This is a genomic window from Clostridium sp. SHJSY1 (genome assembly GCF_031626875.1).
Taxonomy (GTDB): domain Bacteria; phylum Bacillota; class Clostridia; order Clostridiales; family Clostridiaceae; genus Clostridium.
In genome coordinates, this window is the sequence record NZ_JANDMF010000006.1 from 1 (window position 1) to 57,671 (window position 57,671).

Consider the following 57,671-nt stretch of genomic DNA (forward strand, 5'->3'; position numbering starts at 1 on the left):
TTAGAAGCATGAGGAATCGTATCTTCATTACAATTAATCATGAATACATTTTTAAACTCCATCCCCTTTACTCCATGTTAAATTCATAGACTATTTTTGAAATGTAGATATGGTGGGATTTTTTAAGTATTCCGATTTATATTTTATTAGTTCATTCCATTCACGTACGATTATATCTAAAGTATATCCAAACTAAAACAAAATTACAATTTATATGTAAACAAAAAAAGAAAGCAGTAACTAAGATTTTACTCCTAGCCACTGCCTTCTAAGGTTAACTGGTTTATATTTTTTTACATTGTACTAAAACTTAACAATTTACACAATCCGTTAGCGATAGCTCCCTTTTTGAATTTTACACACCATTTTCTATATGTTATATTTTTACGATTTTAAAATTTCTAAAAATGGACGCACTTTAATAAGCCTATTTGAAAGACTTTTTTAAAATTAAATTTATGCAGATTTTTTTAATTGAAATAGATGCTTACCAGTTCGGTCTGCTTGAATTTTGTTATGTAACTTATTTACATTATGTGCCATAGCAAGAAGTACACTTTCAGCTAATACATTTTGCTGTCCACGACACATGAATCTTCTAAACCCCATGTCTTGCTTTATCTGAGCAAAGGAGCCTTCAGCTTGTATACTTCTATTTACTCTAAGTAAACATTCTTCATCACTTATAATTCTTTCTAAATCTTCGCTTCTTTGAAGATTGAATTTTTTTGATGTTTCAAATTTTTTAGTTCTTTCTTCTAATGGTGTTTTGGAATTATTGCCCCTTATACAACTGCTTTTATAACTGCAATTAGAACAATCTTCGCAAATATACACTGTTTTTTCACTTGTGTATCCTGTTTTAGATTTTCTTATTTTTACACCATCCACTTTCAGTTTTTTGTTATTTTTACATATGTAATAATCTCCTTGTTCATTGTAAATCATATTTTCTATTTTACTAATATCATCTCTATATTTTCTTTTTTTTGATACCTCATAGTTAGCTGGTTTAATAAAGGCTATTTGATTGTTTCCTTCAATAAATGAATAGTTTTGTTCACTTTCATATCCAGCATCTGCAACTATTTTTAAATATTTAAAATTTAGATTTTTTTCCATGCTTTCAAGAAAAGGTATAAGTGTTGTTGTGTCTGTTGGCTTTGCTTCAATAGTAAGCCATGTTATATATTCTGAATCTACTCCATGTTGCAAATTATAAGCTGGTTTAAGCTGTCCATTTTTCATAGCATCTTCTTTCATTCTTATAAATGTAGCATCAACATCAGTTTTTGAATAACTGTTACGACTACCGCAAGTGTATACTTTTTTTGTATATTCCTTAAACTTTAAAAGATATTCCTCAAGAGCTTCAATTGATCGTTGTAATTGCGATTTTCTTTTTCCGCAACCATGTACAAATTCTATTTCTTCAGATTTTTTTAATGCAAAAAGCTTCTTTCTAAGCTTTTTTACATGTTTCATTTGCACAGTATTTCTATAAGCAACCTTAATACCATAAAGTTCCTCACACTCTTTTACAAGGTCGGCTATTTTTATTAGTAGTTTTTCCATGTTTTTTGTAACAGCTTTCTTCCAAACAAAGGTGTATTTGTTTGCACAAGCTTCAATTTTTGTACCATCAATAAAGATAGCTTCTCCAGAAATTTCACCAATAGCATAAAGAAAATTACTCATCTGAGCAAGAATACTTTCTGCACATGGAGCAAAATGTAAGGTTCTGAATCTTGCAATTGTTGCATGATCTGGAACCGTTGAATCTTCAAGTAAAAACATAAAATTAATATCTCTACGACATGCAGTTTCAATTTTTCGCGATGAATAAAGGCTACTCATGTAAGCATAAAGCATGATTTTCAACATTTTTCTTGGCGATACTTGATTTTCCTTTATCTTGGAATAAGTCGAATATAAATCTGTTAAATCTATCTCCTCTACAAATTGACTTAGTAAACGCACAGAATCATCAGTTGGTATCATGTAATCAATATTTAGTGGAAGTTTTAATTGATAAAACTTCTGGTTAATTGTATAATCTTTTTGTAAAATGTTTTTAGTTTGCATGAAAAATATTTTATCATAAATCTCAGATTCATAGAATCTGGGATTTATTTTTTTGTACAAAAATGAGCTGCGCACTAATTTTTAGTGCGACAGCCCCTTACATATAATTAATTATATTTATTTACTGCAATTTTTTGATATAAAAGACGAGATTAAAAACACCTCGCCTAAAATAATTCTTTTAATTTATTATTATCAAAATTATTCGATAGTTACCACATAAACATTTACTTTGCTATATTCAAGTCCATCAGGCACTGCTTTAGTTAACACCCCTGTATTATTAGGTTGTATGTTTTGATTATCATTATATGCTTCCGACTTTAAAAGTTTCCCTGAATCATCTAAATAGTCTAATCCAATCATTACAGAGCTTATCTTAGAATTACTAATATTCTTTACTGTAACTTGTGTTGCTTCATTTGTGTTATTGATTGTTTCAGCTTTAATTACTTTTATATACTTACTACTATTATTACTTGTCTGTTTGATATTTGCTTTATTAATAATTTTACTATTTGCTACAGCTTCATCCACACTACTTGCATTTGATATTTCACATATATTAATATTAGCTTTCATATAAGCATTTTGTGCTTTACTTAATTCATCATTCTCTTTAAAATACCTATCAGTCACTTCTTTAGCTTTTGAATAATTCTTATTTTTTATTATTGCTTGTATCCTCTCAATTTTTGTATTTTGAGACATTCCTACACCATAATAAAAATATCCTATTGACATTATTACAATTAAAGTTATTAGTGTTAAACTAACTATCACACATATCTTTTTATGTTTAAGTAATTTATTCTTCATCGACTAACACCTCTTATTCAACACTTTTAGATTTCTTAATGTCTTCAGAAACATTATTTTTACTTAATCCAATCGATATAGCAAGACTGGCAATTCCTAATCCATAACAGAGTTTTCCCAGCCCTTTATTCATACTTCCAATATCTTGATAATAAGCTTCTGCAACCGTTGTTCCTGATTGAGATTTTAATTGTTGCATTTTATCTCCTGTATTTCCTAAATCAATCCCTGCCACAAAAAATATAATACAAGATGCTATTCCTAAAACAATTGTTAAAATTCCCTTAGAATTACTCATAATTCATCTCCCTCAAATTATTAACCAACTAAATTTATATCAATTATTATACCTTTTAAAACTCATTATATAATAGATTTGCTAATATTGAACTAGCTAAAATCAGACCATTATTGTTTATTTTATAATTTTTAATAACATTCACATATGGAAATAATAATCTATCAAGTTTCAATAAAGCCTCTTTATTTTTATCGCCAAATGTAAAAGATTCAAATTCATGTATCTCCGAATCTTTATATTTATTTAAAATATACTCTATCATGTTGCCATTAAGCACTTTATCTTCAATATCGTTACATTTTTCCAAACATCCTCTATCTATTAATTGATTTATACCTAAACATAAGTCATAAGCCACACTTCTTATTCTTTTCTCATCACATTTATCCATCCATTTTCATTCCTTTCAAAAATATGCTTCAATTTAATCTTGACAGCACAAACGCATTCTAACATCAGCTATACCTTTTTCATATTTATCTAAATTATTAATAAACTCGATTAGTTTATCTGGAGAATAATTAAAATCACAAATTTCATAACACTGGATTACTTTTCTCATTGCAATTTCATATTTTCCAAGTTCTAGTTCCATCGATTTTATATCTTCTTGAGCCAAACGATATTTAAAGCTTTTAAAATAATTAATTATATTTTCAACATTCTGTTTTATCTTTTCAACATCGTCATTATTCTTTATGCTACCATAAAATAAATCCCCTATTTCCTTTTTATATCTAGTTGAATAAAAACTAAATTCTCTACTATACTTATATTTTTCTATTATTTCTTTTATATCATTGTATTTATTTTCATCTACTTTACCCATTATCTCTCACCCCTCTCATAGATATATTTCTATAAAAAGGGTTAAATTCCTTTATATTGAACAAACTCAAAAGGATTTTTCTATATATTGCATATCATTAATATCTTCAACATCAAACCATATATAGTTTATCAAGTTGGTTAGCCATATACCCCTGTTGTTTATCTCATCTTTTCCCCATTCATCAGAAGGAATATATTTAGAAACATTTAATATTCTATCAAATCTTGTTTGCCTTGTCCCCGTTGAAAGCTCCCCTGCAATAGATGATGTTAATCTGCAACTAATTTTCTTATAAACTTCACACTTATCATTATATGATTTCTTTTTTAATGCTACATTATCACTACGAGTTAACAACGTCATATTTCCTATTTTCCCAATTAAATTATTATATAAACTCTCATCTTTAAACCATCTATATTGGCTACACTCAGCCCATGCCACAAAATCTCTCTTTTCAAGCATAATATGCTCCAAATCCCATGCACTATAGTCTCCACCATCTAACGCTGTTGCAATTTTGTTTAATATATATTTAACTTTTTTCTTTTCATATGCTGTAGTAAAACTTTTATTTAATATTGTATTAACAACTGCTTCTTTGCTTTCTTCTATTAATGATTTAAGTTTTTCTTTTGCACTATTTATTTTGTTATTTTCAATTAATCCAGCTACCTCAGTAAAGAATCTTTCAAGCTTATTGGGTTTAATTTCTCCCATAGCACTACAAAATGATATTTTTTCTAATAACTCACTTATTTCATTAATGTCATTTTCAGATAATTTTATTGCTGATATAAGAACAATAGTTGTCTGTGTAACTCGTAGTTTTTTTATATCGGATATACTTTTATTCCCTATTCCTTTTAAAAATTCAATATATTTAGTTGCTTTTTTATCTAATTCCTTAACTAAATTTTTCATTTCATTACAATCCATTTTTAAGTTTTCAAAGTATTTTGGTATTCCACTCTTATTTACATATTTCCCTTTGCTCATTATATAGTATTTTAAAAAGTTATTTGTATTAATTTTTGTCATTAAATCTTTACTTTCAATTTTAGATGGAGTAAGTTTATTAACCATCTCTTCCCATAAGTTCATTATTTCATAACTTTCATTTGTTCCATCATCTATTTCTTTAAATATAATATTTCTTACATGATCTGATTCATCTAATGTTTCTTTGTTTGCATTCTTTCTACGAAATGACTCATAAGGGTCTTCCTCTTTTGGCGAAGAATACATTATTACTGTTATTTGGTTCAACAACTTATACATAAACAATATTAACTCTTCTCCATCAAATTTTTTCAGATACTCTGCTATTAGTTTTTTTGCATTTATTAACTTTTCATGTGATACAGTTTTTATTTCACTATCTTTTATCTGCTCATTAAATAATAATTTTCGAAATATAGGTTGATCATTTTTATAAATATTTAATTTATAACTTCTTTTATAGCAATAATTCCCAAATCTCCGACTATACATTAATTGTTCTAACATTTCTTTATAATTTTTATATCTTTCAATTTCTTCATCTATTTTACCAACATTCTGGAAAAACTCCATTTTAGATGCAATTTCACTTATTATTAAGAGCAATACCGAGCTCCTCTGCTGACCATCTATAAGCGATCTTATTGTTATCCCATATTTATTCTTATACTCTCTTACTTCTATAGTTCCTATAGGATGTTCATTACTTTTATCTAGCTTGTCTATGTCTTCTAGAAGTTTCTTTACTAATTCTTCTGACCAAGTATACCTTCTCTGTCCTAAATGTAAATCAAAATCCCCCAAAGATAATAAATCCAATATTTTATATTTATACTTATTCTCTTGATACATACTATCACCTCACCATTTTATCTTTTGTTTATTAGATTTCAATTAAATATTATCACATTCACTAATATTCATCAATATTTTATTCAAAAATGTCATATAGGTAAATAAATATAACATTTTCTCGCTATATCATCAATTATATTTATTTAACTATACAATATCAAACTTTAATCTATTATATTTATTTGGTATAATTATTGGTTCAATTAGTTACAGCTACATCTTTATCATCTCTTCTTTTATACTATTTAGTTATGATAATTTCACAGATTAACACCATTTCTTAATGAATAGCTTTGTTATGCCATTTCTTTCTTATGTAATGCTACCCCTATTAATTAAATTTATTTGAGTTCCTAAAATAGCTCTAAATCATCTCCATTATTCTTTTATATTTATTTGAATTTATCTTCTTATATACAACAAAAAAGCACAGGGTTAATTCCTATGCTAAAATATCTATTTAATTTATTTACAATCTGTAAGTGTTATTTTTACATCATCATAATCCAGATGTTTAAAACTTTTAATATATTAAACCTTATTAATTATATTTATTTCCTAATTGTTTTAGCTTAATATCTGTCCCATACAGCCTTTATAAAGCTTCCATCGATAACTTTATCGTCTTCACTCCTAAAACCTCTCAGACAAATCAAATATTTTATAACACAAAAAATCACAATAACAACTCAAACTTAGTTATATAGCCATTCTGCATTGTGAATTTACTTATCGTATACATTATATTTATTTATCTCCCAAAAATATCCAATATCAATTTGATAGTAATCTTTTATATTTATTTCACATAATAATTCCATAATGTAAACATCATATTGCCACAATTCTCCTATATAATAAACTCATAAAGTTAATAAAACATTATTTATCCCCCCTAAAAATAGATAATGTACATATACAGAATGGCTTCTCCCCTATGAAGTCATTCTTTTATATTTATTTATGTTACAATTGCGAAACATAAAAAGGCTCACTATATAAGGGAACCTACATAATCATTCTTACATACTTTTAATTTATTTATGAAAATAGAAGTCTATAAAACCTTCTATAATGCTCTACATATTTTATTAAATATTTCTTGTACCTTATATTTATTTAAATAATCTATAGTAATATTATCTCCATTTGAATTCCAATAATAATACAAATCAAGTCTAAGCTTATTAACATTTCTTATATTACTAGTTTCAGCTATTTTAATCTTTCTTTCACCAATTATAGTTTTTAATGTTTTACCATTATTAAAATTATAATATACTAAATTTATTACTCCTCTATTGCCAGAACGCATTAATACCATCATGTCTTTTACTGCTTCTTGTAAATGTCCTTTTTCTATATTTTCTCTAATAACATCTAGATACGTCATTTAAAAACTTCCTTTTCTAGTTATATATAAAATCTTATTCTTAGATATATATTATATATTCAAATAATCTTATTTATATTTATTTGTTAGATTATTTTTAAAAAGAGCCTATTTCTAGACTCTATTATCTATACCTAAATGCTATATCTCCATCTTCATAAATTGCAGGAATTTCAATTCCTTTAGTCTCTTGGTTCTCATTAATAATAAACCAGTTATTTTCATCTAATAACTCACTATCAAATTCTTCTAAATCAAAACCATCTTCACAAACTATAGCCTTAAATAGCTCTCTATATTGTTCAAAATTATCATACGGTTCAAACTCTCCATATACCCAACGTTGTTCCCCAGATGTTTTTATAGTTTTTCCTATTGGGGTATCTTTAAATAATATCTCCATGATATTAAGTCTCCATTACTCTTTTTATAAGTTAATCCCAATATTTTTTAATTGCTTTTCTATATTCCATTCATCTGGTTTTAATTCTTCACTAGTCCAATTACACCCTTCTTTTATCCATTTATCTCTATATTTTTTTATACTTTTCTTAGTACAATCTTCATAGCCAAATTTGACCCCACAACAATCGCAAATATCAAACGATGGTCTACCAGTCTCGTCTCTTGGTGCCTCTTCTAATTCATCATATCCACATACTGGGCATATATATTTATTCATCTATTGTAATCCACTATATTTCTAAATATGGCTTTTCAGTACTGTCTTTTAAACTTATTACTTTCTTAAGTTCTTCACCAGTTACCGGAATAAGTTTCAACATAACTTTCCCATTTACATTACTATATCCAACATACTTGAAAGATACATGTTCATTTTTGAATACAATAGATGCTCTCTTTTCTTCTTTGATTATTGTCCAACTATCCACTTTTAAATTAACTATCAGATAATTTTGGTCTACTATAGGAAATAATTGTTCAATTTCATATTTTTTATTTGTTTCCAATTCTTAAAACCCCCTTATGTCTTTCTAAAAAGCTTTCGATTATTCTATCTTCTCCTGGTGTAATTTCTCCATTTTTAGTTTGTAAGTGCCTATGTAACCACTCATGAAGTGCTGTCCACCTTGAAGATACATCTTTTCTAAATATCATATCAGATGTTCCATCAACCATCATCATGTGAGACGCTTCTGCACCAACAAATTTCAAGTATGCTTCTTCATCACCACTTGCAAATCTTGCACTAACACCTTCCCTTTTATTCATGAATTCTATTAGTTCTCCTACTGTAGCAGGTTGATTGATACGTCCTCCATCCACTCCAAAAGGAATAACACCATCTAGTCTTTCAATTTTAGGTTCACTAGTATAGACTTGTTGATATTTATATTTCTTTATTTGCTCCACCATTTGTGGATTTAACCCATCATACGATACTTTAATTTCTCCACCCAAAATAGGCTCAACTTCTGGAACTTCACAAAGTACATATATATATAAATGTCCATCTTTTTTATACGCTATCCTTGAGGGCATATCCTTAGCCTTTTTCCCATTAACTGTGCTTGCCCCAAACACTCCCATAGTAAAGTATTTATTAGCTTCTTCTTCGCTAATAAGGTAATCTTCATAATCTACATACTTATTAGGAACTGATAAAGGAAAAATAATATTCTTCCCTTGTTTTACTTTATCTGCAATTCCTTTCATATGATAATTTTGAAACATTGCACCTATTGAATTTTTTATATTTTCTTCTACTGATTTATATTGAGTACCTGCATAATGCAAGTCTTCAGCAAAATCATTAAGCTCCCTAGAAATATAATATCCCATATCTTGAACATAAGATAACTGCTCTCTTTGATTACGTGTATCAACATCTCTAACTAAGTCCAAGGTATCTTCTATTGTTTCTACATCTTTCATTATTAGGTCAAGTTCATATTTTATGTCAATCATATCTTTCGCAAACTTTAGAAGTTTCTCTGGATTTACTTTTATTGTACTCATTAATCCTCCTCATTTGTATTTAATTTACTTCTAGTTTCCCACCTAAAGTTTGCCCATTTTTATTATTATACTATAAAAAATAACTTACTTAAATATTTAGCTTATAGCAAGTTTGTCTAATCTATAATTTCTACATACTAAAAAGAGAACCTATTTCAGATTCTCTTTGGACTTATTGATTCGAGGTAATTTGCAATAAAAAAACTTTACATTTGGATTATTGACTAGATATATATTTTATAATCACTATTTCTTCAACTTTATTTTTTTATTTCCTGTACTTAATACATCTAGTGGATTAAATTTTAATGTATCTTCCTTTAATTCTAAAGGCAATAAATTTACATATCTCTCAGTAGTTTTTATATTAGTATGATGTAGACAAGATTTCAACCTATAGATATCTCCACCATTTTTAATAAACATAGTAGCAAATGTATTTCTAAAAGTATTTACACCTCTCATCTTTACCTTACAATGCTTAAAATAACAACTTAGATTTTGATGCATTGTATCATAACTCATTTTAGTTCCATCTAATTTAGGAAACAATATATTCTCATCTTTTAATCCCATGTTTGATATATATTCAATTAAAACAACTTTCAAAGTATTACTTAAAGGTACTGTAACTTGTCTTTTTGTTTTCATATGACTAAACAGAATATATTCAAGTTCAAAATTAATGTCTTTGACTTTAACATTAAGCAAAGTTTCACTTCTACAACCAGTACCCAATAAAAAATTAACCATAGTCCATGACCTATAATCTCCAACCAAACAAGTATTTAAATTAGGTTTTTTTAATAAATCTTTTATCTCCGATTCTGTATAAACAGTTTTCTTTTCTAATAATACATTAGGAATCTTCACATCAAACTTACTTAAATATTCTCTCTTAAAACAAAAAGTTAAAAATGCTCTTAGTTTAATAACATATGTCTGATAATAATTTCCTTTGTATCCATGTTCAATCATGAAATTAATATGTTTTTGTATCTTTTCTTTAGTTAAATTTCCTATTGGTTCTTCTTCTGATACAAGTTTCAATAATTGATAATCATAGAATTTCTTTTTACTTATTAAAGTACCTTCTCTTTGCCCTATTGCCTTACAATAATCCATATATTCACCATGACATTGACCTAATGTTTTCATTGAATTATTGTTAATTCTTAGCGTTTTTAATCGTAATTTTGCCATCAAAATCACTCCATCCCTTGACCTAAATTTAATCATTTACAGGAATGGAACGAACCTATGTTTTTTATTAGATTATCTCTTTATTTCAGTTAATCAATTATCATTAATAATCCATTAGTTGTAAGAACTTTTTCAGAAAATTTTCTCATTATTCCATCATCAAATTTTATCTTGATTTCATCCCCATTAACTTCTTTTACCTTACCATTTCCAAAAGCTCTATGATGCACATCCGTTTCTGCCTTCAACCCATGTTCTGACTTACTTTTATCAATAAAATCACCTTCTAAAATAAATCTAGAAACTTCCTTAAACTTTCCTTTTCTCATTTTAGGTGTAAAAAGATATAAATTGTCTATAGCTCTAGTTACCCCTACATAAAAAAGTCTTCTTTCCTCTTCTATGTTATCATTAGAAGCATGAGGAATCGTATCTTCATTACAATTAATCATGAATACATTTTTAAACTCCATCCCCTTTACTCCATGGATAGTACTCAAAAGAACCCTATCCTCATTCTTACTCCTTTTACTTTCTTCAAGCTTTTTACTCACTTCATCAATATGCGCAAAAAATTCTGGAATACTACTAAATGAAGCTGCTGAAATTTTAAATTCTTCTAAAATATCTTCTAAATCCTCAAAGTTGCTTTTAAACTTCTCAGCATAAGCCTTTAAATAATCTATATATCCTAAATCAGTTATTATAAATTGAATACTGCTATTTAAAGAAGACTTTTTTATATAATTGAAATCTCTTTTTAATTCATCTAACTTTTTCTTTTGAAATGGCTGAGTATCTACCTTATTAATTAATATATCAAAGGGATTCAACTCATCCCTATATTCTCTCACATATACTAAAGCAGTTTTACTTATATATCTAAAAGGTTTATTTATAATACTTATAAAAGCTCCTCTATCATAAGGATTATTAGCTAGTGAAAGATATGCTATTAAATCCTTACATATAAAGTGATTAAAAAAATTGTACTCTTTATCAAGCATTGTGAAAGGAATCTTATATCTTATAAAGGTATCAACTATACTCATTGATTCCATATTAGTTCTATATAGAATCATATTATCCTTATAACTATATTTACCACTTGCTTCAAGATCTTTTATACATCTATATATCTCTTCTCCTTGAATTCTTTCATCATAAGCAGGTAAACAACTAATTATTCCATCTGTCTCTTTATTTGAAAAAATCTCTTTATTATTTCTTTCCTTATTGCAAGCAATAACTTTTTTTGAAGCTTCAATTATATTCCTATTACTTCTATAGTTTTTAGAAAGATAATACTTTTTTCCATCTTTAAATATCTTATTGAAAGTGACCATATATTCAGGCTTTGAACCTCTAAATGAATATATACATTGATCCTCATCCCCTACTGCAAATAAAGAATTAGTCTCATTCATCATTTTTAAAAATTCTATTTGTAGTTCATCACAATCTTGAAACTCATCTACCAATATGTATTCAAATATCCTCTTATATCCTTCTCTTAACCTTTTATTATTTTTCATTAATTTTAAAGTTATAATTGCCAAATCATCAAAATCTAAAAGATTATTTTCTTCTTTATGTTTACTGTATTTTTCATAACACTCTATAAAGATTTCTTTTGTAATAGATGGTTTGAATTGGTCTAGTGATGCTCCAGATGTTTTAAATAAAGAAATATTATTTATAGCTTCTTTAATCTTATCCTCACTTACATCATCTGAATACTTTTTCAATACCCCCTCCACTATCTTATTTGAAATAAATCCTTGAATAATATCTATTTTATACCCCTCTCTTAATAAAATTTTATAAAACAATCCATGAAAAGTTCCAAAAAACGGGCTTCTTTCTCTTTTAAATCCATCTAAATATCTATTTTTCATATTAAGTGCTGCAGCCTTAGTAAATGTTAAAACTATTATATTGCCTTCATCTACAGATAACTTACTTACTAAATAATTTATCCTATTTATTATTACTGTTGTCTTTCCTGACCCTGGGGCTGCAACCACTAATATATTTTTTTCTTTTGCTTTTACTGCTTCTAATTGATATTTATCCAACTTCATATATAATACGCCTCCCATATTTGAAGTATTGCCAATTTACCACTTTTCATTGTAATAATTTTCTTACAGAGGTACAATAGGCATAAGCATTTATTTTGAAAGAGGCGATAAAAAATGAATAATACTTACACATTTGATGTGCATAATGATAGAAATCTAACAATGCTTGTTGACTTCTATGAATTAACTATGGGAAATGGTTATCTAGAAAAAGGTCTTCAAGATAAAATAGCTTATTTTGATATGTTCTTTAGAAGAGTTCCTGATGGTGGTGGATACTGTATAATGGCTGGTGTTGAAGAACTTATTGAATATCTTAGCTCATTAAATTTCACTGAAGATGATATAGAATATTTAAGAAATAAAAATATGTTCTCTGAAGAATTTCTAAGTTACTTAAAAAACTTCAAATTTTCATGTGATGTTTGGGCTGTTCCAGAAGGAAACCCCGTCTTCCCAAATGAACCATTAGTAACTGTTAGAGGACCAGTAATACAAGCCCAATTTGTAGAAACTATGATTCTTTTAACCATAAATCATCAAACCTTAATTGCAACAAAAGCAAATAGAATTTGTAGAGCTGCAAATGGAAGACCTGTCATGGAATTTGGTTCAAGAAGAGCTCAAGGATATGATGGAGCTATCTATGGCGCACGTGCTGCTGTAATTGGAGGATGTAGTTCAACTGCTTGCACCATTTCGGACAAGCTATTTAATATTCCTGCTATAGGAACAATGGCACATAGTTGGGTACAATTATTTGATACAGAGTATGAATCATTTAAATCATGGGCAGAAATTTATCCTGATAATTGTGTTTTATTAATTGATACTTATAATGTACTAAAATCAGGATTACCTAATGCAATAAAGGTATTTAATGAAGTATTAAAACCTCAAGGAATTAAACCTTCTGGAATCAGAATAGATTCAGGAGATATAACTTATCTAACTAAACAATGTAGAAAAATGCTTGATGACGCAGGCTATCATGATTGTAAAATAGTTATTTCAAATTCTTTAGATGAATATATAATAAGAGATGTCTTAGAACAAGGTGCTTCAATAGATTCCTTTGGAGTTGGTGAAAGATTAATAACTGCAAAATCTGAACCTGTTTTTGGTGGTGTTTACAAACTTTCTGCTGTTGAAAAAGATGGTTCAATAATCCCTAAAATTAAAATAAGTGAAAATGATGAAAAAATCACTAATCCAGGATTTAAAAAGGTAGTACGAATTTTTGATAAAGAAAATCATATGGCTTTAGCTGATGTTTTGACTTTACATAACGAAAAAATTGACGAAAATGAAGTCTTAGAATTGTTTAACCCAATTCATACTTGGAAGAGAAAAAAAATTACTAACTTCTATACTAAAGATTTATTAGTTCCTATATTTAAAGAGGGTGTATTAGTTTACAAAAGTCCTAGTGTCTTAGAAATAAAGAACTTTGCTAAAAAAGAAGAAAAAAAAATCTGGCCGGAAGTTCTTAGATTTGAAAATCCACATACATACTATGTTGATTTATCCATTAAGTTATGGAATCTAAAACAAGACTTGCTTCATAAATATAGTTCACTTTATAAATAAAAATAAGGAGTAAAATCATATTTTATATGATTTTACTCCTTATTAAATCTTTTGATTTTTTCTAAATTCACCAGTTATAGTTTTTATGCTTTAATTTTTTTAACTTTTCACTTTTTTATTCCTATTTTATCATTTCAGATATAAAATCAATACTCCTATCCTTATGAGAATAATCAAACTCTTCAATATCCTTAAACTCAATTTTACTATTTGATAGATACTCCTTAAAAGGACAATTATCTTCTATAGCAAAAAAAGTATTCATAGGACATGAATTATAACATTCTATTTTCTCTTTTCTATTTGACCAAAACGGACATTTACTCATAAACTCATCACCCTTTAACTTAATATTGCATTTACTTGTTCGTATTCTATCTTAACCCAATTAAAATAAATTACCATATATCTTTCCATTACTAACCCACAGTAATAAAACTTTCCGCTCACCCTTTAATTAGAAAACAATAAATCTTATTTCAATTTTGTTATTGATTTACTATTTATCTTATTATATTATAGATTTGTTAAAAATTAAAGATAAAAATCTGAAATTATAGGAAAATAAAAAAAGAAGGTATAATACCTTCTATTTTTCTAAATTAGTATTCTTAAAAACAGATATATCAATAATTTCATTTTGGAAAGCTTTTAATAACGCTTTTTCCAAAACTTTCTCTTGATCAAAATTTTCAATATCTGAACACACTGCAAAAACTTTATTTTTTTGACCTTTAAAGTTTCTATATGTAAGTGTTACATTAGGCTTATCATATTCAACATCAAGTATCTTTATACCCCAAGAAAATTGAGCATAGTCATCTTCTACGGTTAAGCCAGTTAATTCTTTAAGTTTTGCCTTTTCTTCATTAGGATCATTCACTATTATTAGTTTTTCTCCAACTTTATACTTTGCCATATCCATTCCTCCTTATATCCTCTCTCATTAAAGTTTAGCACCATTTAATTACAAAATCAATAATACATACACATTAATTTCCATGAATTTTTAATAGTAATTATTAACTACTGATAACACTCTAGAAATAATGATTGACTTTTCTTCCCCCGTAAACTATAATAAATTATATTATTATGGAAGGAATGTATTTTATGGACACTATAACTGCTATATTTAAAGAAAAAAAATTAAAACTTACTCCACAAAGATTAGCTGTATATAAATATCTTATGGGCACAACTGCTCATCCATCTGCAGAAAAGATATATAATGATCTTCAATCAGATTATCCTACTATGAGTTTAGCCACTGTTTATAAAGCACTGAAAACTTTAGTAGAAGTTGATTTAATACAAGAAATTAATGTTGGCGAAGGAAATTTTAGATATGATGGTAATATTATCTCTCATCCCCATATTCAATGTATTAATTGTGGCAAAGTAGATGATTTTAAATCTTTTGATTTAGCTTACTTAAATGATGATGCAACTAAATATACCGACTTTAAAGTTTTATCTAATAAAGTTTATTTCTATGGATTATGCCCTAATTGCAAAAAAGATTGCTAAAAGCAATCTTTTTTTATTTTATATAAACTAGTTTTACAGTAGATAAATTATATTCCTTTAAATTAATACATATAAATTATAGGAGGTGATTTATGAATGAAATTAGTTCTTATAACCAAAAAGCAACTTCTTTATTTTTTAATTTTTATACTATTTTTAGTAGTCCCCCTATTATTTGTTATAACTAATAATTCTTCAAAATCTATAAATGTATTCAATCAACTTCATATAGACAAACCTAATCAAGTTGATTTAAACGGAGATGGTAAAAAAGACTCATTAACAGTGCTCACTAAAAATGGAACAAGTGACATAGAAATTGTTTCTAATACTAAAACTTTTTATTTAAGTAACCTTTGTGATGATAATATTTTATCTTCTGATTCTTCTTGGTGGCCATTATCCATATATATAGGGAACTTATCTCGTAATACGTACCCTCAAATTATTGTACAAGGAACAAAAAACAACAAACCTATCAATTACGTATTTACTTGGAAAAATGATTCTTTTATTAATATATTAACTACAGATAAAAATATTTTTGGAATTATAAATTCAAAAGGTACTAAAACGCCTCAGTGCTATAGTCTTAATTCTTTTAATAGTACCTCCACCTTTTCATCCTTTATGATTATAGATAATTCTCTTTTAGATACAACACAAGATACTAAAGTTCCTCCTAGTATAGATAATATTCAAAGCTTTATTGACATAATTCAGAAGGATTATGAAATTGATACAGTTCCAAACATATTTAAAGATGGCATGTCTGAAAAGGAATTATCTTTACTTTGGAATTTAGATAAAGAACATAATGTTTATAGCTTTGAAAACGGCTTCTTCTTTGATGAAAATATAGACACTGAAGGAAATATAACTTCTATTAAATGGCGTTTAAATTTTGAAAAATATATAAAAGAAAAAAGTGATTCATATAAATCACAAATTCATATTTACCTAACTTGTGAAAAAGTATATGATGGTACATTTAAAATTTCATCATTTTATAGTAATTAAAGCAAAAGGCCGCATTTAAATGCGGCCTAAAAGGGGGATGGGGGGTTTTAGCTTCTATGAAGAAAATCTTCATTTAGCTATAGGAGAATACTTTCTCCGGTACAATAGTATTATTGACTTAATATGCTGAATTTATACAATTATTTATCATCAAAGATTCCTTCATTATACAAATCAATAATCTTATCTATGAATTCACTTTTATTAGAATCTACAATCTTCTTTAAGTCTCTTAAAAATTCTATGTTTTCATCATCTTCATTACCACTTAGCTCTTCAAGGCTATTCTCTTTATGTTTTTCTTTATTATTCTCATTATCATTTTTATATTTTCTATTGCCTTCATCTGTGTCATTCATTATATTACTTCCATTAAAATTATTATTCATTCCATTAAATTGCTGATTAATAGAATTTAAATCAAAACCTTCTTTACCCATATTCGATAACATATTACCGATTCCAGTCATATCTATATTTCCACCTAATAATCCTAATAATTGTTGAGGACTTATACCAAAAGGATTATTATTAATATTACTATTAAATTGATTTCTACCTATATTTTTACTATCACTGGATTTATGTCTATGTTTTGACATAATCAATCCTCCTACATGAAGCTTATATTAGCTATTATATGTATAAATAAATTAATGGTTAACTTTTTTTAACAATTTTTTGGAGGGCCTATAATGCCCTCCACCCAACTTTACTAATAACTATACCCGTCGTTGCATCCACAATTAGTTTCGCTCCAACCGTAAAGTAAGAATAGTAATATTATTAATATTGAATTAGTGTTTAACAATCCAGCGCCACAAGCTATTAACCAAAATAATATAGCCTGCCACATTTCACATCCACCACCGAATATGCCATCTCCACCGAACATGCCATTTCCACCATAATTATTGCAGCAGCAACAACTATTGTCTTTCTTATGCTTCTTCTTTGACATAACTACCTCTCCCTTCTAGTAGAATTCTCAATTTGCAACTCACTTATACGAAGTCACCGTTTCCATTACAACCGCCACAAATAAATAGAATTACTAATAAGAATAACCACCATGATCCACCTAAGAATGAATTTTCATGATGACAGCATGGATCAGGTTTTTTACAACAACAAGGTTTTGGTTCACAACATGGAGTGCAGCAACAGTTATTTCCAAATCCATTATTTCCACCAAATCCAAAAATGAAGAATAGTATAATTATCCATATCCAACTACCACCAAATCCACCGAAACCACCACAATTACCGAATCCACAACCAGCATTGTTTATATTACCATTAGATTCACCATTGCAGTTTAATCCATTAATAATGTCATTAATCTCCATTGTTTTTCCTCCTTGGAATTTATATTTGTTTTTATACTATATACTATTCTATCTTAGTCTATTTGCCACAAAATTTTGGTACAAAACTCTTTATATAGTTTATATTGTTATCTATTATCAAATCATCTCTTTTTATATAAATATAAAAAAAAAGAGCAAAAATTGCTCTTTTTTTACTCACTTGCTAAATCTCCAAACAAATTATCAACTAACTCATCTCTCCCCTTTTTATTAAGTGATGAGAAAAAATAAAACTTATCATCGGAGGTTAATTTTAAAGTATCTTTTATTAACTTTTCACTTTTTCTTAATTCATTATTAGATAATTTATCTTTTTTAGTAGCTACAACTATAACATCATATCCATAATGTTTAATCCACTTATACATGGTTATATCATCCCCTGTAGGTTTATGTCTAGAATCCACCAACAAAACAACCCTTTTAAGTTCTTCTCTTCCATGTAAATATGTTTCAATAGTTTTTCCCCAACTAGCTTGTTCTGCCTTAGAAACTTTTGCATATCCATACCCAGGCAAATCAACTAGAAAAAAATCATCATTTATTAAGAAAAAGTTAATTAACCTAGTCTTTCCAGGCGTTTGACTAACCTTAGCTAATTTTTTTCTATTTGTTAACGCATTTATAATTGAACTTTTTCCTACATTAGATCTACCTACAAAAGCAATTTCCACTCTATTTTCATTTGGATACTGTTCCCTTTTCACTGCAGATATAATAAATTCACTATTTTTAATTATCATTAGTACACTCTCCAATTAAAGCATTTTCAAGAACAGTTCCTACTTCTTCTGCTTTTATTATTTTAATTTTATTTCTAATACTACTTGGTATTTTCTCTACATCTTTAGCATTTTCTTTGGGAATTATTATAGTATCAACTCCTGCTCTAAAAGCGGCTAAAGATTTTTCTTTTAACCCACCTATTGGTAAAACTCTACCTGTTAATGTAACTTCTCCTGTCATAGCTATGTTTCCTTTAACTTTCTTTCCAGATAAAGCTGAAACTAAAGCTGTAACCATTGTTACACCTGCAGAAGGTCCATCTTTTGGTACTGCTCCTTCTGGCACATGTATGTGTATATCTTTCTCTTTATAAAAATCTTCTTTAATTCCATATTTAACAGCATTGGATCTTACATAAGAATATGCAGCTTTAGCTGATTCTTGCATAACTTCCCCAAGTTTTCCTGTTAACTGCAATTTCCCACTACCATCCATAACCATAGCCTCAACTGGCAATGTATCTCCACCATATGCTGTCCATGCCAATCCAGTAACTACACCTAATTTATCTTCCTTCTTAATTTCATCAAAAGTAAATATCCTATTTCCCATAAGTTTTTCTACCTTCTTTTTGTTAATAGATATACTTTCCTTATTATCTTTTAACATTTCAGCTATAGCTTTCCTTACTAACTTTCCTAAGCCTCTTTCTAATGATCTTACTCCTGACTCTCTTGTATAACCATCTATTATTTCTTTTATTGCATCATCTTTTATTATGATTTTATCTTTCTCTATTTTATACTCATCAAATATTTTAGGTATTAAATGATTTTTTGCTATATGAAATTTCTCTTCATAAGTATATCCTGACACCTCTACAATTTCCATTCTATCCAATAATGGCCTTGGTATTGTGTCAAGATTATTAGCTGTAGTAATAAACAAGGCCTTTGATAAATCTATTGGTAATTCTATAAAATTATCACGAAATGTCTTGTTTTGTTCACTATCAAGTACTTCTAATAAAGCATCTGCAGGATTTCCTTTATAATCAGTACTTAACTTATCAATTTCATCTAACAAAATTAGAGGATTTAATGATTTGGCCTCTTTTAATCCATATACTATTCTACCAGGAATTGCGGCAACATAAGTTCTCCTATGGCCTCTTATCTCTGATTCATCCTTTAATCCACCTAAAGACATTCTTACATATTTTCTATTAATTGCTTTAGCTATAGACCTAGCTATAGATGTTTTACCTACTCCAGGAGGTCCAACTAAACATAATATAGGTCCCTTTAAAGATCCACTCATCTTTTTAACTGCAAGATATTCAAGAATTCTTTCCTTAACATCTTCCAATCCATAGTGCTCTAAATTTAATACTTCTTCAGCCTTTTTAATATCAAGCACTTCTTTAGTATATTTTCCCCAAGGTATATCTAATAACCATTCTAGATATGATTGTACTGTATTACCTTCTGAGGAAGATATATTCATTCTTCTTAATCTTCCAAGTTCATTGATAGCCTTCTCTTTAACATCTTTAGGCAATTTGCCTTTATTTATTTTTTCTTCAAACTTATCTATTATTACTTTTTCTTCATCATCTTCTCCAAGTTCTTCTTGAATAAACTTTAACTGTTCTCTTAAATAATATTCCTTTTGAGAATCATCAACACTTTTTTTCATTTTATTAGCAAGTCTCTTTTGTACTTTTATAACTTCAATTTCTTTTTCTACTGCAATTAGTAGCATTTCTACTCTCTTTTTTATGTCCATAGTTTCTAATATCTCTTGCTTTTTTTCTTCTGGCATAGGAACATAACTTGCAGCAACATTAATAAACTTATAAACGCTCTTCTCATATTTAATCGAAATATCTGGTGCTTCTTCCCCAGCTTCTTTTATGAATTTTTTGAAAGCTTTCTTCAAACTTTTAAAATATCCATCTAACTCTACATCATCTTCACCTGTCTTTGGGCCATCATCAATTTTATCTACTACCACTTCAAAATACTTATCATTTTCAATATATTTTTTGATTTTCCCTCTAGACTTACCTTCAACCAATACTCTAATAGTATCTCCAGGCATTTTTATAATTTGTTTTATCTTACATATAGTTCCTATGTTGCTTATATCAGAACTTGTTGGATCATCAAGTTCCATTTTCTTTTGAACTGCTAGGAATATATCTTCATCATTTAACATAGCTACATCAACAGCTTCAATTGATTTCTCCCTACCTACATCAAAATGTAATACCATACTTGGGAAAATAGTTAATCCTCTTAGAGGAATTAATGGAAGTGTGCTTGTTTTATTATCCATATGTCTCCCCTCCATCCACATAATATTTATTTAGTCTTAAATAGTATACCATAATAACTTCTTTTTTCAATAAATAATCCCTTTAAATAAGTACACTTTTCCATCAATTTTATTGACAATATATCTATATATAAAACTCTTTTAATTAAATTGTACTTTCTTCTTCACTTCTTAAACTAGCAGATAATATTTCAATTTTAGAATTATCCTTAGTAACTTCTTTTTCAAATATAATATCAAAGACTTCTCCTATACTTTCAACAGTGTATATCTTTATATCTTTAATCTCCTCTAAACTATCACTCCAATTTTCTTTTGGGATTATAACAACTTTAGCTCCTCCCTTTTTGGCTCCTAATATCTTTGCTTTTACTCCTCCTATTGGTTTCACTCCTCCTAAAACCCCAATTTCCCCTGTCATTGCAATATAATTATCAATCCTTCTTTTCCTAATAGCACTATATATTGCTGTCGCAATAGCTATTCCTGCTGATGGTCCATCTACTGGCATACCACCAGGAAAATTTATATGTATATGATATTTATTGCACTCTAAATTATATATATTATTAAGTACTGTAATTACATTTTCTACTGATGATATTGCTGTACTTTTTCTTGTAATCTTTCTATTACTACTTGATATACTCTCTTCCTCTACCACTCCAGAAACTTTTAAACTTCCACAATCTTTTATAGCCCTCTTTGCTGAAACTTCAATTAACATGATGACCCCTTGATTTGCTCCATATACTGCTAACCCATTTACCACTCCAACCATTGGCTCTTTATTTATTTGAGGCTCAATCCTTTTTGTATATTGACCATTCTCTATTACCCATTCAACATCTTGAACTGAAATATTATCTCTATCTTCATTAACAGCTATTCCAGCTGATAATTGTACTAAATTAACAACTTCACGCCCATTATAGCAGTATTCTCCTATTAATTTTTTTGCATTTTCATCTATAGTAAGACCTACTTTTTTTGCAGAATCTTTACCAATTTTCACTATCTCTTCTGGCATTAATCCTCGAAAAAAGATTTCTACACATCTTGATCTAATAGCAGGTAAAATATCTTCTGGACTTCTTGTTGTAGCTCCAATAAGTCTAAAGTCGGCCGGCAAACCATTATCAAAGATTTCCTTTATATAATCAGGTATATTTGGATCTTCTGAACTATAATATGAACTATCTAAAAATACTTTTCTATCTTCTAGTACTTTTAACAACTTATTTAGTTCTATAGGATGTAACTCACCTATTTCATCTATAAATAATATCCCTCCATGTGCTTTAGTTACAGCCCCTGGTTTTGGTTGTGGAATTCCTGCAACTCCAAGGGAACCAGCTCCTTGATATATAGGATCATGAACTGAACCTATTAAAGGGTCTGCAATTCCTCTTTCATCAAACCTCAATGTAGTTGCATCAATTTCAACAAATTTAGCATTACTCTTAAATGGAGATTTGATATTTTTTTTAGCTTCTTCTAAAACTAATCTTGCTGCAGCCGTTTTCCCTATGCCTGGAGGTCCATATATTATTACGTGTTGTGGATTAGGACCACATAATGCCGCCTTTAATGCCATTATTCCATTTTCTTGACCTATAACCTCTTCAAACTTTCTTGGCCTACTCTTTTCAGTTAAAGGTACAGTTAAGGAAATTGCCTTCATCCTATTTAATTTTTCCATTTCTTTTTTATTCTCTTTATTTATTACTATTTTCTTTGAATTAGTATGTTTACTATTATAAACCATATAATAAATCAGTATAACCATTAGAACTATTTGTAAAAAAATCAATATTTCTGCCATTACCTATTCCTCCATTTGTAGTTATTATTCATAATTATAATTATTAACCTACAAAGGTCACACTATACAGAAAAATTGATTAATATTTCATCAAATAAAAAGTGATAGCAAAAATGCTATCACTCTTTATTTAGGCTGTTTCCATACCTTTGCTTTTTTTCGCCTTCTTAGGCTTAGGTAGAATTGGTCTTTCTTCACCCTCAGTTAATCTATGAATTTCAGGTTGTTCCTTATTCGATATTGTTGGCTCCGTAATAATAACCTTAGTTATTCTATTATCTGAAGGAACATCAAACATTACTTCAGTCATAACCTCTTCTATTATCGACCTTAACCCTCTAGCACCTGTTTTCCTTTCTATAGCTTTTTCTGCTATAGCCTCTAAAGATTTTCCAGTAAAATCAAGTTCAACATTATCCATCTCAAATAACTTTTTATATTGCTTTACTAAAGCATTTTTAGGTTGACTTAATATATTTACTAGTGCTTTCTTATCTAATGATTCCAATGTCACTACTATAGGTAATCTACCAACAAATTCAGGTATTAATCCAAATTTTAAAAGATCACTAGGTAAAATTTCTTTTAATAAACTACCAACATCTTTTTCTTTTTTAGATTGTATCTCAGCTCCAAATCCTATAGAACTTTTGCTTGTTCTTTTTTCTATAATCTTATCTACTCCATCAAATGCTCCACCACAAATAAATAGGATATTAGCAGTATTTATTTGAATAAACTCTTGATGTGGATGTTTTCTTCCTCCTTGAGGTGGTACTGAGGCTACAGTTCCTTCTAATATTTTTAGTAAGGCCTGCTGAACACCTTCTCCTGAAACATCCCTTGTAATAGATGGATTTTCTGATTTTCTAGCAATCTTATCTATTTCATCAATATATATTATTCCTTTTTCAGCTTTTTCTACATCATAATCAGCATTTTGAATAAGTCTTAAAAGTATATTTTCAACATCTTCTCCAACATATCCCGCTTCTGTTAATGTTGTCGCATCTGCTATTGCAAAAGGTACATTTAAGTACTTAGCTAACGTTTGTGCTAGGAATGTTTTACCAGAACCTGTTGGTCCTAATAATAAAATATTACTTTTTTGAAGTTCTACATCATCACTTGTGTCATTTGAATTAACTCTTTTATAATGATTATAGACAGCTACTGAAAGAGCTTTTTTAGCACTTTCTTGCCCTACTACATAATCATCTAAGTAGCCCTTTATTTCTTGTGGCTTTGGTAATGCTTTTGCATCAAATTCTACTGTTTCTTCAAATTCATCAGCTATTATTTCTGAACACAAATCAATACATTCGTCACATATATAAACTCCAGGACCTGCTATTAACCTCTTAACTTGATCTTGACTTTTACCACAAAAAGAACATTTTAGTTGCTTTTTTTCATCATATTTAGCCATACATTCACCTCACTTAGACTCTATATCTATACTATTTATCTTTCCCTATTTCATTTCTTGTTATAACTTTGTCTACAAGACCATATTCAGCTGCTTCATCTCCGTCTAAGAAGTAATCTCTTTCAACATCTTGTGAAATTTGTTCTAAGGACTTTCCTGTGTTTTCACTAAGAATCTTATTTAACTTTTCCTTAGTTTTTAATATTCTTTTAGCATGAATATCTATATCAGTTGCTTGCCCTTGAAATCCTCCTAATGGTTGATGGATCATTACTTCTGCATTTGGAAGTGCAAATCTCTTTCCTTTTGCTCCACTTGATAATAAAAATGCTCCCATAGATGCAGCTAGCCCTATACATATTGTAGATACATCTGGTTTAATATAATTCATTGTATCATATATAGCCATTCCAGCTGTTACTGAACCACCTGGGCTATTTATGTATAAATAAATATCTTTATCAGGATCTTCACTTTCTAAAAATAGTAATTGGGCAATTATAAGATTTGCAGAATCATCATTAACCTCTCCACTAAGCATGACTATTCTATCTTTTAATAATCTTGAAAATATATCATAAGATCTTTCTCCTCTACCTGTTTGCTCTACTACCATAGGTACTAATGCCATAAGTCTACCTCCTCTTAATATTACTCTATCTTAATACTTATATTGTAATTATACAAGATTTTAATCTTTTTGTTAATGTTTTATTTGAAATAATTGCCAGAAAATAAATTCTGGCAATTATCCTAATATGTTATATTAATTTATCAAATATATTATTTAACATTATCTTTCAATAACTTAATTGTTTTCTCAACAACTAAATCTCTATTAATCATAGCTCTTTGTGCATTTAATAGCATATCAGCCATTTTTTCATGTTCAGTTGCTGAATACATTTTAGCTAACTCTAAAGCCTTTTCTTTTATTTCTTCTTCTGAAGCTTCAATATTTTCCTTCTTTGCTATAGCATCTAAAACTAAATCTGCTCTAACTTTTCTATCAGCATTTTCTCTCATGTAATCTCTCATCTTTTCACTTGTATTACCTGTGAACTCCATGTACTGATCTAAAGTTAATCCTTGATATTTTAACCTATTTTCAAGGTCACTAACCATAACATCTATTTCTTTTTCTACCATTACTTGTGGTAAATCTATTTTAGTCACTTCAATTGCAGCATTTATTATAGCATTTTCAAATTCTCTATTTGCAGTTTCTTCATTTTGATCTTCTAACTTCTTCTTTATATCTTCTTTTAGTTCATCTAATGAATTAAATTCAGATACTTCTTTAGCAAATTCATCATCTAAAGCAGGAAGTTCTTTAACTTTTATTTCTTTTACTGTCACTTCAAATACAGCTTCTTTTCCATTTAAATCTTCTTTTCCATAGTTTTCTGGGAAAGTAACCTTTACTTCTTTCTTTTCCCCTACAGATGTTCCAATTAATTGTTCTTCAAAGTTATCTATAAATGAACCTGATCCAATTTCTAATGAATAATCAGTTCCTTCTCCACCTTCAAATACAACACCATCTATGAATCCTTTAAAATCTATTACTGCGATATCTTTATCTGCTACAGTTCCTTCTTCTTTAGATTCAACTCTTGCATTCTTTTCTTGCATTGATTTTAATTGTTTTTCAATATCCTCTTCATTTACTTCATAAGCTGGTTTTTCAACTTCTAACCCTTTATATTCTCCAAGTTCAACATCTGGATATACTGTAACTTCTGCAGTATATACAAGATCCTTATCTTCTCCAACTTCAACAACATCTATTTTTGGATAGTCAACTGGTTTTATATTATTTTCATCTAAAGCTTTACCATAAGTTTCATCTATTGAAAAATTAATAGCATCTTCAAAAAGAACTTCTATACCATAGAATTTCTTAACCATTGCCATTGGAACTTTACCCTTTCTAAAACCTTGAACATTAAAATGTTGTTTGTTCTTATTATATGCTTTTTTTAAAGCAGCATTAAATTTTTCTGCCTCAACTTTTACCTCAATTTTAACTAAATTTGCTTCTATTTTTTCCATTTTAGCTTCCATTTATTATATTCCTCCTAAAATAGTCCTTTTATTCATGTTTATAGACTAAGTTATTATATCACATTTTATTAAATATTATCAAATTTTTTGTTTATTTACTAGTTTTTATTAGTATTTCTAATTAGTTATTGTTTCATCGGCTTTTAAATATGAAACCACGCCATCTACAGTTATAGTAATCCCTTTTTCTGGAACCACATCTCCTACTTTTATCTCTGAACCGATAACTGACCAAATTATTTTATCACTATTAGTGCCTAAATCATATATCCAAAGATACTTCTTCTTCCCTTTATTAAAATAAGGAAGTTCACTTACATACACAACTTTTGAATCATCTATAAATTTAGCCTCTGAATGCCAAGTATAGGTTGGATCATTGGCTAAGATTTGATCTTTTGGAAAGGTAGACCCTGCTTGTGATACATATGCTGTTTTTGTTATATCCTTTATAACTCCTTCTGTATTTGAAACTTTCATATTTTGTGCACTATCAAGTATTAAAAGTTGTCCCTTTGATGGGCTAATATTAAAAGTGTATCCTTGTACAGAATCTACTTTAACAAATTGCCTCTTACCATCTTTTTCTTCATATTGTGCCTTAATTACTACTCCAGGTGATACATTAATATCAACATATGATTCTTGTTTTTCTTGTGGTTTTTCCTCAGGAGCTTCTTCTTTTGGTTCCTTAGTTTTATCTTCTTCAACCTTAGTTACCTTTTCTTGTGGTTTTCCGTTATCAACCCAGGCCTGTATCTTAGCTTTAAGATTTGAAAAATCCATATTTTTTGCTCCTGAATTATAAATTAAAACTACCATTGTAACTACTACTAAAAGAACAATTAAAATTATTGACTTTTTTCTTTTTTTCATTCGTCTCTCATAATCTTTACTAAAAATACTTGGTTTTCCCAATTGTCTAACCTCCTGCCGAAATATGTATATTATATCAATTATTTATTTTCCCATATTTACATATTACATTATATCGTATTAAATAATATTTTTATAGATTTTTATCTTAAAATTTTATTTCCTACAACAACTGTTACAGCTACCTTTTTTTCCATTACATCCACCACTCTTCTTTGAACAACCTCCACATTTACCTTCTTCTACAAAATTTATAGTATACTCTTCATATTCTGGTGATTCCTTAAGCAATTCTTCATGTAATCTAGCTATTATAACCAATCCTTGTTCACTATCTACTTCATTTGATTTCTTATCCAAAATAATATAACTTTCTATATCAAGAAATCCTTTATACTTTAAGAAATTTTCAAATTCTTCTTTTTTTAAATCTATATCAAAATTTTCATTATTTACATACTTTATGATTATAAACCCATTACTATCTAATTTCCATATAATTTTTTTTATTTTTAGTTTAAATTCATTTAAATCATTTACATTTTCACTTAAGAGTAAAATCCCTTTAAATTTTTTTTCATTTTCCTCTTTTTCATCATAAAAATAATAACTATTATTTTTCATTTCAACAAAAAATTTTTTATCTAAGTCTAATATATCTATTAATAACTTTCCTTCATAAATTTTTCGTTTTGCAAAGTTCATAGTTTTTTCTATTTCCTTCATTATATATAAATTATTCAATTACATATCACTCCTAATAATTTTAAATTTTATTTCAAATAGTATAGTACATTATATTATACTATTTATAGTATAATTTCAATTATGGATATTTACACATATAACATTATAAATTTCTTTACATAATTATGTTTTATATAATTAATATCTTTTATTTATGAAAATCAATAATTTTTAGAATTATTTCATTTTTCTCAAAATATTTTGATTTATCCATTGGCATTTGGATGTTTTTGTCTTATAATATATATAATAACTAATAATTTAGCCCATACAACTTATTTATTTATAATAATTAAGTTTATATAAACCCCACATTATGTTCATTTATCCCTTTCAAAAAATGAGCATAACCCTTTAGCCTGTACTTGTCTAAGTACAGGTTTTTATTTTTAAAAAAAGAAACTATCTTAAGAAATAATTAATAAGATAGTTTCTTTAACATAATTTTATTTTAAATATGAACTAGGATTTTGATGCTTACCATTAAGTCTTACTTCAAAATGTAAATGTGGACCAGTACTATTTCCTGTTGATCCAACCTTAGCAATCACATCTCCTCTAGTAACAGCTTGTCCATTGGATACTGAAATAGAATTACAATGAGCATATAATGTTTGAATCCCACTACCATGATCTATAATAACTGTATTACCATATCCACTTTGTACTCCTGCAAAAACAACCTTTCCACTTTTTGATGCATATATAGGTGAATTATTACCTGCTGCAATATCTATTCCTGTATGAAATCCATTAGTCCCAAAAATAGGATGCACTCTTGGCCCATATGGGCTTGATATAGGTCCATTAGCTGGCATTAAGAATGCTTCTCCACTAGAAATATTATTCTCAACATTGATTTTATTATTAATATTATTAAAAAGATTATCAATCTGTCCTTGCAAATTATTATTATAAGAATTTAAATCTCCTATTTTTTCTTGAATTTCTTTCTCCTCATCACTTAATGAATTTAGAATATTTTGTTTTTCATCTTCTAGTATTTTCAATTCATTCATCTGAGCTTCATATATATTTTTCTCCTCAATATGACTCTTTTGAATTTGAACTTGTTCCTTTTGTAATACTTCTATTTGTTCTTTTTCTTTATTAAGCTTGTCCGTCTCTTCTTGTATTGATTCCTTTTCTTTCTCAACAATTTGTTTTATTTCTTTTGATACATTTATTAGCTTACTATCCATCTCAACCAACTTATTTATAGTATTGATATTGCTTATTAAGTTAACAAAACCGTCACTTTGTAAGATTGTATAAATAATTTGAGTTGATATATTATTTTTATAATAATTTCTAAGTCTATTCCCTAATAGATTTTCTGTTTGTTCCATTTCATTTTCTTTACTTTCTATTAGTAACACTTTTTCTCTAATTATATCATTATTATTTTTTATATTATTTTCATAATCGTTTATTTTATTTTTCAATTCATCTATTTTACTTTGAAATGATTCAATATTTTTATTTGCATCAACCAACTTATTATTTTTTTCATTTATCCTATTTAAAATTAAATCTAAATTCTTATTTGCAGTTTTCTTTTCCTCATTAAGATCATTTTTTTGTTTTTCTAAAGCATCAATTTGTCGTTTATTATTTTCTATTTCACTTTGTAAACTTGAACCATTAGCTGCAAAAACGACTTGTGAAATTACCATAGTATTAAACATAATTGTCATTATGATAACTTTAATAACGTTTTTCATCATTAGTATATTTCCCACCTTTTTATTATTTACAAACTAAAGTTTTCCACATCCTCTATACTCCATTTATCATTACCATAAATAAACTTTGTAAGAAACATCTTTGAAGAACTACTTTCCCCCACGCCAATTCCTAAAAAACTTTTCTTGATTTTATAATTAACATTAACAACCAATGTTGCCTTATAAGCACCTTCCTTATAATCGAATTTACTTTTACTGTCATCTATATTTATATTGCTAATTTCATATTTATCATCTAATAAGAAATATTTTTTTTGCAGTACATCATATATCTTATCTTTTGCCTCTTTTGTTGCTTCTTCAATAACTTCTTTCTTTTTTTCATTTAATGCTTTAAATACACTATTATAAAACTTATCTGAAACTTCTTCTACCGCAGATTTCACCTTATCATTTTCCATATTAATATCTAAATTTATATTAGGAGTGCCAGAAACATGTACCTCTTCACTTTTAATCTTTCCCCAAGGAAAATCATTTTCGATATTTATAGACATAGAACCATCTGTAGGAAATGGCCCCAATTCTTTCCCATCCTTTACTTTAGAATCTGTACTTTTTCCATTTACATATATTTCACTATCTTTATATTTTGAATCAACTTTCACCTTTATCGCTGAGAAATCAATATTTACATTATCATCTTTCATAAGAACTATTTCTTTTGAAGTTTCTATATTACCAAATTCGCTTTCTAATTTTCCTCCAACAGAATACATTCCTGGAATGAGCTTCTCAAATGCCCCTCCCCCATTAATATATTCTTTTTTATCAACAGTAAATACTCCTTCATTAAAATTACTTGCTACCTGTAGTTTATATGTATTTAATCCAATATAATAATCTGTTCCAAATAATGATTTTTTTGATTCTAAATTAAAAGCTTCTGTTTTTCCTGAACTTTTTAAGGCTCTTACTACACTATCACTTCTAGAAGAATCCGCCTTATAATAAGCTATTAAAGGTTCTAACTTTTCATTGTTTACTTTTTTACCTTCTAGTCTAACTATTTTACTAAGCTTACTAGTATCCCCTTCTTTTAATGCTATACCCAGTTTTCCTATCACTCTATCTTTAGTGCTATTAACACTTCCAACAAAATAACCTCCCATTAAAAACATTCCAAGTAAAATTATTAATGAAAGTTTCCATCTTTTTCTTATAACTTTTGCTATACCACTATTTTTAATTATATTGATGAACTTAAAAAAATAATACAAGAATTTATTTCTCAAATTCACTAATTCATCCATAAAATCTTCTCCTTTTACTAACTATATAATGATATTATTAGATATTTTAATTTTAGTTTGGAATCAAAAAAATAACAAGGCTTTTAAGCCAAAGTGTTTATAGAATATGACACCAACAAAGAAATCCTTCTGCAAACATTGTAATATCTGCAAAAGGATTATCATTATTCTAATATATCTATTATCCATTTTCCACAATCAACACATTTATACACTCTTATAACAAAAAGATCTAAATCTTCTTTTTTTAATGTATTGTTAAACATGTCTAATTCTTCTTTAGTAATAAATTCATCATCTTTATTTATGTATCCATGAATTTGAATAAAATAATTATCTTTACTCTTTCCACAACACTCATTTTTTTCAGTTACAGCAATTTTTTCATAATGCAACTTAGGTTCTAATTCCTTTATTATAGGAATTATATCTTCATATTCACTTAAATCGTCAAGAAAGTCCTCAGCATAAAATGATATTTCCTTAATTTTAAATAGCTCCTTCATACAAAGCTCCTTTCAAAATTCCATTGTTGCCTTATTATAACACTTTCAAATGGTAATTAACAATTATATTTTTTTCCTATATTAATTATACCTTAACTTTAGCATTTTAATCAAAGATTTTCAATTTCTTTTCTTTCTCCCTTAAAGTTATTAATTTTACTCTCTCTTTTAATTAGTTCTTCTTCCACCATTTCAACAGGTATATCTAATTCAGCCATTAATACTAAAAGATGATATGTTAAATCACAAATTTCATTCACCTGATCAACTTTATTTTCTGAAAGGCTGCTTATTACAACTTCAGTTGCTTCCTCTCCAACTTTTTTTAGTATTTTCTCTTTGCCTTTATTAAATAGGTAAACAGTATACGACCCTTCTTCTCCACCCTTTTTTCTATCTAAAATAGTTGAATACAATTCTTTTATTACACTACTCATTTTCCCTCCTATAACTCTCTATAAAAGCAGCTTCTACTCCCAGTATGACATGCAGCTCCTATTTGTTCTACTAAAAGCAGTATGGTATCATTATCACAATCTATCCTAATTTCTTTCACATATTGATAATGTCCAGATGTTGCTCCCTTATTCCAAAGCTCATTTCTACTTCTGCTATAATAGCAAGCTGTTTCACCTTCCAAAGTTTTAATTAAACTTTCTTTTGACATATAAGCAAGCATTAAAACTTCACTGCTATTAAAATCTTGAACAATAGCTGGAACTAACCCATCACCTTTTTCAAAATCAACCTTTTCTACTCTTTTTATTATTTCTTCCTTCATAATTCCTCCATTATAACCTTACAGGAATATCTCTATCTTTTAAATATTTCTTTACTTCTTCTATTGTAAGTTCACCATAGTGGAATAATGATGCTGCTAGTGCTGCATCTGCTACTTTCTCATTAAACACCTCGTAAAAATGTTCAAGACTTCCACATCCCCCTGATGCAATTACAGGTACATTAATAATATTTGATACAGCCTTATTAAGTTCTATATCAAAGCCCTGTTTAGTCCCATCTGAATTCATAGAAGTCAACAAAATCTCTCCTGCTCCAAGTTTAACTCCCTCTTCTATCCACTTTAATGCATCTAATCCAGTATCTATTCTTCCACCATTTATCACAACATTCCATCCTGAATTATCTTCTCTTTTTTTTGCATCTACAGCCAAAACTATACACTGATTTCCAAAAGTAAAAGCACTTTCTTTGATTAGATTTTTATCTCTAACAGCAGCTGAATTCAAACTAATTTTATCTGCACCAGCTCTTAAAATAGTCTTTATATCTTCTAAACTTCTTAATCCTCCACCTACTGTAAATGGAATAAATATTTTTTCAGCTACTCTTTCAACTACTTGCTTCATTATTCCTCTATCTTCATGTGTAGCAGTAATATCTAAAAATACAAGTTCATCTGCACCTTGTTTATAATAATGTTCTGCAAATGCCACAGGATCACCTATTTCTTTTATATCAACAAAGTTCACCCCTTTAACAACTTTACCAGCTTTAACATCTAAACAAGGAATAATTCTCTTTGTATGCATTATACTTCCCCTTTCGTAAGTTTTATAGCTTCCTCTAGAGATAAAGTTTTTGCATATATAGCTTTTCCAGTTATAGCTCCATATAAATTCATATCATTTATTGTTTTTATATTGCCTATATCTCTTATTCCTCCTGATGCAGTAATATTAATATTCACTTCATTTTTTAGAGCATTTAACATTTCCACATTAGGTCCTTGTAATGTACCATCTTTACTTATATCAGTAACTATTATATTTTTAACTCCACAAGATTGAAGCTTCTTGGCAAAATCTATATAATATAGAGAACTTCCTTCAAGCCAACCTCTACCATAAACATATCCATCTTTACAATCTATTCCTACAGCTATTTTATCTTGAAAGCTATCTATTGCTTTTTTTAAAAGTCCTTCATCTTCCATTGCACTAGTACCAAGTATAACTCTTGACACTCCATTTTCAATTAAATATTTTATATCATCAAAAGTTCTAATTCCTCCACCTACTTCTACTGGGATACTTAATTTCTTAGCAACTTCTATAACAACTTCTTCATTAATTAATTTTCCAGCCTTAGCCCCATCTAAATCTACTAAATGAACATACTCAGCTCCTGCATTTTGAAAAGATTTAGCAGTTTCTAATATATCATCTGCTACTATTTCTTTTTTATTATAGTCACCTTGATAAAGTCTAACTGGTTTACCATCTATTATGTCTATAGCAGGTATAATTATCATAAAACCATCTCCTTAAAGTTTCTAAGAATTTTAAGTCCATCTTCTCCACTTTTTTCTGGATGAAATTGTGCTCCCATAACATTTTTTCTTCGTACAAGCCCTGGAATTTTAAGATTTCCATAGGTTGAATAGCCTACTAAATCTTCCTCTCTATAATTCTGAGCATAATACGAATGAACATAATATACATATGAATTTTCTTCTATTCCATCTACTAATAAATCTTCTCTATATTTTTCAAGGTTGTTCCATCCTATGTGTGGAATTTTTTCATTAGGTTCTACCATTTTTCTTACTTCTCCTTTAAGAAGTCCTAATCCATTTGTTTCTTCAACTTCAAAACCTTTTTCAAATAGTACTTGCATTCCAAGACATATACCAAGTAGCGTTTTTCCTTTTTCAACTTCCTCCTTTATAACATTACAAAGTCCAGTTCTTTTAAGATTATCCATACAATCTTTAAAAGCTCCCACCCCTGGCAATACTAATGCATCAGCTTTTCTTAATTCTTCAATATCAGAAGATATCTTAGCTTCACATTCTATATATTTAAATGCATTATAAACACTTTTTAAATTTCCCATTCCATAATCTATAATTACTATCATAACTACCTCCTACAACATACCTTTGGTGGAAGGTAGCACCATATTATTTATATCTATTTCTTTTGCTTCTCTCAAAGCTCTTCCTGTTGCCTTAAATAAGGCTTCTACTTTGTGATGATCATTTTCTCCATAAATAACTCTTTCATGAAGTGTTATCTCTGCATTAGAAGAAAATGCCCTAAAAAACTCCTTTACCATTTCTGTAGAGAAGTTTCCTATACTTTCTCTTTTAAAATCACACTGAAATATCAAAAAACTTCTCCCACTTATATCTAGAGAAACCTGTGCTAAAGCTTCATCCATTGGAATGAAAAATGTGCCATATCTTTTTATTCCTTTCTTGTCTCCTAAAGCCTTTAAAAATGCTTTTCCCATTAAAATTCCTATATCTTCTACTAGATGATGATCACACACCTCTAAATCCCCCTTAGCTTTAATTTCCAAATCAAAGCCTCCATGAAAAGCCATTAAATTCAGCATATGATTAAAGAACCCCACTCCAGTTTCAATAGATGTTTTTCCAGATCCATCAATGTTTAAGGTTATCTTTATCTGTGTTTCTTTTGTATTTCTTTCTAAGGTTACTATTCTTTCATCCACCTTATTCCCCTCCATATACAAATATTTTCCTCAAACTTTGCAAAAGCCTACTATTTTCAAAAGGTGATCCAATAGTGATTCTAAAACTATCATCTTCAAAGCTTCTTATGTTAATGCAATTCATTCTTAAGCCAGTAAGCAATGCTTCTTTATATGGAGTTCTTCCAAAAATATAATTAGCTTTAGATTTAAAAAATTCTACCTCTAACACAGCTTCTTTTTCTATATTTTTCAACTTACTATAAAGTTTTTCTCTTTCCTCTACTATTTTTTTGCTATCTTCCTTAACTCTAGTTTGATTAGTTAATGCAACTTCTGCAACAGCAAGTGAAAGTGAACTAATACTATATGGTACCTTGCTTTCATTAAATTTTTTAATATTATCTTCACTTGAAATTAAAAATCCTATTCTAAGCGCTGCAAGTCCCCATGCTTTTGACAATGTTCTTGTAACTATTAAATTTTTATATTTATTTACTTCTCCTACTACACTTTCTCCATAAAATTCATAATACGCCTCATCTATAACAACATATATATTAGGAAAAGCTTCCACAACTCTTTTTACTTCATCTAAGCTAAATGCATATCCAGTTGGATTATTCGGATTAGAAAACATAACTAAATCCACATTCTCCTTTTTCCCAAGTTCTATCAACTTATCAATATCTACAAATCCATTTCTATCACTATGATATTTTATAATTTTGCCATTTTGTATAGATACATAGTAATCATACATAGTAAAGTCTGGTGATACTGTTAATAGTTTTTTATTTTCTCCAATTACCATACTAATTATTAATCCCAGCATTTCATCTGAACCATTACCGACTACTATATTATCTTTAGTTATTTCCTCTCCAATATATATAGAATATAATTCTTTAATTTTTACATTTTCATTATCAGGATACCTATTAAAATCAACCTTTCCAAATGAACTTTTCATCATTCCAAGCATTTCTTGCTCTATTCCTAAATAGCTTTCATTACCATTTAGATTTATTTCATTATCACCTCTTAAACTTATATAAGAATTTATTTCTTTCATTACCTTATCCTCACTTTCACAGAATTTGCGTGTGCGGTAAGTCCTTCCTTGTTCGCTATATTAATTATCTTTTCCCCATCTTCTTTTATAGCTTCTTCTGAATAATATAAAAATGATGATTTTTTAATAAAACTATCTACTGAAAGTGCTGAAAAAAACTTTGCAGTACTATTTGTAGGTAATACATGATTTGTTCCCCCAAAGTAATCGCCTATGGGTTCTGGTGTATTATATCCAAGAAATACAGATCCAGCACTCTTTACTTTTCCCAAATGCTCCATAGAGTTTTCAACCATTAATTCCAAATGCTCAGGCGCTATTTTATTTGAAACTTCTATACATTCATCAATACTCTTGCATATAATAATTTTCCCATAATTAGTTAAAGACTCTTTAATTATTTCTTTTCTTGAAAGACCTTTAATTTGTTTTTCTAATTCTAAATTAACATCTTCATATAATTTGCTAGATGTAGTAACTAATATAGAAGAAGCTAACTTATCATGTTCCGCTTGTGACATTAAATCTGCAGCTATATAACTTGCACTTGCTCCTTCATCAGCTATTATAAGAATTTCACTTGGACCAGCAATCATATCTATATCAACTTTTCCAAACACAAGTTTTTTAGCTGTAGCCACAAATATATTGCCTGGGCCAACTATTTTATCTACCTTAGGAATACTCTCTGTTCCATAAGCTAATGCAGCTATAGCTTGTGCACCCCCAACTTTATATATATTCCTAATACCAGAAATTTTAGCTGCAACTCCTATATATGAATCTATCTTTCCTTCTTTATTTGGAGGGGTTACCATAACTATTTCTTCTACTCCAGCCACCTTAGCTGGTATTACATTCATTAATACCGATGATGGATATGCTGCAGTACCACCAGGTACATACACTCCTACTGAATCTAAAGGCAATACTCTTTGTCCTAAAAATACTCCCCTTTCTTTATTCAATATAAAACCGCTTCCTTTTTGAGCTTTGTGATAATATTCTATATTTCTTTTTGCTTCACTAAGATTATTAATAAACTCCTTATCTACTGAGTTAAAACACTCTTCCAATTCTTCTTCACTTACTTTAAAATTTTCTAATTTTACATTATCAAATTTTTCAGTATATTCCTTTATTGCACTATCTCCTCTTAATCTAATATCCTTTAATATTTTTGATACAGTATCTAATATTTCTTGGCTTTCACTGTTTTCTCTATCCTCTAAATCTTTAATAAGAAGCTTCCATCCTTTTTCCTCTAAATTGAAAAGTTTTAACATTTTCTATTCCACCTTTACCTATTGCTTATTGCTATTACTCACTTAATACATTTCTTATTCTTTCTATAAATGACTCTATTTCTCTTTTTTTTATTTTAAAACTTGCTTTATTAACTATTACTCTAGCACTAATATCGCAAATTGTATCATATACTACTAACCCATTTTCTTTAAGAGTAGTTCCTGTTTCCATAATATCAACAATAGCATCACATAACCCTAAAATGGGAGCTAATTCAACTGATCCTTCAATTTTTATTATTTCAACATCCATACCTTTTTTCTTGAAATACTCTTTTGCTACGGTTGGATACTTTGTTCCTATTTTTATATGCCCAATTTTCTTTAGAAATTCATTTTTAGGTAATGAAGCAACAATAAATTTGCATTTACCTAAACCTAAGTCTAATACTTCATAATAGTCGTTACCCGATTCTAATAATGTGTCTTTGCCGACTACCCCAATGTCTGCAACCCCATGTTCTACATAAGTTATCGAATCTGCAGCCTTAACTAAAAAATATTTAATTTCTTCCTTAGTATCACTAAATACCAACTTTCTACCTTTGTCTTTTAATTCTTCTGTACCAAAATTTGCTTTATCAAGTAATTTAACAGTTTCTTTTTCCAATCTTCCTTTAGTTAATGCTATACTTATACTCATCTATTATTACCTCCTTCCTGAACATTAATTCGATTTTCATTTGGATTACAAATCATATTTACTACAAAACCTTGCTTTCTTAATTCTTCTGCTTTTTTGAAAGCTTCTATTTCAAATTTTTTTCCATAACAAAGTTTATATGATTGCTTTTGTTCAATTTTTTTATCCTTCATAATATCCATTACAGAATCAAGATTTATTGAAAAACCTACTGCTTTTCTATCTTCTCCAAAATATGAAATTAAATTATCATACCTCCCCCCACTTAAAACAGTAACACCAACCCCTTCAACATAACCTCTGAAAATTATTCCAGTATAATAATCAAGTCTTGGTACCATTCCCAAATCATAAGTTACCATATCTCCATATCCAAGTTCATATAATACTTCTGAAAGCTTTTCTAAATACTCTATACTATTTTTAACTTCATCATTAAAACAATATTTTTTACCTTTCTCTAAGACTTCTTTGCCCCCAAAAAGCCAAGGAACCTTTTTAAAGAATTCTTTATAATTATCTTCCACTTCTAAATAATCTAAATATTCATCTAGTTCTTTTAAACTTTTTCTATCAATAAGTTCTGCTAATTTTATTCTATCTTCATCTCCTAAATTCAATTCTTTAATTGCCGAATTAAAGAAATTTATATTTCCCACTTCTAGTTTATAATCACTTACTTGTAAGACTTTTAAAACATCTAAAGCTGTAACTAAAATCTCTAAGTCTGAAAATTTATCTTCTGTTCCAACAAGTTCAACCCCACAGTCAGTGTATTCATTTTTTTTACCACCTAAACTTTCATGTACTCTATACACATTTGAACTATACCTGAATCTTATTGGTCCTGGAATATCTTTAAATTTAGTTGCAACTACCCTTGCTATTGGAATAGTCATATCAGGCCTTAATACTAATATTTTTCCTCTGTTATCAAAAAACTTATAAACTTCTTCTTCTCTTAAGTTCTGAAATCCTGAATTGAAAGTCTCATAAAACTCTATTGTTGGTGTTACAACTTCTTTGTACCCCCATTTGTCCAGAATCTCCTCAATATCCATTTGTAATTTCTTTTTTATGGCACATTCACCTAAAACCAAGTCTCTTGTACCTTCTGGTGTTATATATTTTTTTGTCATAGCCCCCTCCTTACTTTATCAATTTAACACGCTAAATCGATAAATTATATTTTAATATTAATATATGTATTTATTACTGTCAATACTAACTTTTGTTAAATTCTATAAAAAAATTCATTTGCTTAAATTAATTTATTTATAAAAAAAAGAGTGAAATCACAATTTCACTCTAAAAATATATTGCTATTCCATAGCAATAAATTCCACCTTTTCCACTCTATCTAGTCTTGACAAATCTTGTACTAATGTTTTTATATCTCCATCTAGATTATTTATATCAATAGTTAAAGTAACATATGCATACCCATTCAATGGTATTCCTTGATTTATAGTTAATATACTACCACCAACGCTTGATATATAATTTAATATAGTAGATAACACTCCAGTTTGATCTATTATCATAATATTAAATGTAGCCTTCTGTCCTCTTGGACTTTCAGAAAATTCAAAGACAAAATCTTTATATTTATAGTATACACTTCTACTAACTCCTGCTAACTTTGTAGCTTCTGTTACTTCCTTAACTTTACCTTCTTTTAATAATTTTTTCGCTTTTACAACTTTTTCATATACTTCTGGTAAAACTCTTTTATCTATTACAAAAAAATTCCCTTTCATTTCTAATCACCCTCTAGTACTATTGCCCCTACTTTATCAACTGATAATTCATATACATCCCACTCTAATCCCTTTATCTTTAAAAATTCTTTAATTTTATCACTAAATCCTATATTTTCTTTTAAAGATATAGCCATAATAGTAGGCCCTGCACCACTTAAATACGAAGCTATTCCTTCTAACCTAAAAACTTCTTTCTTTACTTCATCGAAACCTCTTATAAGATTACTCCTATATTTTTCATGAAATGAATCTTTACAAGCATATTTAAGCAATTCTAGATTTTCATTTGATATTGCTGCAACTAATAAAGACGCTCTTCCTACATTGTAAATTCCATCTTTTAATGATATCTCTTTAGGTAAAACACTTCTTGCTTCACTAGTGGAAAGTCTAAAATTAGGTATTATAGAAACAAACCTTATTTTATCACAAACATTTATCTTTTGATGGTATACTTTTTCATCTTCCATTATAGCAACAATCATATCCCCAAACACTGCTGGCGCAACATTGTCTGGATGACCTTCAATTTCAACAGCCATCTGAAGTATTTCATCTTTAGAAAACTTTCTCCCCAAAAGTTCATTAGCTCCAACTAGTCCCCCAACTATACAGCTTGAGCTACTTCCAAGTCCTCTAGATACAGGTACCGCCTGTTTTAATGCTGATATTTCTATTCCTTTAGGTTTATATCCACCTTTATTAAAACACTTCATCATAGCTTGATAAATTATATTTTCTTTATTGCAGAATTCCTCTGGAACTCCTTTAAAACTTAACCCATCTTCAATCTCTCTAAATCCAAATATATTATAAAGATTTAAAGCAACTCCTAACGAATCAAACCCTGGCCCCATGTTCGCTGAAGTAGCTGGCACTCTTACCTTTATCATATTAATCCCTACTTTAAATAAGATAAGAGAGCTTTTTCCATCTCATCTTTATCCCATACTTCATTGTGTAAAATTTTCTTTTTCTCTAGCCCAACTAAATTTTCAGGAATTTCTACCTTTGTTTCTTCAAATAACTTATTTAATACTTCAAAGTCATTTAATCCACTAATATCAATATCTAGTGAAGAACAAATGCTTCTCGGAAATTTATATGGACTTGCCGTTGATACAATCAATGACTGTCTATTATCTCCTGTTTCCTTCACATATTTTTTATAAACTACTTCTGCTACCGCAGTATGTGTATCTATTAGATACCCCTCATTTTTATAAATATTACTTATTGCTTTTGAAACTTCTTCTTTTTCTGCAAAATTCCCATAAAAATTCCCCATGAATTTGCTTATTTTTTCAGAAACTTTATAAACACCTTCCCCCATTAAGGAATCCATAAGTTTTTTTATTTCTTGTCCATCTCGCCCACTACCTTCAAATAATAATCTTTCTAAATTGGAAGATACTAAAATATCCATAGATGGAGATTCTGTCAAGATAAGTTCTCTTCTCTTATCATATACTCCACTTTGAAAGAAATCTGACAATACTTTGTTTTCATTTGATGCGCAAATAAATTTATGTACTGGTAGCCCCATTCTTTTCGCATAATATGATGCTAATATATTACCAAAATTCCCTGTAGGCACTACTACATTTATTTCTTGCCCCATTTCAATTTTGCCTTGGTTAACTAACTCAAAATAACCATAGAAATAATACACTATTTGTGGTACAAGTCTCCCTATATTTATTGAGTTTGCTGAAGATAAAAGATAGCCCTTTTTCTTTAATTCTTCTTTAAACTTTTCATCTCCAAATATTTCTTTAACCCCTGTTTGTGCGTTATCAAAATCACCTGTAATTGCAAACACCTTAACATTACTTCCTTCTTGTGTTGCCATTTGTCTTTCTTGAATAGCACTTACTCCATTTTTAGGATAGTAGACCACTACTTTAAATTCATCTACATCACTAAACCCTTCAAGAGCAGCTTTACCAGTATCCCCTGAAGTAGCAGCTAGTATAACTATATCTTCTTTTATAGTTAAAGTCTTCTTTGCTCTTTTCATAATTTGAGGAAGAAATAATAATGCAGCATCCTTAAACGCACTAGTTGGCCCATGGTACAATTCTAGAAATTCCTTATTTACCTCAACCTTAAAACGATTTTTATATGCATCATTAATTGCATCTCTTAATTCTGTTTCATCAATATCAGTGAAATATTCCTTTATTATATTAAAGGCTAGTTCTTCATATGATAATTGATTATTTTCTTTTAATGCATCAAACAAGTTTGGAAAAGATTCTGGAACATATAGCCCTCCATCACTAGCTATACCTCGAATAATAGCCTCAGCTGATGTCACTCCTTTTTCTAATCCTCTTGTACTTTGAAATTTCATTTTATCACCCCAAGTATATAATTATGTAAAAATTTCTTTTTTTATTATATCATGTTCTCCCAACAAAAACAAGTGTTTTTATCAAGAGAACATCACCTTTTAATATTTATTCTAAACTTAATAAAACCAATGCTCCTTTTATAGATACATTATGTTCTTTTACAAACTTTTTTGCATCACTTATTTTTAATTTAAACACTTCAATATCTTCATCATCTTCTGTATGTTCATTTGTTATTTCTCCTTCAACTATCATTTTTACAATAGCTGTAGTCTCATCTGATAATCCTACAGAAGTATAACTTGGCTTAAGATACAATTCATAACTTTTTGCTATTAAACCAGTTTCTTCATATAATTCCCTTTTTGCAGCTACTTCTATACTTTCACCTTTATCTACTATTCCTGCTGGAAGCTCATACAAATAATCAGATATAGCTGGTCTATATTGTTTAAGCATTACTACTTCCCCTTCTTCAGTAATAGGAATTATCATAACTCCATCACAAACAGTATGATCTTTAGTTACACAACTTAATTTTCTTCTTTCTCTTCTGCTAGCAACAAAATAATCTTTTGGAGTTCCTTTTCTATTTATTAGCTTTAATTTATACATATTTAAAAATTTATTATTTGTTAACTGAACAATATCTATTAATCTCATATTAATCTCCTCCTAATTTATGCATAATCTTCTAAATTTACATTTCCTACACTTATTTAAATTTTCACTCATCAAAAAATTTTCTTTAGTTATTGGTTTATTTTGAAGTTTATCTTCTAAAAAAGCATCAATAACATTTAAATCCATTCTTATTCTATATTTTATATATTCAATATCATCAATATTAAATATATACTCAACATTTTCACCTGATAGTAGATATTCTATTCTTCCTATAATTTTATCTAAATTAACTCCATACCTCTCCATAACATATATTGCATAAACCATTAACTGCTCTTTATCTTGTTCTCCAATCTTACCAGTTTTCCAATCCACAATAATGTAATTGCCATTTTCATCTATATACAACAAATCTATAAGTGCATAAACTTTTATACCAGAAACAAAAATAGAATCAAACTTTCCCTCATCAACTTCCAAAATCTTTTTTTCTGTATTTTTAATATCATTATAGGACTTAGAACTTATTAAAGCACTAGTACATATTTCAATTCTTTCTTTTATTTCTTTTACAACCTCTTCTCTAAGCCCTTCTTCATAATAATATTCTTGAAGCATCTCTCCTTTAGGATATTCATCCCATTCTCCAGTTTTAACTTTTTCTATACTGGCCTTCACTTCAGAATTAAGCTTATTTCTCATATATACTTTCATTTGCTCTACACTAATTTTATTCTCATTATCTTTAATTTGATATTTTATAATTTCATGAAGTTTATCACCAAACATAAGCCATATATTAGTTAACTTTTTCAATCTCCAAGAAATTTTTTGTTCATCTCCTGATTCATATATCCAGCCTTTATGTGAACCATAGTATGTGTAATAATATTCTCTAAGACAATTTTGAAGCACTTTCATTTTTGATATACTCCAAGATTTTTCAGGATAGTCTCCCACTTTGTACCAATCGCCCATGACACCCCTCCTATTTCTCACAATTATCTTATACTATCATTATATATCTATTTTCACAAAATACCTAAAATATAATTAATCTTAATATCATCTTAATTTTTTATTATATTGTAATTATTAGCTATACTTTTTATAATACTCGCTTATAATTATATTGTTAAGTTTTTTAGTTTTAGGGGGGACTAACATTTATGGATTCAAAAAAAAGATTATACAAAAATACATCTGAGCAAAAGGTTTTTGGAGTATGTGCAGGGTTAGCAGAATATTTTGATACTGATGTTACACTAATAAGAATTTTATGGATTTTGGTTTTGTGTATGGGATGGGGATTTATTGCATATATTGCATGTGCTTTAGTTATGCCTGATAAAAGAGATATTATTAAATAATATAAATTAAAGGATTGATTTTCAAGAACAAATTCACTTGAAAATCAATCCTTTATAATTTTAAGAAAATTCTATTATTAATTATGTTAATTGATAATTTTTTAATTAATGATAAAATAATATTTGTCAGCATTTTAACAAAGCTGAACTTTAAATCTATATTTAAGAGTTTCCGAATTATGTCTATTAGATAAAAGAATAAGAACGGAGGAAATTTAATGGAAAATCATAAAAAAAGTTTTTTTGAAGTTAGACAATTAGCCACAATAGGGATGTTATCTAGCATCTCCATATTTATGGGATTAACAGGAATAGGCTTTATACCACTTCCTTTCATGAAAGCTACAATCATGCATATACCAGTAATAATAGGCGCTATTATTGAAGGTCCTATTGTAGGTGCTGCTGTTGGATTAGTTTTTGGATTATTTTCAATATACCAAAATATAACTGCACCAACCCTTTTATCACCAGTATTTATGAATCCTATAGTTGCTATAATACCAAGAGTATTGATTGGAATTATATCTTATTATATATATAAATTTATAAAGAATAAATTTAATAACTCAATAGCTGCTTATGGATTTGCTGCTGCTGCTGGTACAATTACTAACACAGTTGGTGTGCTTGGTTTAACTTTTTTACTATTTCGTAATCAATATGCATCACTAAAAAACTTGAGTCCTGAAGCAGTTGCTGGAACACTTGGCACCATAATTCTTACTAATGGTCTTCCAGAGTGTATTATTTCAATACTTATTATAATTCCTGTAGCAACTGGATTATTCAAAGTATATAGACACAGAAAATAATCCATAATATAGTTTGTACATTTTTCCTCTTTTACCTACTAAATTATAGTTTATATTTTTTTCATTTACACACAATAATAGTGCAAAGCAGAAATGCTTAGCAAATAAATAGCTCGCTAGAGGAGGAATTTAAAATGTCACAAAATTACAACAAAGCATTAGTTCCAGAAGCTAAGAACGGATTATCAAAATTCAAAAACGAAGTTGCAAGTGAAATGGGAGTTCCTTTCACTGAGTACAACGGAAATCTTTCTTCAAAACAATGTGGTAGTGTTGGTGGAGAAATGGTTAAAAGAATGGTTAAACAATACGAAAACGAAATAAAATAATTAAGAGGTCACGGATCAAACCGTGACCTTTCATTATTATGTCCATTCAACCTCAACATTAGATAGTAGCTGCACAATTCCTCTATCATATACATTCAAATTAATTTTTTCTTTTAACAACTCTGAAATCAATTCATTTTTTTCATCTTCAAATATATCAGAATTCCTTATGCTTGTAATTAGATTATCCATATTATAAATTTGACATTCACCTTCATCTACACCAAAAATCACCCCTGCATCTTTCATATCTTGTTCTTGATACATATCAAACATAGAATTTTTTTTTGGCTTTTCTGAAAGCTTTAAAATATTTTCTAAATCATAAGAATCTACAGCTGATACTGCTTCATCAAGCTCAGCGAATCCTTGCATTTCACCTATAGGATTAACTACTACATAATTATTAAATGCAGTTACATAATTCATAAAAATTCCTCCTTAACACTAACACAATCAATTCCCATAAGAAAGCTGATTTTGAGTTTTTACTGACGAGTCATTCTTCATATATATTTTCTGCATTTTTATATTTTTGATACAAGCTATTTTTACCTTGTAGAAATTGTTAATTCATCTTCAATTCCATCTACAACTACATTTGAACCATAATGAACATCACCTTTTATAATTTTTCTTGCTAGACTATTTTCAAGGGTATTTTGGATATATCTCTTAAGTGGTCTAGCACCATATACAACATCATATCCCTCTTTTACCAAAATATTTTTTGCATCATCTGTAATTTCTAATATTATATTTTTATCCTTCAATCTGCCTCTAACTTCATCTAAGAATATCTCAATAATCTTCTTAATTCCTGTTTCTGATAAAGGTTTGAACATTATAGTATCATCAACTCTATTTAGAAATTCTGGTTTAAATTTATTTTTTAAAGCAGTCATAACTAATTTTTTACTTTGTTCACTTACTTCATCTTCACTTTCATTTTCCAATAGATATTGTGAACCTATATTTGAAGTCATAATAATTATTGTATTTTTAAAATCAACTGTTTTTCCTTTATTATCAGTTAATCTTCCATCATCTAAAATTTGAAGAAACATATTAAATACATCTTCATGGGCTTTTTCAATTTCATCAAACAAAAGAACACTATATGGCTTTCTTCTAACAGCTTCTGTTAATTGTCCGCCTTGTTCATATCCTATATATCCTGGAGGTGCACCAACAAGTCTTGACACAGCATGCTTTTCCATATATTCAGACATATCAATTCTTATCATAGCATCTTCACTATCAAATAATGTTCTAGCCAAAGTTTTTGCTAGTTCAGTTTTACCAACTCCTGTTGGTCCTAAGAATATAAATGATCCTATTGGCTTATTTTCATCCTTTAATCCAGCTCTTGCTCTTAATATTGCACTAGATACAGCTTCTATTGCTTCATTTTGACCTATTACTCTTTTTTGAAGTTCTGAATCAAGCCTTAATAATTTTTCTCTTTCTCCTTCAAGAAGATTTGACACAGGAATTCCAGTCCATTTTGATAGAACTTCTGAAATTTCATCCTCTGTTACTTCTTCTTTCAAAAGAGCTCCTTCATAATTTTCTTTAACTTCACTTTCTCTTCTTTCTATTTCTTCTTCTAATCTTGGTATAGTTGAGTATTTAAGTTCTGCTACCTTATTATAATCATATGCTCTTTCATATTTTTCAATTTCACCACGTGCATCATCAAGTTTTGTCTTTAATTCTCTTAAAGAAGTTATATGCTCTTTTTCTTTTTCGTATTTCGCTGTCATTTCATCATTTTTTTCTTTAAGTTCAGCTAATTCTTTTGATAATGCTTCCAAGCGCTTCTGAGATCCCTCATCATTTTCTTTTTCTAATGCACCTTTTTCAATTTCTAATTGAAACACTTTTCGTCTTATAATATCTAATTCAGTAGGTAATGAATCTATTTCTGACCTTATCATTGCTCCTGCTTCATCAATTAAATCAATTGCTTTATCTGGCAAAAATCTGTCTTGAATATATCTATGAGAAAGCTTAGCTGCAGCTACTATTGCATTATCATGAATTCTAATTCCATGATGTATTTCAAACTTCTCCTTTAACCCTCTTAATATAGATACAGTATCCTCTACTGTTGGTTCATCTACTATAACAGGTTGGAATCTTCTTTCTAAAGCTTTATCTTTTTCTATATATTGTCTATACTCATCAAATGTAGTTGCTCCAATACAATGTAATTCTCCTCTAGCAAGTAGTGGTTTAATTAAATTACCTGCATCCATTGCACCATCTGTTTTTCCTGCACCTACGATAGTATGAATCTCATCAATAAATAATATAATCCTGCCTTCACTTCTTTGGACTTCTTTTAATACAGCTTTTAATCTTTCTTCAAATTCTCCTCTATATTTAGCTCCAGCAATTAAAGATCCCATATCTAACGAAAATATAATTTTATCTTTCAGTCCTTCTGGAACATCACCTTTTACTATTCTTTCTGCTAGGCCTTCAACAATAGCAGTTTTACCGACCCCAGGTTCACCTATTAGCACTGGATTATTTTTTGTCCTTCTTGAAAGTATTCTAACTGTTCTTCTTATTTCTTCATCTCTACCTATTACTGGATCTAACTTATGCTTTTTAGCTAACTCAACTAAATTACTACCATACTTTGATAATGCATCATAAGTTCCTTCTGGATCTTGAGTTTCAACCTTTTGATTTCCTCTTACTTCCTCTAATACTTTCATAAAATCTTTTTTAAGAACATTAAACTTATTTAGTATTTCTCCAACCATACCTTTAGAATCTACTTCCATAATAGCTAACATTAAATGTTCAACACTTATATAAGAATCTTTAAATTTCTTGGAAATATCTTCTGCCTTTACTAAAACCTCATCTACTCTTCTTGTTATATAAACCCCTGAGGAATTTGCTCCCTCTCCTAAAACTTTAGGCATTGACCCTAATTTATTATTAATTTCTAAACTTAACCTTTTTATATCAACACCCATTTTGGTAAAAATATTTGGTATTAGTCCATCTTCTTGTTCTACAAGGGCAGCAAAAAGATGAATCACTTCAATTTGTTGGTGATTAAATCTAACTGCAATCCCATTTGAATCACTTAAACATTGTTGAACTCTTAATGTCATTTTTTCAACATTCATGAATTATTCCTCCTTATTACTGTAAGTATTATTTTCTATATTTTTATAATAATACAAAGGTCAAAGAAAGTCAAAGTTTTATTTTGAATATTTTAGCTTTCTAATATAATTATTAATTGTTATAATTTCTATATAAAACAGGAGGTGAAAATTTTGAGAAAAGAATTTATAAACTTTGCCTCTAATATGCCAATTAATATTTCATTCTGTTCTATAAAAGAATATCCCATTCATTGGCATAATTCTATCGAAGTAATTTATGTACTAAAAGGCAAAGTAAAAATATCAATAGATACAGATAGCTTTGAACTATTTGAAAATGAATTAGAAATAATAAATGTAGACGAAACCCATAGTATAAGTTCTACTGATGATAATAAACTTTTAATATTTCATATAGACCCTAGTTTTTTATCAAAATACTACAAAGATATAAAAAATGTTTATTTTTATACAAATACTTCTGATCTTGGCGCTCAAGAAGGTGAAGAATACGATGAATTTAGAACTTTTCTAGCAGAACTTCTTTATGAATTTGTACAAAAGCAAGAAAATTATGATGAAGAAATTCAAGATATTTTAATAAACTTACTTTATCATTTAATAAATAACTTTCATTATTTACTTTATGAACAAGAAGATTTAAAAGATAACAAAGAACAATTAGAAAGATATCATAGAATTTCTAAATATATTTATAATAATTATAATAGCAATATAACTTTACAAGAAATTGCTAAAAAGGAGTTTTTAACTCCACATTATCTTTCACATGAAATAAAAAACGCTACTGGTTACAGTTTTACAGACTTATTAAATTTAACTAGAGTAGAAGAATCAGTAAAATTACTTTTAGATACTGACATGAGTATTTCAGAAATATCTGATGAAGTAGGTTTTTCTCATACTAGATATTTAAATAAACATTTTAAAATTTATTACAACTGTACACCTCTTCAGTTTAGAAGAAAAAATAGATTTTCCCAAAAATTATATGAAAGTCTAAAAAAAATAACTTACTATCCAATTGATAATTCCGTTGAACTTTTATCTTCTTATCTTAATGAATATGAAAGATATAATTACGAAAATAAATTATGGAATATTCATGTTGATATGAACCTAACTCAAGGAAAATTTAACGAAAAGTTCAGAGAAATTCTTACTTTAGGTGATACTTTTGATCTTCTTATTGAAGATAATAAAGATATTTTAGAGGAGCTACAAGAGGAACTTCACTTTAACTATGGAAGGCTTGAGAATTTTTTCAGTGAAGATATGGGAGTGTTTAAAAACAATGATTTCTTTAATTGGAATAGAGCAAGAACTGTATTAGAATTCCTTGACTATATAGAATTAAAACCTCTTATTGTTCTTGATAATGCTAATTTTTTTATTGATGATTATATTAAAGTGCTAGAAAGTTTTAAATCCTATTTTTCTGATGTGAAAGTTTTTAATTTATCTAAAGTAAAATTTCAACTTTCTTCTAAATTATGTGAAGAACTAAAATTGAATTTGCAAGATTATATTATCAATACTCTTGACTTTACTATAATAGATAATGAATTTACTCAAAACAGGCAATTAAATCCTATCTATGATACAACTTATATGGTGCCTTATATAATCCACAAGGAATTATTCACCTTGGAAGATATGAGTGATTTAAGAGCTTTTGATGTATTAGAAAGAGAAACTCATTTAAATAACGAAGTATTTATTGGTGCTTCAGGACTTATTAATGATATGGCTATAAGAAAGCCTTCATATTATGCTTATTATCTTATGAGTAAACTAAGTGGCAATATTGTTGCAATGGATAATGGATATATTGTAACAAAATCTTCTGATGGTTTTAACATACTTCTATATACTTATAGCGAAATCTTAGATAGTATTTTAGAAAATCATAAATTAGTGAATAAACCTGGTATGTCAAAATCTATAGAAAAGAAAATTTCCTTGAATCTAACTAATATAAATAAAGATTCTAGAATGACTTTCTACGAAATAAATGACAAACTTGGTTCATCATATAACTATTGGGTTTCCATGGGTAAGCCTGATAGATTAAGTAAAGAGGAAAAAGAAATTTTATCAAAAGCTTCTTTTCCTAAAATTGAATTTAAATACGCTAAAAAAAGTTCAGTTTTAAATATAATAACTAAACTTAAAGGTTATGGCGCAATTTTAATTATAATAAAATAAAAACATTGGATTAAATAAATACACTGTAATCAAATTTATTTAATCCAATTTAAATTATAATTTTATAAAATGTTTCTCTCTTTTGTCATTGCCAATGAAAAATATTTTAAAGAATCTTTAATATCACCTAATTTATAATACATATTTGCCATATCTAAATATCTTTTTCTACGTTCTTCTTTTGTTCCAAACTTTAATAAACTATCTAATGCTAAATTCATATACATTTCAGCTTCTCTAAAACTTCCACCACTTTGCAATATACTTCCTTTAAAGTAATATGCCTTCTCTATTAACTTTATATTTCCAGTTTCAATTGCCAAATCCAAAGCTTGTCCTGTTAGTTCGTAAGCTTTATCATATTGACTATACTTATATAAAGTCTCTATTGATTCATTTAAAAATTGTACATGTTTTTCCTTGTTGTATGTTGGAAATATAGTTATACCTTCTAAAATTTCTTCTACTGCCTTATGACTTTCTCCAACTTCAAAATAAGCCTTACCATATTCCCCCTTAGCACTAGCTACTATCATCGGATTACTTTTTTGATATTCATAAGCTTTTTTTACATATTCTTCTGCTTCCTCATATCGTAATCTTATACATGTTAAAGCATAAGCTTGGCATACTTTTCCCTTATTTATATCACCTTGTAAATACTCTAAATATTTAATTGATTCCTTTAATAAAAGATATGCTTCTATTTCATTATGCAATTTACAATAACAAATTCCTTCATTATAAGTTATTGTTGAATATAATTCTTTTTCTTTAGCTTCTTTTATTTTAATTATTTCTCTTAATCTTACATAATAAGCTATAGCTTCTATATACTCCTTATTTTGAAGTAAGTATTTTGCCATATCACTAAAATATATTATTGTATTTTCATCTTTATTATTCTTTTGGTATAAATCATAATATTGAGATATTATTAATTGAATCTTTTCATATTTCTGTTCATGTAAATAATACGAGAATAAAATATGTACAAGTTCAAAGGCTAATTCATAATACCCATACTCTACAGCATAGTATAAATTATGCTTAATCTCTTCTTCCCCATTGTTTTTACCATTCTTAATTGCAGCTAGATTTTCTACTATTTGTTCATAAACATCTTGTATAAGGTAATCGTAATCAAGTCCGATTTTATTTGCAATAAACTGTATAATTTCTTTACCAGCCTTAACTTTTCCATTTTCTATACAACTCATTTTTGAAATCGATATTTTATCTTCACAAAGATCTTTTAATGTTATTCCTTTGTATATTCTTGCTCTTTTTATTTTTTCCCCAGTAGACAATATTTCCATTTTAATCACCTATCAAATTTAATTTTACAGAACCCCTAATTCTTTAAATAAATTTACCCCTTCATCTAAGTATTTAGTTGCTTCTTCTACTTTTTTATTATCCATAAAATACTTTCCAAGTATTATAGCAATCTCTCCCGCTTTCTGCAAAAGGCCAGAATCTTTTGCTATATAGTAACTTTCTAGTAGTATGCTTTCAACTTTTTCATACTCTTCTTTTATCGTAAAAATTCTATATTTTATTAAGTTGTATTCTATTACCTGTTCCTTGTTACTGCTTTTTATCTTAAGTCTTATTTCTTCTAATAGATCCTCACATTTATCAATATTTTTTAATTTTATATGATTTTTACAAATATTTAAGCTTGTCTCAATTTCTATATTGTTATCATAATTCTGTGATAACTTATTAGCCATTTTAAAATGTTTAAAAGACTCTTCTATATCTTCAAAATTGTAAAATATTTTTCCTAAATTATTTTCAACTATTGATAAGTTTTTTAATCTATTTATCTCTTCATATATTTTTAGTGATTTATTAGAATACTTAATTGCACTAACTAAATCTCCACTTGCATTGTATTCTTCTGAGATTCGAAGCAAGGATTTTGCATACTTATCTCTATCATAAATTTGCATTAATTTTTCTTTAGCCATGTAAGCATATTTATTAGCATTCTCTTCATCTTCCATTGAGAAATATATTATAGCAATATAGTAATATATTTCACCTAACATATAATCATTTCCAACTTCATTATCTAGATATACTTTCTCTGCTTGTTTCAAATAACTACTTGCTGAGTGGTATGATTTTAGATTTATTGTTATTTTCCCAAGATTTAAAAAAGTTTCTACTATTTCTTCATAATTATTATTTTTTATAAATATTACATTTGAAGATAAAAATAATTGTTGCGCTAATGAAATCTCGCCTCTAAATGTACTTATCTTCCCTCTCAGTGATAATATTTTTGCCTTTCTATATTCTAAGTTATATTTTTCAGCATACAACAAAGCTTTTTCTATATATGCTTCCCCCCTATCATAATCACCACTTAAAATATAAGATTCCGCAACTTGTGAATAATATGTACTAATTTTTTCTGCTTGACTCTCTTCAGATTCCATAAGATATTCTACTGAAGTCTGTAAATTTACAGATAAATATTCTAATAAATCCATAGATGGATTTGATCTTCCCGACTCTACTAAACTTATTTGTCCAGGAGTAATTCTATCCTTCGCTAAGTCTTTTAGAGTCATATCTAACTCTTTTCTTCTTTTTTTTATTTTTTCTCCTAATGACAGTATGTCCATCGTATCCTCTTCCTTTTTCAATTTTTATTATTTCATACAGGTAAATAACTAAATTAATATAAATTATAACATAAATTTGTAAAAGGAAACAACTTAATGTAATATTTTCAACAATTTTTAGTTCATTTGTTGGTAATTATTGGGCAAAAAAAGCAGAGCCTTAACTCTGCTTTTAATTTCTAAAACATTCTCATCATTCCATCACGAGAATCCTCAACATAATTTAACATTCTTTCTCCAGCTTTTCTAAAAGTTTTTTGAGTTTTTCTATCTAGTTGAGGTAATACCATCATTCCAACTGCAGCACCAACTGCAACTCCAGTAATAATTCCATTTACATATCTACCCATAATAAAACACCTCTTCTTTTAATTAATCTAACTGGTTTCTATATTTATATTATGTAATTTTTGTTCTTTTAATCTATGAAATGATTTCCAAAGCTTTCTTTGCAAGTTGGTCTGCTATATCATTATATTTATCCCCACTATGCCCTTTAACTTTAATAAACTTTATACTAATTTTTTTCATATTTTCTTGCATTAACTTATGATAAGCAATTGTTAATTCCTTGTTTCGCTTCCAAGTGCCTAAGGCCCAACATTCTATTCCTTGATAATCATATACAATAGTGACCTCTTTATATCCTTTTAAAATAGCATATTCAACAGCTCTAGAAGCTCCTAAAACTTCTCCTGCAACATTTCTAAGAGCTATAGCATCTTGGTCTTCACCCACCCCATTATCCTCATAAACTACTTCTTTATCTTTAATAGCTACTAATCCATAAGAATAGTTACTTTTTTCTAAAGAAAAACTTCCATCTACATAAATAACTAAATTACTATCATCAATTATTGATTTTTCTTCACTTTCACTCTTTAAAGTAATATCTCCACATTTTCCTTTTGAGTTTAAAGACAAGAACTCTATTGCTTCTGATTCTGTTTTAAAACTCTTATATATAGCACCTTTACATCCTATAACTTCTTCTTTACATTCTTCCCAACTTGTAAGAATCTTAGATACTCCCGATTTCCCTCTATATACTGAATAATATTTCGCCATAAATTTACCTTCCTATAATGTACTTAATTCACTAATTACACTATATAATTTATCAACATTTCTTGCATTAGTAAAGCCCACTAAATATTCTACCCCTTTTTTAAGAACTAGAACCAATTCATTTTTCCCTTCCCAGTTTTCAGCTATAACTTTGGTTGGAACAGTACTTGCAATCTTATTTAAGGCAAAAAAAGCAACAGCTAACTCATCAACACTTCCTATAAATGGAATCTTTTTTGGTATTATATCTACAGGAAATACAACATATCCAAGTGATGCTGATATAATTAATTTTGTTTTCATTGGAACTCTATTATCCTTTAACAATCTGCAAATTAATGCTAATACATCTGGCAAAATAAAAACAATATCACTGGCTATTCTAGCCTTCTCCGGTAACTTGTCCTCCATTATTTTTCTTCCAACAGTATACACATCTTTTACTTTCTCTATAGGAAATTCTAGCACTTCCTCTTCTTCTGTCAATACTTCTTCAACCTCTTCATCTTTTATTAATCCTCCTTTAATTGATATATTAACTTCTGCAACTTCAACCATAAGCATATTCTTTTTTATATATACTTCAGAAATATCCAAATCAACATATGGTACTGGATTTAATATCTTATGTATATCTAAAATTACTATATCCTTATAATTTTCTATACCACTTACAGCAAGATGTTTAATGGCAGTTTTTAATGCATAACTTCGCATAATTCTAAATAAGCCAAGTTTTAATATCTTAAACTTTGAAAATTTACAATACACTTTTCCATCCTTTACACCTTCTATTGTTAGTATTCCTTCAAAATCAAATGATACTCCCTTTTTAAAAGCACCCTCTATTTTAATCTCATTATCTATATCAACTTTACTAAGAGATAGTCCTTCAACTTTAACAAATTCATTTATTATACTTAAAATATCTTGTCCTTTAAGCTCTGCCTTTACTTTTGAAATTTTCATTTCTATTTTCCTCCACTACCATTTAATTATAATTTATTTTAACCTTATTTTGATTTCTTGTAAAATTAAATGAATTCCATATATTAATCCATTTTTAAGACATAAATAATACCTATAGATTAAATACTATTTTCAAAGCATCCAATCTATAGGTATTGATATAACTTATAATCAATCTTTTTTATTATTAAAATACTGGAACTACAGCACCCTTATAGTTATCAGTAATAAATGCTTTAACTTCATCTGAAGTCATAGCCTTTGTTAAAGCTTTAATTTTATCTGAATTTTCATTTCCTTTTTTAACTGCTAATACATTTCTGTAATTTTTTATAGATTCATCATTTTTATCTTCTGTGAACACTGCATCTTTTGTAGCATCTAATTTAGCTGATAGTGCATAGTTTCCATTAATTACAGCTCCATCTAATTCATCTAAAGTTCTTGGAAGTTGTGCCGCTTCTAACTCTTTAAACTTTATATTCTTTGTATTTTCAGTAATATCTGAAATTGTAATAAGTTCTCCCTCTTTAACTTTTATTAATCCTGATTTTGCGAGTAATCTTAAAGCTCTTGCTTCATTTGATGGATCATTAGGTATTGCTATAGTTGCACCATCTTTTATTTCATCAAGGCTCTTAACCTTTGTTGAATATAATGCCATAGGTTCAATATGAATCTCTGCAGTATATGTTAAATCATAATTTTTTTCTTTATTTGTTGTATTTAAATAAGCAATATGTTGAAAGTAATTTGCATCTATTTCACCTTCTTGTACTGCTGTATTTGGCAATTCATAATCATCAAATTCTTTTATTTCTAATTTATAACCTTCTTTTTCTAAGATAGGTTGAATCTTTTCTACTATTTCTTTATGTGGAACAGGTGATACTCCAATAGTTATTGTTTTATCATCTGTCTTTTTCCCCCCACATCCTATAAGACCTAATGCCAATACACCTGCTAATGCTATTGAAATTATACTCTTCTTTTTCATATATTAATCCCCCTTAAAATCTTTACTTTGATAATCTGTTATATAAATAATTTCCTAAACTTTGTAACCCTTGAACAATAACAATAAGTAATATTACAGTAATTATCATTACATCTGTTTGGAATCTTTGATATCCATATCTAACAGCTAATGCGCCAAGACCATTTGCCCCAATGGTCCCTGCCATAGCCGAATATCCTATAATACTTATTACTGAAAGTGTTATTCCTGAAATAATTGCTGGTACTGCTTCTTTAATCATTACCTTAAATATTATTTGTATTGTGCTTGCCCCAAATGCTTTTGCAGCTTCTATAACTCCAGGATCAACTTCTTTTAAAGCCGCTTCTATTATTCTTGCTATAAAAGGTGCTGATGCTAATGTTAATGGCACTATAGCTGCTACTTCTCCATATGATTTTCCTACTATTAATCTAGTTAATGGTATAATTACCACCATTAATATAATGAATGGCAAACTTCTAAGTGTATTCACTATAAAGTCTAACCCACTATAAACAAATTTATTCGGTTTTAATCCCTTTTCATCTGTTAATACTAATATAATTGCTGGTATAAATCCAATTATTACTGCTAATATAGTTGATGGTATTACCATTATTAACGTTTGATATATAGCTGGCCATATTAATTCCCACATACTATATTACCTCCCATTCTATATTTTTACCTTTTAGATAATCTATAACTAGATCCTTGTCCTTTTTCTCTACATTAATTACTAGACTACCTAAAACATTACTTCTAAACTTTTCAAGTTTGCCCCAAACTATTGAAAAATCAATATTTATTTCTCTAGCCATCTTTGTAATTATTGTATTTTCAGAACAATCAGCTGGGAAGAATAACTTTATATTTACACCTGTTTCAGGTAGAGTTTCATCTTCTTCTTCTCCCAAGAACTTCTTTAAAGACAATCCTGGTTTTAAGAACAACTCATCCGATTTTCCTTCTATTTTAATTTTGCCCCCTTCAATTAATGCTACTTTCTCACATACATCTTTTACTACTTCCATTTGATGTGTAACTATAACAATAGTAATTCCAAGTTCTTTATTAATTTTAGATAACAATGTAAGTATATCTTTTGTTATTTTTGGATCTAAAGCTGATGTTGCTTCATCACATAAAAGTATTTTTGGCTCTAATGCTAATGCCCTTGCAATAGCAACCCTTTGTTTTTGTCCACCACTTAGAGCTGTTGGTTTACTATTAATCTTTTCCTTTAGTCCAACTAAGTTTAACAGTTCCATTACTCTTTTATCTATTTCTACCTTACTATACC

61 protein-coding genes (1 of these 61 running past the window's edge) are annotated in these 57,671 nt (G+C 28.2%); 7 read left to right on the forward strand and 54 right to left on the reverse strand.

Translation table 11 applies throughout. From position 1 onward, the window contains the following. Positions 1-456: 456 nt before the first annotated feature. The 13 genes from NNC19_RS04995 to NNC19_RS05055 form a co-directional block, all read right to left on the reverse strand. Positions 457-2,145 (reverse strand): IS1182 family transposase, encoded by a 1,689-nt coding sequence (locus NNC19_RS04995; protein ID WP_396136397.1) that lies wholly within the window; start codon positions 2,143-2,145, stop codon positions 457-459. A gap of 141 nt (positions 2,146-2,286) precedes the next feature. Next, positions 2,287-2,904: a hypothetical protein gene (locus NNC19_RS05000; protein ID WP_310937522.1), complete on the reverse strand. Its 618-nt coding sequence runs from the start codon at positions 2,902-2,904 to the stop codon at positions 2,287-2,289. Positions 2,905-2,917: 13 nt separating this feature from the next. Beyond that, on the reverse strand, positions 2,918-3,202 hold the full coding sequence (locus NNC19_RS05005; protein ID WP_310937523.1) for a hypothetical protein: 285 nt from the start codon (positions 3,200-3,202) through the stop codon (positions 2,918-2,920). A gap of 55 nt (positions 3,203-3,257) precedes the next feature. Further along, positions 3,258-3,596 (reverse strand): hypothetical protein, encoded by a 339-nt coding sequence (locus NNC19_RS05010; RefSeq protein WP_310937524.1) that lies wholly within the window; start codon positions 3,594-3,596, stop codon positions 3,258-3,260. Between the two features lie 33 nt (positions 3,597-3,629). Next, on the reverse strand, positions 3,630-4,034 hold the full coding sequence (locus tag NNC19_RS05015) for a hypothetical protein (RefSeq protein WP_310937525.1): 405 nt from the start codon (positions 4,032-4,034) through the stop codon (positions 3,630-3,632). Positions 4,035-4,100: 66 nt separating this feature from the next. Next, complete coding sequence (locus NNC19_RS05020; protein ID WP_310937526.1) at positions 4,101-5,891, reverse strand: DUF262 domain-containing protein; 1,791 nt, start codon at positions 5,889-5,891, stop codon at positions 4,101-4,103. 1,072 nt (positions 5,892-6,963) lie between these two features. Next, positions 6,964-7,287 (reverse strand): hypothetical protein, encoded by a 324-nt coding sequence (locus NNC19_RS05025; protein ID WP_310937527.1) that lies wholly within the window; start codon positions 7,285-7,287, stop codon positions 6,964-6,966. A 124-nt stretch (positions 7,288-7,411) separates the two neighbouring features. Next, positions 7,412-7,690, reverse strand: coding sequence for a hypothetical protein (locus tag NNC19_RS05030; RefSeq protein ID WP_310937528.1), 279 nt, complete (start codon positions 7,688-7,690; stop codon positions 7,412-7,414). Positions 7,691-7,714: 24 nt separating this feature from the next. Beyond that, positions 7,715-7,969, reverse strand: a complete 255-nt coding sequence (locus NNC19_RS05035) for a hypothetical protein (protein ID WP_310937529.1) — start codon at positions 7,967-7,969, stop codon at positions 7,715-7,717. 13 nt (positions 7,970-7,982) lie between these two features. Beyond that, positions 7,983-8,258 (reverse strand): hypothetical protein, encoded by a 276-nt coding sequence (locus tag NNC19_RS05040; RefSeq protein WP_310937530.1) that lies wholly within the window; start codon positions 8,256-8,258, stop codon positions 7,983-7,985. Continuing rightward, positions 8,245-9,267, reverse strand: a complete 1,023-nt coding sequence (locus tag NNC19_RS05045; protein ID WP_310937531.1) for a hypothetical protein — start codon at positions 9,265-9,267, stop codon at positions 8,245-8,247. The genes NNC19_RS05040 and NNC19_RS05045 overlap by 14 nt, the downstream gene beginning before the upstream one ends. Positions 9,268-9,513: 246 nt before the next feature. Continuing rightward, entirely contained in the window at positions 9,514-10,470 is a 957-nt protein-coding gene (locus NNC19_RS05050) for a site-specific integrase (protein ID WP_310937532.1), read from the reverse strand. Positions 10,471-10,559: 89 nt separating this feature from the next. Next, on the reverse strand, positions 10,560-12,554 hold the full coding sequence (locus NNC19_RS05055) for an ATP-dependent helicase (protein WP_310937533.1): 1,995 nt from the start codon (positions 12,552-12,554) through the stop codon (positions 10,560-10,562). A gap of 114 nt (positions 12,555-12,668) precedes the next feature. Between NNC19_RS05055 and NNC19_RS05060 the strand changes: the two genes are divergently transcribed. Then, positions 12,669-14,144 (forward strand): nicotinate phosphoribosyltransferase, encoded by a 1,476-nt coding sequence (locus NNC19_RS05060; RefSeq protein ID WP_310937534.1) that lies wholly within the window; start codon positions 12,669-12,671, stop codon positions 14,142-14,144. A 121-nt stretch (positions 14,145-14,265) separates the two neighbouring features. Here NNC19_RS05060 and NNC19_RS05065 read toward each other — a convergent pair whose 3' ends face one another. Both NNC19_RS05065 and NNC19_RS05070 read right to left on the reverse strand, forming a co-directional pair. Next, positions 14,266-14,472, reverse strand: coding sequence for a hypothetical protein (locus NNC19_RS05065; protein ID WP_310937535.1), 207 nt, complete (start codon positions 14,470-14,472; stop codon positions 14,266-14,268). A 261-nt stretch (positions 14,473-14,733) separates the two neighbouring features. After that, complete coding sequence (locus NNC19_RS05070; protein WP_310937536.1) at positions 14,734-15,063, reverse strand: hypothetical protein; 330 nt, start codon at positions 15,061-15,063, stop codon at positions 14,734-14,736. Between the two features lie 194 nt (positions 15,064-15,257). On the opposite strand from NNC19_RS05070, the gene NNC19_RS05075 reads away from it, so the two are divergent. Together NNC19_RS05075 and NNC19_RS05080 are read left to right on the forward strand one after the other, a co-directional pair. Then, positions 15,258-15,674, forward strand: a complete 417-nt coding sequence (locus NNC19_RS05075; protein ID WP_310937537.1) for a Fur family transcriptional regulator — start codon at positions 15,258-15,260, stop codon at positions 15,672-15,674. A 96-nt stretch (positions 15,675-15,770) separates the two neighbouring features. Continuing rightward, entirely contained in the window at positions 15,771-16,694 is a 924-nt protein-coding gene (locus NNC19_RS05080) for a hypothetical protein (protein WP_310937538.1), read from the forward strand. 140 nt (positions 16,695-16,834) lie between these two features. Here the strand turns inward: NNC19_RS05080 and NNC19_RS05085 are convergent, their stop codons facing one another. From NNC19_RS05085 to NNC19_RS05225, 29 genes are all read right to left on the reverse strand, one after another. After that, positions 16,835-17,296, reverse strand: coding sequence for a hypothetical protein (locus NNC19_RS05085; protein ID WP_310937539.1), 462 nt, complete (start codon positions 17,294-17,296; stop codon positions 16,835-16,837). A gap of 113 nt (positions 17,297-17,409) precedes the next feature. Continuing rightward, a complete protein-coding gene (locus NNC19_RS05090) occupies positions 17,410-17,655 on the reverse strand; it encodes a hypothetical protein (protein WP_310937540.1) in 246 nt (81 codons plus the stop codon). 43 nt (positions 17,656-17,698) lie between these two features. Continuing rightward, positions 17,699-18,043 (reverse strand): hypothetical protein, encoded by a 345-nt coding sequence (locus tag NNC19_RS05095; protein ID WP_310937541.1) that lies wholly within the window; start codon positions 18,041-18,043, stop codon positions 17,699-17,701. 173 nt (positions 18,044-18,216) lie between these two features. Further along, positions 18,217-18,807, reverse strand: coding sequence for a ribosome biogenesis GTP-binding protein YihA/YsxC (yihA, locus tag NNC19_RS05100; RefSeq protein ID WP_310937542.1), 591 nt, complete (start codon positions 18,805-18,807; stop codon positions 18,217-18,219). Beyond that, entirely contained in the window at positions 18,797-21,130 is a 2,334-nt protein-coding gene (gene lon / locus NNC19_RS05105; RefSeq protein ID WP_310937543.1) for an endopeptidase La, read from the reverse strand. The genes yihA and lon overlap by 11 nt, the downstream gene beginning before the upstream one ends. Positions 21,131-21,275: 145 nt before the next feature. After that, positions 21,276-22,955 (reverse strand): ATP-dependent protease LonB, encoded by a 1,680-nt coding sequence (gene lonB / locus NNC19_RS05110; protein WP_310937544.1) that lies wholly within the window; start codon positions 22,953-22,955, stop codon positions 21,276-21,278. Between the two features lie 130 nt (positions 22,956-23,085). After that, complete coding sequence (gene clpX / locus NNC19_RS05115; RefSeq protein WP_310937545.1) at positions 23,086-24,384, reverse strand: ATP-dependent Clp protease ATP-binding subunit ClpX; 1,299 nt, start codon at positions 24,382-24,384, stop codon at positions 23,086-23,088. Between the two features lie 31 nt (positions 24,385-24,415). Then, positions 24,416-25,015 carry an ATP-dependent Clp endopeptidase proteolytic subunit ClpP gene (gene clpP, locus NNC19_RS05120; protein ID WP_310937546.1) on the reverse strand — a complete coding sequence of 200 codons (600 nt, stop codon included), beginning with the start codon at positions 25,013-25,015 and terminating at the stop codon, positions 24,416-24,418. Between the two features lie 152 nt (positions 25,016-25,167). Beyond that, positions 25,168-26,451 (reverse strand): trigger factor, encoded by a 1,284-nt coding sequence (gene tig, locus NNC19_RS05125; RefSeq protein ID WP_310937547.1) that lies wholly within the window; start codon positions 26,449-26,451, stop codon positions 25,168-25,170. Between the two features lie 117 nt (positions 26,452-26,568). Further along, positions 26,569-27,369, reverse strand: coding sequence for a hypothetical protein (locus tag NNC19_RS05130; RefSeq protein WP_310937548.1), 801 nt, complete (start codon positions 27,367-27,369; stop codon positions 26,569-26,571). A 114-nt stretch (positions 27,370-27,483) separates the two neighbouring features. Further along, positions 27,484-28,071: a hypothetical protein gene (locus tag NNC19_RS05135; RefSeq protein WP_310937549.1), complete on the reverse strand. Its 588-nt coding sequence runs from the start codon at positions 28,069-28,071 to the stop codon at positions 27,484-27,486. Between the two features lie 449 nt (positions 28,072-28,520). Then, positions 28,521-29,801 carry a peptidoglycan DD-metalloendopeptidase family protein gene (locus tag NNC19_RS05140; RefSeq protein WP_310937550.1) on the reverse strand — a complete coding sequence of 427 codons (1,281 nt, stop codon included), beginning with the start codon at positions 29,799-29,801 and terminating at the stop codon, positions 28,521-28,523. Positions 29,802-29,827: 26 nt separating this feature from the next. Beyond that, positions 29,828-31,075 carry a TcaA 3rd/4th domain-containing protein gene (locus NNC19_RS05145; protein WP_310937551.1) on the reverse strand — a complete coding sequence of 416 codons (1,248 nt, stop codon included), beginning with the start codon at positions 31,073-31,075 and terminating at the stop codon, positions 29,828-29,830. 164 nt (positions 31,076-31,239) lie between these two features. Beyond that, positions 31,240-31,581: a hypothetical protein gene (locus NNC19_RS05150; protein ID WP_310937552.1), complete on the reverse strand. Its 342-nt coding sequence runs from the start codon at positions 31,579-31,581 to the stop codon at positions 31,240-31,242. 110 nt (positions 31,582-31,691) lie between these two features. After that, on the reverse strand, positions 31,692-32,018 hold the full coding sequence (gene hisE / locus NNC19_RS05155; RefSeq protein ID WP_310937553.1) for a phosphoribosyl-ATP diphosphatase: 327 nt from the start codon (positions 32,016-32,018) through the stop codon (positions 31,692-31,694). 8 nt (positions 32,019-32,026) lie between these two features. Continuing rightward, entirely contained in the window at positions 32,027-32,362 is a 336-nt protein-coding gene (gene hisI, locus NNC19_RS05160; RefSeq protein WP_310937554.1) for a phosphoribosyl-AMP cyclohydrolase, read from the reverse strand. A gap of 10 nt (positions 32,363-32,372) precedes the next feature. Continuing rightward, the gene (gene hisF, locus NNC19_RS05165; RefSeq protein WP_310937555.1) at positions 32,373-33,134 is read right to left on the reverse strand and encodes an imidazole glycerol phosphate synthase subunit HisF; all 762 of its coding nucleotides are present in this window, start codon (positions 33,132-33,134) and stop codon (positions 32,373-32,375) included. Then, positions 33,134-33,856: a 1-(5-phosphoribosyl)-5-[(5-phosphoribosylamino)methylideneamino]imidazole-4-carboxamide isomerase gene (gene hisA / locus NNC19_RS05170; protein WP_310937556.1), complete on the reverse strand. Its 723-nt coding sequence runs from the start codon at positions 33,854-33,856 to the stop codon at positions 33,134-33,136. Before hisA ends, hisF begins: the two co-directional genes overlap by 1 nt. Further along, complete coding sequence (gene hisH / locus NNC19_RS05175; protein ID WP_310937557.1) at positions 33,853-34,464, reverse strand: imidazole glycerol phosphate synthase subunit HisH; 612 nt, start codon at positions 34,462-34,464, stop codon at positions 33,853-33,855. Before hisH ends, hisA begins: the two co-directional genes overlap by 4 nt. A gap of 9 nt (positions 34,465-34,473) precedes the next feature. Beyond that, positions 34,474-35,079, reverse strand: a complete 606-nt coding sequence (gene hisB, locus NNC19_RS05180; RefSeq protein WP_396136398.1) for an imidazoleglycerol-phosphate dehydratase HisB — start codon at positions 35,077-35,079, stop codon at positions 34,474-34,476. After that, positions 35,066-36,118 (reverse strand): histidinol-phosphate transaminase, encoded by a 1,053-nt coding sequence (locus tag NNC19_RS05185; RefSeq protein WP_310937559.1) that lies wholly within the window; start codon positions 36,116-36,118, stop codon positions 35,066-35,068. The genes hisB and NNC19_RS05185 overlap by 14 nt, the downstream gene beginning before the upstream one ends. Beyond that, complete coding sequence (gene hisD, locus NNC19_RS05190; protein WP_310937560.1) at positions 36,118-37,404, reverse strand: histidinol dehydrogenase; 1,287 nt, start codon at positions 37,402-37,404, stop codon at positions 36,118-36,120. Before hisD ends, NNC19_RS05185 begins: the two co-directional genes overlap by 1 nt. 34 nt (positions 37,405-37,438) lie before the next feature. Continuing rightward, the gene (gene hisG / locus NNC19_RS05195; protein ID WP_310937561.1) at positions 37,439-38,068 is read right to left on the reverse strand and encodes an ATP phosphoribosyltransferase; all 630 of its coding nucleotides are present in this window, start codon (positions 38,066-38,068) and stop codon (positions 37,439-37,441) included. Next, a complete protein-coding gene (gene hisZ, locus NNC19_RS05200) occupies positions 38,065-39,207 on the reverse strand; it encodes an ATP phosphoribosyltransferase regulatory subunit (RefSeq protein ID WP_310937562.1) in 1,143 nt (380 codons plus the stop codon). Before hisZ ends, hisG begins: the two co-directional genes overlap by 4 nt. A 183-nt stretch (positions 39,208-39,390) precedes the next feature. Next, complete coding sequence (locus tag NNC19_RS05205) at positions 39,391-39,828, reverse strand: ACT domain-containing protein (protein WP_310937563.1); 438 nt, start codon at positions 39,826-39,828, stop codon at positions 39,391-39,393. A 2-nt stretch (positions 39,829-39,830) separates the two neighbouring features. Continuing rightward, positions 39,831-40,724, reverse strand: coding sequence for a homoserine kinase (gene thrB / locus NNC19_RS05210; protein WP_310937564.1), 894 nt, complete (start codon positions 40,722-40,724; stop codon positions 39,831-39,833). Between the two features lie 8 nt (positions 40,725-40,732). After that, entirely contained in the window at positions 40,733-42,187 is a 1,455-nt protein-coding gene (gene thrC / locus NNC19_RS05215; RefSeq protein WP_310937565.1) for a threonine synthase, read from the reverse strand. 106 nt (positions 42,188-42,293) lie between these two features. Further along, positions 42,294-42,851 carry an NUDIX hydrolase gene (locus NNC19_RS05220; RefSeq protein ID WP_310937566.1) on the reverse strand — a complete coding sequence of 186 codons (558 nt, stop codon included), beginning with the start codon at positions 42,849-42,851 and terminating at the stop codon, positions 42,294-42,296. 12 nt (positions 42,852-42,863) lie between these two features. Continuing rightward, positions 42,864-43,793 carry a PD-(D/E)XK nuclease family protein gene (locus tag NNC19_RS05225; RefSeq protein ID WP_310937567.1) on the reverse strand — a complete coding sequence of 310 codons (930 nt, stop codon included), beginning with the start codon at positions 43,791-43,793 and terminating at the stop codon, positions 42,864-42,866. Between the two features lie 191 nt (positions 43,794-43,984). Here NNC19_RS05225 and NNC19_RS05230 point away from each other — a divergent pair, with 191 nt between their 5' ends. The 3 genes from NNC19_RS05230 (at position 43,985) to NNC19_RS05240 (ending at position 45,329) form a co-directional block, all read left to right on the forward strand. Continuing rightward, positions 43,985-44,185, forward strand: a complete 201-nt coding sequence (locus tag NNC19_RS05230) for a PspC domain-containing protein (protein ID WP_310937568.1) — start codon at positions 43,985-43,987, stop codon at positions 44,183-44,185. 218 nt (positions 44,186-44,403) lie between these two features. Beyond that, positions 44,404-45,000 carry an ECF transporter S component gene (locus tag NNC19_RS05235; protein WP_310937569.1) on the forward strand — a complete coding sequence of 199 codons (597 nt, stop codon included), beginning with the start codon at positions 44,404-44,406 and terminating at the stop codon, positions 44,998-45,000. Positions 45,001-45,134: 134 nt separating this feature from the next. Next, a complete protein-coding gene (locus tag NNC19_RS05240; protein ID WP_310937570.1) occupies positions 45,135-45,329 on the forward strand; it encodes an alpha/beta-type small acid-soluble spore protein in 195 nt (64 codons plus the stop codon). A gap of 36 nt (positions 45,330-45,365) precedes the next feature. Here NNC19_RS05240 and NNC19_RS05245 read toward each other — a convergent pair whose 3' ends face one another. Then, positions 45,366-45,758 (reverse strand): hypothetical protein, encoded by a 393-nt coding sequence (locus NNC19_RS05245; protein WP_310937571.1) that lies wholly within the window; start codon positions 45,756-45,758, stop codon positions 45,366-45,368. A gap of 122 nt (positions 45,759-45,880) precedes the next feature. After that, positions 45,881-48,481, reverse strand: a complete 2,601-nt coding sequence (clpB, locus tag NNC19_RS05250; RefSeq protein ID WP_310937572.1) for an ATP-dependent chaperone ClpB — start codon at positions 48,479-48,481, stop codon at positions 45,881-45,883. Between the two features lie 153 nt (positions 48,482-48,634). Between clpB and NNC19_RS05255 the strand changes: the two genes are divergently transcribed. Next, positions 48,635-50,692 carry a helix-turn-helix domain-containing protein gene (locus NNC19_RS05255; protein ID WP_310937573.1) on the forward strand — a complete coding sequence of 686 codons (2,058 nt, stop codon included), beginning with the start codon at positions 48,635-48,637 and terminating at the stop codon, positions 50,690-50,692. 62 nt (positions 50,693-50,754) lie between these two features. Here the strand turns inward: NNC19_RS05255 and NNC19_RS05260 are convergent, their stop codons facing one another. The 8 genes from NNC19_RS05260 to NNC19_RS05295 form a co-directional block, all read right to left on the reverse strand. Beyond that, a complete protein-coding gene (locus NNC19_RS05260; RefSeq protein WP_310937574.1) occupies positions 50,755-52,011 on the reverse strand; it encodes a helix-turn-helix transcriptional regulator in 1,257 nt (418 codons plus the stop codon). 24 nt (positions 52,012-52,035) lie between these two features. Further along, positions 52,036-53,331 (reverse strand): helix-turn-helix transcriptional regulator, encoded by a 1,296-nt coding sequence (locus tag NNC19_RS05265; protein WP_310937575.1) that lies wholly within the window; start codon positions 53,329-53,331, stop codon positions 52,036-52,038. A 179-nt stretch (positions 53,332-53,510) separates the two neighbouring features. Next, complete coding sequence (locus tag NNC19_RS05270; RefSeq protein WP_310937576.1) at positions 53,511-53,681, reverse strand: hypothetical protein; 171 nt, start codon at positions 53,679-53,681, stop codon at positions 53,511-53,513. A gap of 73 nt (positions 53,682-53,754) precedes the next feature. Beyond that, positions 53,755-54,399, reverse strand: coding sequence for a ribonuclease H family protein (locus NNC19_RS05275; RefSeq protein WP_310937577.1), 645 nt, complete (start codon positions 54,397-54,399; stop codon positions 53,755-53,757). 12 nt (positions 54,400-54,411) lie between these two features. Further along, positions 54,412-55,368 carry a YkvA family protein gene (locus tag NNC19_RS05280; protein WP_310937578.1) on the reverse strand — a complete coding sequence of 319 codons (957 nt, stop codon included), beginning with the start codon at positions 55,366-55,368 and terminating at the stop codon, positions 54,412-54,414. Between the two features lie 187 nt (positions 55,369-55,555). Beyond that, positions 55,556-56,365, reverse strand: coding sequence for a MetQ/NlpA family ABC transporter substrate-binding protein (locus NNC19_RS05285; RefSeq protein ID WP_310937579.1), 810 nt, complete (start codon positions 56,363-56,365; stop codon positions 55,556-55,558). A 22-nt stretch (positions 56,366-56,387) separates the two neighbouring features. Next, complete coding sequence (locus tag NNC19_RS05290) at positions 56,388-57,026, reverse strand: methionine ABC transporter permease (RefSeq protein WP_310937580.1); 639 nt, start codon at positions 57,024-57,026, stop codon at positions 56,388-56,390. Between the two features lies 1 nt (position 57,027). Continuing rightward, a protein-coding gene (locus NNC19_RS05295) for a methionine ABC transporter ATP-binding protein (protein WP_310937581.1) crosses the window boundary here: on the reverse strand, positions 57,028-57,671 show its 3' portion. The gene runs 319 nt beyond the window's last position; 644 of the gene's 963 nt are visible here — the last part of the coding sequence; the start codon falls outside the window, past its right edge; it ends in the stop codon at positions 57,028-57,030.

Bases quoted from the DNA above. Each gene is read 5' to 3' on its own strand.
- NNC19_RS05000 (WP_310937522.1), bottom strand. From the start codon at position 2,904: ATGAAGAATAAATTACTTAAACATAAAAAGATATGTGTGATAGTTAGT.
- NNC19_RS05005 (WP_310937523.1), bottom strand. From the start codon at position 3,202: ATGAGTAATTCTAAGGGAATTTTAACAATTGTTTTAGGAATAGCATCT.
- NNC19_RS05010 (WP_310937524.1), bottom strand. From the start codon at position 3,596: ATGGATAAATGTGATGAGAAAAGAATAAGAAGTGTGGCTTATGACTTA.
- NNC19_RS05015 (WP_310937525.1), bottom strand. From the start codon at position 4,034: ATGGGTAAAGTAGATGAAAATAAATACAATGATATAAAAGAAATAATA.
- NNC19_RS05020 (WP_310937526.1), bottom strand. From the start codon at position 5,891: ATGTATCAAGAGAATAAGTATAAATATAAAATATTGGATTTATTATCT.
- NNC19_RS05025 (WP_310937527.1), bottom strand. From the start codon at position 7,287: ATGACGTATCTAGATGTTATTAGAGAAAATATAGAAAAAGGACATTTA.
- NNC19_RS05030 (WP_310937528.1), bottom strand. From the start codon at position 7,690: ATGGAGATATTATTTAAAGATACCCCAATAGGAAAAACTATAAAAACA.
- NNC19_RS05035 (WP_310937529.1), bottom strand. From the start codon at position 7,969: ATGAATAAATATATATGCCCAGTATGTGGATATGATGAATTAGAAGAG.
- NNC19_RS05045 (WP_310937531.1), bottom strand. From the start codon at position 9,267: ATGAGTACAATAAAAGTAAATCCAGAGAAACTTCTAAAGTTTGCGAAA.
- NNC19_RS05050 (WP_310937532.1), bottom strand. From the start codon at position 10,470: ATGGCAAAATTACGATTAAAAACGCTAAGAATTAACAATAATTCAATG.
- NNC19_RS05055 (WP_310937533.1), bottom strand. From the start codon at position 12,554: ATGAAGTTGGATAAATATCAATTAGAAGCAGTAAAAGCAAAAGAAAAA.
- NNC19_RS05060 (WP_310937534.1), top strand. From the start codon at position 12,669: ATGAATAATACTTACACATTTGATGTGCATAATGATAGAAATCTAACA.
- NNC19_RS05065 (WP_310937535.1), bottom strand. From the start codon at position 14,472: ATGAGTAAATGTCCGTTTTGGTCAAATAGAAAAGAGAAAATAGAATGT.
- NNC19_RS05070 (WP_310937536.1), bottom strand. From the start codon at position 15,063: ATGGCAAAGTATAAAGTTGGAGAAAAACTAATAATAGTGAATGATCCT.
- NNC19_RS05075 (WP_310937537.1), top strand. From the start codon at position 15,258: ATGGACACTATAACTGCTATATTTAAAGAAAAAAAATTAAAACTTACT.
- NNC19_RS05080 (WP_310937538.1), top strand. From the start codon at position 15,771: ATGAAATTAGTTCTTATAACCAAAAAGCAACTTCTTTATTTTTTAATT.
- NNC19_RS05085 (WP_310937539.1), bottom strand. From the start codon at position 17,296: ATGTCAAAACATAGACATAAATCCAGTGATAGTAAAAATATAGGTAGA.
- NNC19_RS05090 (WP_310937540.1), bottom strand. From the start codon at position 17,655: ATGTCAAAGAAGAAGCATAAGAAAGACAATAGTTGTTGCTGCTGCAAT.
- NNC19_RS05095 (WP_310937541.1), bottom strand. From the start codon at position 18,043: ATGGAGATTAATGACATTATTAATGGATTAAACTGCAATGGTGAATCT.
- yihA (WP_310937542.1), bottom strand. From the start codon at position 18,807: ATGATAATTAAAAATAGTGAATTTATTATATCTGCAGTGAAAAGGGAA.
- lon (WP_310937543.1), bottom strand. From the start codon at position 21,130: ATGGATAATAAAACAAGCACACTTCCATTAATTCCTCTAAGAGGATTA.
- lonB (WP_310937544.1), bottom strand. From the start codon at position 22,955: ATGGCAGAAATATTGATTTTTTTACAAATAGTTCTAATGGTTATACTG.
- clpX (WP_310937545.1), bottom strand. From the start codon at position 24,384: ATGGCTAAATATGATGAAAAAAAGCAACTAAAATGTTCTTTTTGTGGT.
- clpP (WP_310937546.1), bottom strand. From the start codon at position 25,015: ATGGCATTAGTACCTATGGTAGTAGAGCAAACAGGTAGAGGAGAAAGA.
- tig (WP_310937547.1), bottom strand. From the start codon at position 26,451: ATGGAAGCTAAAATGGAAAAAATAGAAGCAAATTTAGTTAAAATTGAG.
- NNC19_RS05140 (WP_310937550.1), bottom strand. From the start codon at position 29,801: ATGATGAAAAACGTTATTAAAGTTATCATAATGACAATTATGTTTAAT.
- NNC19_RS05145 (WP_310937551.1), bottom strand. From the start codon at position 31,075: ATGGATGAATTAGTGAATTTGAGAAATAAATTCTTGTATTATTTTTTT.
- NNC19_RS05150 (WP_310937552.1), bottom strand. From the start codon at position 31,581: ATGAAGGAGCTATTTAAAATTAAGGAAATATCATTTTATGCTGAGGAC.
- hisE (WP_310937553.1), bottom strand. From the start codon at position 32,018: ATGAGTAGTGTAATAAAAGAATTGTATTCAACTATTTTAGATAGAAAA.
- hisI (WP_310937554.1), bottom strand. From the start codon at position 32,362: ATGAAGGAAGAAATAATAAAAAGAGTAGAAAAGGTTGATTTTGAAAAA.
- hisF (WP_310937555.1), bottom strand. From the start codon at position 33,134: ATGCATACAAAGAGAATTATTCCTTGTTTAGATGTTAAAGCTGGTAAA.
- hisA (WP_310937556.1), bottom strand. From the start codon at position 33,856: ATGATAATTATACCTGCTATAGACATAATAGATGGTAAACCAGTTAGA.
- hisH (WP_310937557.1), bottom strand. From the start codon at position 34,464: ATGATAGTAATTATAGATTATGGAATGGGAAATTTAAAAAGTGTTTAT.
- hisB (WP_396136398.1), bottom strand. From the start codon at position 35,079: ATGGAGGGGAATAAGGTGGATGAAAGAATAGTAACCTTAGAAAGAAAT.
- NNC19_RS05185 (WP_310937559.1), bottom strand. From the start codon at position 36,118: ATGAAAGAAATAAATTCTTATATAAGTTTAAGAGGTGATAATGAAATA.
- hisD (WP_310937560.1), bottom strand. From the start codon at position 37,404: ATGTTAAAACTTTTCAATTTAGAGGAAAAAGGATGGAAGCTTCTTATT.
- hisG (WP_310937561.1), bottom strand. From the start codon at position 38,068: ATGAGTATAAGTATAGCATTAACTAAAGGAAGATTGGAAAAAGAAACT.
- hisZ (WP_310937562.1), bottom strand. From the start codon at position 39,207: ATGACAAAAAAATATATAACACCAGAAGGTACAAGAGACTTGGTTTTA.
- NNC19_RS05205 (WP_310937563.1), bottom strand. From the start codon at position 39,828: ATGAAAGGGAATTTTTTTGTAATAGATAAAAGAGTTTTACCAGAAGTA.
- thrB (WP_310937564.1), bottom strand. From the start codon at position 40,724: ATGATAAAGGTAAGAGTGCCAGCTACTTCAGCGAACATGGGGCCAGGG.
- thrC (WP_310937565.1), bottom strand. From the start codon at position 42,187: ATGAAATTTCAAAGTACAAGAGGATTAGAAAAAGGAGTGACATCAGCT.
- NNC19_RS05220 (WP_310937566.1), bottom strand. From the start codon at position 42,851: ATGAGATTAATAGATATTGTTCAGTTAACAAATAATAAATTTTTAAAT.
- NNC19_RS05225 (WP_310937567.1), bottom strand. From the start codon at position 43,793: ATGGGCGATTGGTACAAAGTGGGAGACTATCCTGAAAAATCTTGGAGT.
- NNC19_RS05230 (WP_310937568.1), top strand. From the start codon at position 43,985: ATGGATTCAAAAAAAAGATTATACAAAAATACATCTGAGCAAAAGGTT.
- NNC19_RS05235 (WP_310937569.1), top strand. From the start codon at position 44,404: ATGGAAAATCATAAAAAAAGTTTTTTTGAAGTTAGACAATTAGCCACA.
- NNC19_RS05240 (WP_310937570.1), top strand. From the start codon at position 45,135: ATGTCACAAAATTACAACAAAGCATTAGTTCCAGAAGCTAAGAACGGA.
- NNC19_RS05245 (WP_310937571.1), bottom strand. From the start codon at position 45,758: ATGAATTATGTAACTGCATTTAATAATTATGTAGTAGTTAATCCTATA.
- clpB (WP_310937572.1), bottom strand. From the start codon at position 48,481: ATGAATGTTGAAAAAATGACATTAAGAGTTCAACAATGTTTAAGTGAT.
- NNC19_RS05260 (WP_310937574.1), bottom strand. From the start codon at position 52,011: ATGGAAATATTGTCTACTGGGGAAAAAATAAAAAGAGCAAGAATATAC.
- NNC19_RS05265 (WP_310937575.1), bottom strand. From the start codon at position 53,331: ATGGACATACTGTCATTAGGAGAAAAAATAAAAAAAAGAAGAAAAGAG.
- NNC19_RS05270 (WP_310937576.1), bottom strand. From the start codon at position 53,681: ATGGGTAGATATGTAAATGGAATTATTACTGGAGTTGCAGTTGGTGCT.
- NNC19_RS05275 (WP_310937577.1), bottom strand. From the start codon at position 54,399: ATGGCGAAATATTATTCAGTATATAGAGGGAAATCGGGAGTATCTAAG.
- NNC19_RS05280 (WP_310937578.1), bottom strand. From the start codon at position 55,368: ATGAAAATTTCAAAAGTAAAGGCAGAGCTTAAAGGACAAGATATTTTA.
- NNC19_RS05285 (WP_310937579.1), bottom strand. From the start codon at position 56,365: ATGAAAAAGAAGAGTATAATTTCAATAGCATTAGCAGGTGTATTGGCA.
- NNC19_RS05290 (WP_310937580.1), bottom strand. From the start codon at position 57,026: ATGTGGGAATTAATATGGCCAGCTATATATCAAACGTTAATAATGGTA.